Annotated in this window: 43 protein-coding genes (2 of these 43 running past the window's edge); 33 read left to right on the forward strand and 10 right to left on the reverse strand. The window is 54.7% G+C overall.

Going from position 1 to position 57,671, the window contains the following annotated elements:
• The 3 genes from ACZ5FM_RS15105 to ACZ5FM_RS15115 form a co-directional block, all read left to right on the forward strand.
• Positions 1–908: the 3' portion of an efflux RND transporter periplasmic adaptor subunit gene (locus ACZ5FM_RS15105; RefSeq protein WP_464039126.1), read on the forward strand. It extends 286 nt beyond the left edge of the window; 908 of the gene's 1,194 nt are visible here — the last part of the coding sequence; its start codon lies off the left edge, out of view; its stop codon occupies positions 906–908.
• 51 nt (positions 909–959) lie between these two features.
• Positions 960–4,055 (forward strand): efflux RND transporter permease subunit, encoded by a 3,096-nt coding sequence (locus ACZ5FM_RS15110; protein ID WP_259149613.1) that lies wholly within the window; start codon positions 960–962, stop codon positions 4,053–4,055.
• 144 nt (positions 4,056–4,199) lie between these two features.
• Positions 4,200–5,618, forward strand: a complete 1,419-nt coding sequence (locus ACZ5FM_RS15115; RefSeq protein ID WP_250984339.1) for an efflux transporter outer membrane subunit — start codon at positions 4,200–4,202, stop codon at positions 5,616–5,618.
• Positions 5,619–5,743: 125 nt separating this feature from the next.
• Here ACZ5FM_RS15115 and efp read toward each other — a convergent pair whose 3' ends face one another.
• Positions 5,744–6,313 carry an elongation factor P gene (efp, locus tag ACZ5FM_RS15120; RefSeq protein ID WP_192490341.1) on the reverse strand — a complete coding sequence of 190 codons (570 nt, stop codon included), beginning with the start codon at positions 6,311–6,313 and terminating at the stop codon, positions 5,744–5,746.
• 150 nt (positions 6,314–6,463) lie between these two features.
• Between efp and epmA the strand changes: the two genes are divergently transcribed.
• From epmA to ACZ5FM_RS15135, 3 genes are all read left to right on the forward strand, one after another.
• A complete protein-coding gene (epmA, locus tag ACZ5FM_RS15125; protein WP_464039127.1) occupies positions 6,464–7,528 on the forward strand; it encodes an EF-P lysine aminoacylase EpmA in 1,065 nt (354 codons plus the stop codon).
• Entirely contained in the window at positions 7,525–8,577 is a 1,053-nt protein-coding gene (locus ACZ5FM_RS15130) for a lysine-2,3-aminomutase-like protein (RefSeq protein WP_464039128.1), read from the forward strand. Before epmA ends, ACZ5FM_RS15130 begins: the two co-directional genes overlap by 4 nt.
• 487 nt (positions 8,578–9,064) lie before the next feature.
• Complete coding sequence (locus ACZ5FM_RS15135; protein ID WP_192490344.1) at positions 9,065–9,256, forward strand: hypothetical protein; 192 nt, start codon at positions 9,065–9,067, stop codon at positions 9,254–9,256.
• Between the two features lie 229 nt (positions 9,257–9,485).
• Here the strand turns inward: ACZ5FM_RS15135 and ACZ5FM_RS15140 are convergent, their stop codons facing one another.
• On the reverse strand, positions 9,486–9,722 hold the full coding sequence (locus ACZ5FM_RS15140) for an Lrp/AsnC ligand binding domain-containing protein (protein WP_192490345.1): 237 nt from the start codon (positions 9,720–9,722) through the stop codon (positions 9,486–9,488).
• A gap of 280 nt (positions 9,723–10,002) precedes the next feature.
• Between ACZ5FM_RS15140 and ACZ5FM_RS15145 the strand changes: the two genes are divergently transcribed.
• The 4 genes from ACZ5FM_RS15145 to modC all read left to right on the forward strand — a co-directional run bounded on the left by ACZ5FM_RS15145 (position 10,003) and on the right by modC (position 14,159).
• On the forward strand, positions 10,003–11,286 hold the full coding sequence (locus ACZ5FM_RS15145; RefSeq protein ID WP_464039129.1) for an NAD(P)/FAD-dependent oxidoreductase: 1,284 nt from the start codon (positions 10,003–10,005) through the stop codon (positions 11,284–11,286).
• Positions 11,287–11,529: 243 nt separating this feature from the next.
• Entirely contained in the window at positions 11,530–12,303 is a 774-nt protein-coding gene (gene modA / locus ACZ5FM_RS15150; RefSeq protein WP_464040479.1) for a molybdate ABC transporter substrate-binding protein, read from the forward strand.
• A gap of 81 nt (positions 12,304–12,384) precedes the next feature.
• Positions 12,385–13,086: a molybdate ABC transporter permease subunit gene (gene modB, locus ACZ5FM_RS15155; protein WP_259149608.1), complete on the forward strand. Its 702-nt coding sequence runs from the start codon at positions 12,385–12,387 to the stop codon at positions 13,084–13,086.
• Positions 13,083–14,159, forward strand: a complete 1,077-nt coding sequence (modC, locus tag ACZ5FM_RS15160; protein WP_464039130.1) for a molybdenum ABC transporter ATP-binding protein — start codon at positions 13,083–13,085, stop codon at positions 14,157–14,159. The genes modB and modC overlap by 4 nt, the downstream gene beginning before the upstream one ends.
• On the opposite strand, the gene ACZ5FM_RS15165 is transcribed toward modC, so the two are convergent.
• Together ACZ5FM_RS15165 and ACZ5FM_RS15170 are read right to left on the reverse strand one after the other, a co-directional pair.
• The gene (locus ACZ5FM_RS15165; protein WP_464039131.1) at positions 14,153–14,527 is read right to left on the reverse strand and encodes a winged helix-turn-helix domain-containing protein; all 375 of its coding nucleotides are present in this window, start codon (positions 14,525–14,527) and stop codon (positions 14,153–14,155) included. The genes modC and ACZ5FM_RS15165 overlap by 7 nt on opposite strands.
• A 50-nt stretch (positions 14,528–14,577) precedes the next feature.
• Positions 14,578–15,756, reverse strand: coding sequence for an acetate/propionate family kinase (locus tag ACZ5FM_RS15170; RefSeq protein ID WP_464039132.1), 1,179 nt, complete (start codon positions 15,754–15,756; stop codon positions 14,578–14,580).
• A 184-nt stretch (positions 15,757–15,940) separates the two neighbouring features.
• On the opposite strand from ACZ5FM_RS15170, the gene ACZ5FM_RS15175 reads away from it, so the two are divergent.
• On the forward strand, positions 15,941–18,679 hold the full coding sequence (locus tag ACZ5FM_RS15175; RefSeq protein WP_464039133.1) for a cation-transporting P-type ATPase: 2,739 nt from the start codon (positions 15,941–15,943) through the stop codon (positions 18,677–18,679).
• A 6-nt stretch (positions 18,680–18,685) separates the two neighbouring features.
• Here the strand turns inward: ACZ5FM_RS15175 and ACZ5FM_RS15180 are convergent, their stop codons facing one another.
• Positions 18,686–19,681: a P1 family peptidase gene (locus tag ACZ5FM_RS15180; protein WP_464039134.1), complete on the reverse strand. Its 996-nt coding sequence runs from the start codon at positions 19,679–19,681 to the stop codon at positions 18,686–18,688.
• Between the two features lie 191 nt (positions 19,682–19,872).
• Here ACZ5FM_RS15180 and ACZ5FM_RS15185 point away from each other — a divergent pair, with 191 nt between their 5' ends.
• The 5 genes from ACZ5FM_RS15185 to ACZ5FM_RS15205 are packed head-to-tail and all read left to right on the forward strand — an operon-like array spanning position 19,873 to position 25,677.
• The gene (locus ACZ5FM_RS15185; RefSeq protein WP_250984328.1) at positions 19,873–20,124 is read left to right on the forward strand and encodes an acyl carrier protein; all 252 of its coding nucleotides are present in this window, start codon (positions 19,873–19,875) and stop codon (positions 20,122–20,124) included.
• Positions 20,124–21,305, forward strand: a complete 1,182-nt coding sequence (locus ACZ5FM_RS15190) for an acyl-CoA dehydrogenase family protein (RefSeq protein WP_464039135.1) — start codon at positions 20,124–20,126, stop codon at positions 21,303–21,305. Before ACZ5FM_RS15185 ends, ACZ5FM_RS15190 begins: the two co-directional genes overlap by 1 nt.
• 4 nt (positions 21,306–21,309) lie before the next feature.
• The gene (locus tag ACZ5FM_RS15195) at positions 21,310–22,218 is read left to right on the forward strand and encodes an amino acid--[acyl-carrier-protein] ligase (protein WP_464039136.1); all 909 of its coding nucleotides are present in this window, start codon (positions 21,310–21,312) and stop codon (positions 22,216–22,218) included.
• Between the two features lie 4 nt (positions 22,219–22,222).
• Positions 22,223–23,209, forward strand: a complete 987-nt coding sequence (locus ACZ5FM_RS15200) for a DUF1839 family protein (RefSeq protein WP_464039137.1) — start codon at positions 22,223–22,225, stop codon at positions 23,207–23,209.
• Between the two features lie 23 nt (positions 23,210–23,232).
• Entirely contained in the window at positions 23,233–25,677 is a 2,445-nt protein-coding gene (locus ACZ5FM_RS15205; RefSeq protein WP_464039138.1) for a glycoside hydrolase family 2 protein, read from the forward strand.
• On the opposite strand, the gene ACZ5FM_RS15210 is transcribed toward ACZ5FM_RS15205, so the two are convergent.
• Positions 25,674–27,317 (reverse strand): alpha/beta fold hydrolase, encoded by a 1,644-nt coding sequence (locus tag ACZ5FM_RS15210; RefSeq protein ID WP_464039139.1) that lies wholly within the window; start codon positions 27,315–27,317, stop codon positions 25,674–25,676. The two genes, ACZ5FM_RS15205 and ACZ5FM_RS15210, sit on opposite strands and share 4 nt — an antisense overlap.
• Positions 27,318–27,822: 505 nt before the next feature.
• Here ACZ5FM_RS15210 and ACZ5FM_RS15215 point away from each other — a divergent pair.
• The 6 genes from ACZ5FM_RS15215 to ACZ5FM_RS15240 all read left to right on the forward strand — a co-directional run bounded on the left by ACZ5FM_RS15215 (position 27,823) and on the right by ACZ5FM_RS15240 (position 35,987).
• A complete protein-coding gene (locus ACZ5FM_RS15215; protein ID WP_464039140.1) occupies positions 27,823–30,549 on the forward strand; it encodes an ABC transporter transmembrane domain-containing protein in 2,727 nt (908 codons plus the stop codon).
• Positions 30,550–30,595: 46 nt separating this feature from the next.
• A complete protein-coding gene (locus ACZ5FM_RS15220; protein ID WP_192490361.1) occupies positions 30,596–31,051 on the forward strand; it encodes a cyclic nucleotide-binding domain-containing protein in 456 nt (151 codons plus the stop codon).
• Between the two features lie 237 nt (positions 31,052–31,288).
• Positions 31,289–32,152, forward strand: a complete 864-nt coding sequence (locus ACZ5FM_RS15225; protein ID WP_368077670.1) for an MBL fold metallo-hydrolase — start codon at positions 31,289–31,291, stop codon at positions 32,150–32,152.
• Between the two features lie 268 nt (positions 32,153–32,420).
• Positions 32,421–34,136 (forward strand): adenylate/guanylate cyclase domain-containing protein, encoded by a 1,716-nt coding sequence (locus tag ACZ5FM_RS15230; protein ID WP_464039141.1) that lies wholly within the window; start codon positions 32,421–32,423, stop codon positions 34,134–34,136.
• A 14-nt stretch (positions 34,137–34,150) separates the two neighbouring features.
• Positions 34,151–35,266: a glycosyltransferase family 4 protein gene (locus ACZ5FM_RS15235; protein WP_464039142.1), complete on the forward strand. Its 1,116-nt coding sequence runs from the start codon at positions 34,151–34,153 to the stop codon at positions 35,264–35,266.
• A complete protein-coding gene (locus ACZ5FM_RS15240; protein ID WP_464039143.1) occupies positions 35,244–35,987 on the forward strand; it encodes a polysaccharide deacetylase family protein in 744 nt (247 codons plus the stop codon). The genes ACZ5FM_RS15235 and ACZ5FM_RS15240 overlap by 23 nt, the downstream gene beginning before the upstream one ends.
• Here ACZ5FM_RS15240 and ACZ5FM_RS15245 read toward each other — a convergent pair.
• The gene (locus tag ACZ5FM_RS15245; RefSeq protein ID WP_464039144.1) at positions 35,979–36,941 is read right to left on the reverse strand and encodes a glycosyltransferase family 32 protein; all 963 of its coding nucleotides are present in this window, start codon (positions 36,939–36,941) and stop codon (positions 35,979–35,981) included. The two genes, ACZ5FM_RS15240 and ACZ5FM_RS15245, sit on opposite strands and share 9 nt — an antisense overlap.
• A 162-nt stretch (positions 36,942–37,103) precedes the next feature.
• Between ACZ5FM_RS15245 and ACZ5FM_RS15250 the strand changes: the two genes are divergently transcribed.
• The 7 genes from ACZ5FM_RS15250 to ACZ5FM_RS15280 are packed head-to-tail and all read left to right on the forward strand — an operon-like array spanning position 37,104 to position 46,793.
• Positions 37,104–38,993, forward strand: a complete 1,890-nt coding sequence (locus tag ACZ5FM_RS15250; RefSeq protein WP_464039145.1) for an ABC transporter ATP-binding protein — start codon at positions 37,104–37,106, stop codon at positions 38,991–38,993.
• Entirely contained in the window at positions 38,990–40,891 is a 1,902-nt protein-coding gene (locus tag ACZ5FM_RS15255) for an ABC transporter substrate-binding protein (protein WP_464039146.1), read from the forward strand. Before ACZ5FM_RS15250 ends, ACZ5FM_RS15255 begins: the two co-directional genes overlap by 4 nt.
• A gap of 1 nt (position 40,892) precedes the next feature.
• Entirely contained in the window at positions 40,893–41,891 is a 999-nt protein-coding gene (locus ACZ5FM_RS15260; protein WP_192490368.1) for an ABC transporter permease, read from the forward strand.
• Positions 41,888–43,063, forward strand: a complete 1,176-nt coding sequence (locus ACZ5FM_RS15265) for an ABC transporter permease (RefSeq protein WP_192490369.1) — start codon at positions 41,888–41,890, stop codon at positions 43,061–43,063. The genes ACZ5FM_RS15260 and ACZ5FM_RS15265 overlap by 4 nt, the downstream gene beginning before the upstream one ends.
• A 60-nt stretch (positions 43,064–43,123) precedes the next feature.
• Positions 43,124–44,332 carry a glycosyltransferase family protein gene (locus ACZ5FM_RS15270; RefSeq protein ID WP_259149583.1) on the forward strand — a complete coding sequence of 403 codons (1,209 nt, stop codon included), beginning with the start codon at positions 43,124–43,126 and terminating at the stop codon, positions 44,330–44,332.
• A gap of 59 nt (positions 44,333–44,391) precedes the next feature.
• Positions 44,392–45,639, forward strand: a complete 1,248-nt coding sequence (locus ACZ5FM_RS15275; protein WP_464039147.1) for a glycosyltransferase — start codon at positions 44,392–44,394, stop codon at positions 45,637–45,639.
• Positions 45,636–46,793 (forward strand): glycosyltransferase family protein, encoded by a 1,158-nt coding sequence (locus tag ACZ5FM_RS15280; protein ID WP_464039148.1) that lies wholly within the window; start codon positions 45,636–45,638, stop codon positions 46,791–46,793. The genes ACZ5FM_RS15275 and ACZ5FM_RS15280 overlap by 4 nt, the downstream gene beginning before the upstream one ends.
• Before the next feature lie 9 nt (positions 46,794–46,802).
• On the opposite strand, the gene ACZ5FM_RS15285 is transcribed toward ACZ5FM_RS15280, so the two are convergent.
• Positions 46,803–48,047 (reverse strand): FAD-dependent oxidoreductase, encoded by a 1,245-nt coding sequence (locus tag ACZ5FM_RS15285; protein ID WP_464039149.1) that lies wholly within the window; start codon positions 48,045–48,047, stop codon positions 46,803–46,805.
• 24 nt (positions 48,048–48,071) lie between these two features.
• A complete protein-coding gene (locus ACZ5FM_RS15290) occupies positions 48,072–48,779 on the reverse strand; it encodes a phosphatase PAP2 family protein (RefSeq protein WP_250984311.1) in 708 nt (235 codons plus the stop codon).
• Positions 48,780–48,932: 153 nt separating this feature from the next.
• On the opposite strand from ACZ5FM_RS15290, the gene ACZ5FM_RS15295 reads away from it, so the two are divergent.
• On the forward strand, positions 48,933–50,114 hold the full coding sequence (locus ACZ5FM_RS15295) for a 1-deoxy-D-xylulose-5-phosphate reductoisomerase (RefSeq protein ID WP_464039150.1): 1,182 nt from the start codon (positions 48,933–48,935) through the stop codon (positions 50,112–50,114).
• Between the two features lie 47 nt (positions 50,115–50,161).
• Here ACZ5FM_RS15295 and hemA read toward each other — a convergent pair whose 3' ends face one another.
• Positions 50,162–51,379 (reverse strand): 5-aminolevulinate synthase, encoded by a 1,218-nt coding sequence (hemA, locus tag ACZ5FM_RS15300; RefSeq protein ID WP_259149577.1) that lies wholly within the window; start codon positions 51,377–51,379, stop codon positions 50,162–50,164.
• A gap of 368 nt (positions 51,380–51,747) precedes the next feature.
• On the opposite strand from hemA, the gene ACZ5FM_RS15305 reads away from it, so the two are divergent.
• The 3 genes from ACZ5FM_RS15305 to ACZ5FM_RS15315 form a co-directional block, all read left to right on the forward strand.
• Positions 51,748–51,996, forward strand: coding sequence for a YMGG-like glycine zipper-containing protein (locus tag ACZ5FM_RS15305; protein WP_192490377.1), 249 nt, complete (start codon positions 51,748–51,750; stop codon positions 51,994–51,996).
• A 173-nt stretch (positions 51,997–52,169) separates the two neighbouring features.
• Entirely contained in the window at positions 52,170–54,095 is a 1,926-nt protein-coding gene (locus tag ACZ5FM_RS15310) for an autotransporter assembly complex protein TamA (protein WP_464039151.1), read from the forward strand.
• Positions 54,096–54,134: 39 nt separating this feature from the next.
• On the forward strand, positions 54,135–57,671 hold the 5' portion of the coding sequence (locus tag ACZ5FM_RS15315) for a translocation/assembly module TamB domain-containing protein (RefSeq protein WP_464039152.1). The gene runs 621 nt beyond the window's last position; only the first 3,537 of its 4,158 coding nucleotides appear in the window; the start codon lies at positions 54,135–54,137; its stop codon lies beyond the right edge, outside the window.

The raw sequence follows: 57,671 nt of genomic DNA on the forward strand, positions 1-57,671 counted from the left end.
TCGAAGACGACACCTATGTCGCCGAAGTTGCGCAGGCCCGCGCCAGCCTTGCAAAGGCTGAAGCCAGTGTTCCAAGTGCTCAGGCAAACCTGGCCCGCTATGAGCGTCTGGTCAACAGCGGTGCAACGCAGATTGAGTATGAAAATGCCAAGGTGACATTACTTCAGGCCGAAGCAGATGTTGCGCAGGCAAAAGCGGCGCTTCAGGCGGCTGATATCAATCTCAACCTGACGAAAATCCGCGCACCGTTCAACGGCATCACCACATCGACCAGTTTCAGCATCGGTAACGTTGTCACTGCTAACCAGTCCGCCGCGCTGACCACACTGCGCCGTATCGATCCGATCTACATTGACCTGATTGAATCCAGTGCCAATCTGCTACGTCTTCGCACGGCAGTTGCCGCAGGCTCAAAGGGACCGAACAATGCCGAGGCCGACCTCCACCTGACCCTGGAAAACGGTACGAAATATCCTCATGCCGGTAAGGTCGACATGTCGGATATGGCGGTGAGCGAAACCACCGGCACTTATTACATCCGCGCCCAGTTCGACAATCCGGATGACCTCATTCTGCCGGGCATGTACGTTCGCGCCACGCTGACGATCGGCAAGGAAAAAGGCTTCCTTATTCCGCAGCGTGCTGCCGACAGAAACCCGAGCGGCGAACTGACTGCAAAATTTGTCAGCGAAAAGGGTACCGTTGAAACGCGCACATTTGCTGAAAGCAGCCAGTCAGGCAATTCCTGGCTTGTAACCACAGGCGTCAAAGACGGTGACAAGCTGATTGTGGATGGTTTCCAGTGGATTGGCGACGGCGCACCGATTGCACCTGTTGAAGTAACAATTGACGACAAGGGACTGGTGGTAACCCAGCCAGCGGCTCCAGCAGTCGCTCCCGCAAACTGATAATCGCGACAATCGCCCGACGACCGTAACAACGAAGGCGCAGAAACACATATGGCCCACTTCTTCATCCGGCGCCCAATCTTTGCTTGGGTGATAGCGATTGTGATTATGCTTGGCGGCTTGCTGGCCATCAACACACTCTCTATCTCGCAATATCCAGATATCGCACCGACAACGGTTCGCATCAGCGCCAGCTACAATGGCGCGAGCGCGGAAACAGTACAGAAATCGGTGACGACCGTTATCGAAGACGGCATGACCGGCCTCGATGACCTCACTTACATGACGTCCTCATCTTCAACTGGTAGCTCGTCCGTTACGCTGACCTTTGGTAACAGCATCATGCCGGATATTGCTCAGGTTCAGGTGCAAAACAAGCTGCAGCTTGTTCAGACCCAGCTGCCGGATGTGGTACAGCAGGCCGGCATTGAAGTCAGCCGCTCTACGTCGAGCATCCTGATGGTCGGTGCGCTGATTTCGACCGATGGCAAACGTACATCGGTGGATTTGGGTGACATTTTCTCAACCCGCATCGAAGACCAGATCAAGCGTCTTGAAGGTGTTGGTAGCATCAACATCTTCGGTTCCGGTTACGCCATGCGCGTCTGGCTCGATCCGTTCAAGCTCAACAAATATCAGTTGACGACCAGCGATGTTACTACGGCTATTCAGAGCCAAAACACTCAGGTTTCCGTTGGTCAGCTTGGTGCACTGCCAGCCGTACAGGGTCAACAGCTGAACCTTACGATTACCGCGCAGAGCCAGCTGACAACCGTCGCGGACTTTGAATCGGTTATCCTCAAAGTCGAAAAGGACGGTGCAACCGTCCGCTTGAGCGATGTTGCCCGCATTGAAATTGGGGAAGAAAGCTACGGCGGCGATTCCCGCTCGAACGGCCGGCCATCCTCCGGTTTCGCGGTAAACCTTGCAACCGGTGCCAATGCTCTCGATACCGCCGCCCGAGTAAAGGCAGCGCTTGAGGTCGCCTCGGAGGGCCTACCTGAAGGTGTTGTCATTGAATACCCGTATGACACCACGCCATTCGTTCAACTTTCCATCGAGAAGGTTGTTCACACACTCATCGAAGCGATCATTCTCGTCTTCGTGGTTCTGTTGATCTTCCTGCAGAATTTGAGAGCAACGATCATTCCGATGATCGCGGTTCCCGTGGTTCTGCTGGGCACATTCGGCATTCTTGCGCTGGCGGGATATTCCATCAATACGCTGACGATGTTCGCGATGGTGCTTGCCATCGGCCTTCTGGTGGATGATGCGATCGTGGTGGTGGAAAACGTCGAACGTATCATGTCCGATGAGGGGCTTCCGCCTCTCGAGGCAACCGAAAAGTCGATGGGTGAAATTACCGGCGCGATCATTGGTATCGCCCTGGTTCTGACGGCCGTGTTCATTCCGATGGCCTTCTTCGGCGGCTCCACCGGCATTATCTATCGCCAGTTCTCGATCACCATTGTGTCGGCCATGCTTTTGTCTGCCGTCGTCGCAATCGTTCTGACACCAGCACTTTGCGCTACGATTCTGAAGCCTGTAGACCACCACAAAAAACAGCGCGGTCCCGGTGCATGGTTCAATCGAGGCTTTGGCAAAACAACTGATGGCTATGTTTCGAGCATCGGTTACCTGCTGAAGCGCCCTCTGCGCGTCATGGTGATGTTCGCCATCGTCATCGGTGGTTGCGCCTGGTTCTTCACCAAGTTGCCAAGTTCGTTCCTTCCTCAGGAAGACCAAGGCGTTCTGCTGACAATCGTTCAGCTGCCAACAGGGTCGACGATCGAGCGGACCAACGCGGTTGTAAAACAGGTTGAAACATATTTCCGCGAAAACGAAGCAGACAATGTCGATTCTGTATTCGGCGTTCTTGGTTTCAGCTTCACCGGTTCCGGCCAGAACAACGCGATAGTTTTCACCAAGCTGAAGGACTTCTCGCTTCGCAGCAAACCTGAACAGCACGCTGGAGCGATTGTTCAACGCGCCATGGGAACCTTCTTCACATACCGTGATGCTCAGGTCTTCCCACTGCTTCCGCCCGCTATTCAGGGCATGGGTACGTCGAGCGGTTTCTCAATGTATCTAGTCGACAGTGGTCGTAACGGTAATGACGCCTTGACAGCTGCATCGAAGGAACTGATCCAGATGACCGGGTCCAACCCGAACATCAGCTCGTTGCGCAGCAACAGCCGCGATAACGAATCGCAGATGAAGATCAACCTTGATCAGGAAAAGATGGGCGCCATGGGTGTCGATCTTGCCTCGGTCAACCTGATGCTCTCGACCATCTTTGCCGGTCGTGACGTCAATGACTTCACGCTGAATGGTGAACTGAAACCGGTATATGTTCAGGGTGACGCACAATACCGTATGCAACCGGACGACTTGAAGTTCTGGTACGCCCGTAACAGCAGCGGTGAAATGGTGCCATTCTCGTCCTTCTCGGAAGTATCCTGGGTAAGCGGCGCTCCAACCCTTGCACGCTTCAACGGCACGGGGGCGATCTCGCTTGAAGGTACAGCCGGACCAGGCATTGCCTCGGGTGTTGCCATGGATGAGATGGAAAAACTGACGGCAAGCCTCAACGGTGGTTACACCGTGGCCTGGCAGGGCATCTCCTATCAGGAGCGTCTGTCCGGTTCGCAGGCTCCTGCCCTCTATGCTCTCTCGGTCCTCATCGTCTTCCTTTGCCTTGCTGCACTTTATGAAAGCTGGTCCATTCCGTTCTCGGTCATCATGGCCGTTCCGGTTGGCGTGCTGGGTGCTCTGGCGGCAGCACACTTCTTTGGCCAGTCCAACGATGTGTACTTCAAGGTTGGCCTGCTAACGACCATCGGTCTGGCGGCAAAGAACGCGATCCTGATCGTGGAATTTGCCAAGGAACGAATGGAGCATGGGTTAAGCTTGCTTGATGCCACATTGGAAGCAGCACGCTTGCGTCTGCGCCCGATTATCATGACGTCACTGGCGTTTATTCTTGGCGTGGTACCGCTTGCAATCGCAACGGGTGCTGGCTCTGCAGCTCAGAACGCCATCGGTATCGGCGTTCTCGGCGGCATGCTTGCAGCGACGGTTCTGGGCGTATTCTTCGTACCGTCGTTCTTCGTAATCATCAGAAAGATATCAAAACGGTCACACTGACAGAAAAAACGTTGTGCCTGCACTTCTCTGATTGTTAAAAAATATACGAATCGTAGCAAACCTTATGCTACGATTCACCATAAATGCTGATCGGGGCCAGTATTCGGGGCAGCCGTGAGATCTCGAAACTTTTAGGGTATTATGATGCTATCCATTCGGACTTCCATTCCACTGGCCCTGCTGCTGCTTTCCGGCTGCGTTGTGGGACCAGACCACAAGGCACCAGAAATTCAATTGCCAACAAAATTTGCTGAGGGCGGCAAGACGAGCAATGGCGATGTTTCAACAGTTGCCTGGTGGAATGCTTTCAACGACAGCCGTCTTAATGGGTACGTCACCACCGGCTTGGCGCAGAACCTGACAGTGCTTCAGGCACTGGAGCGCATCAATCAGGCTGAAGCCAGCGTGGTTGTTGCCGGCGCGGGTGCACTGCCAAGCCTCACGACCCAGGGCCAGCACACAACCAGCGGCCGCAAGGGCAGCCTGCCAACGGCAGACAGCAGTGTCACCAATACATCGGCTGGATCGCTAAACGTGTCCTGGCTGCTGGATCTGTTTGGTCAGTATCGCCGTTCCAAGGAAGCCGCCAATGCAAACCTCGACGCCGCTTACGCAAGCGCCGATGTTGCAAAGCTTTCGCTGCTGTCTTCGCTCGTTTCGGCCTATATCGATGCGCGCTACTATCAGGAGCGTCTGGCAATTGCCCGTCAGAACCTGACATCGCGTCGTGAAACACTCGACCTGACCAAACTACAGCTTGAAGCCGGTGCAGCTTCCCGTCTGGACGTTGTACAGTCCGAAGGTCTGGTAAACTCGACACTCGCAGAAATTCCGAACCTTGAAACCAACTTCCGTCGTGCAGCCCACCGCGTTGCAACGCTGCTTGGCATGCCTGCATCGTCGCTGGTTGTGGAACTGCAGCGCGGCGCACGCCAGCCTGTTGCCCGCTCCATTCCAAAGACCGGCATTCCAGCCGACCTGATCCGCAACCGTCCTGACGTCCGTGCAGCAGAACGCACACTGGCAGCAGCGGTCGCTCAGATCGGCGTTGCCGAAGCGCAGCTGTACCCAAGCATCGAGCTTGGCGGCACCATCACACCAAGCTACTCGCGCATCAGCGGTGGCAGCCGTGGTTCGTCCAACTCCTGGTCTTTCGGTCCGTCGCTCGTTCTGCCAATTCTTGACGGTGGCCGCCTGCGCGCCAACGTTGACATTGCCAACTCTTCCGCACGCGAACAGTACCTTGTCTGGAAACAGACGGTCCTTACCGCCGTTGAAGAAGTTGAAAACGCACTTGCAGCCATCAACCGTGACCAGCGCACGGCCAGTGCTCTGCGTGCAACGGTCAACTCTTACAACGAAGCGCTTTCGCTCTCGACAGCCAGCTACCGTGACGGCGCATCTTCGCTGCTCGACGTGCTGGACGCACAGCGTTCCGTTTCGACAGCCCAGGCAAGCCTTGCTCAGGCTGTACAGCAGACAGCGCAGGACTACGTCGCCCTCAGTGTTGCTATCGGTGGCGGTTACGCCATTGGCGCGACACCTGCCAAGCCAGCCATGTAAGCTGCCTGCCAGCGCATCCCAAAACAAAAGCCCGCAACACATGTTGCGGGCTTTTTTGTTAGCGAGACAATAAAAAACCTCCGGTTTTGGCCGGAGGTTTTTGCTGTCAACTCGGTTCGAGCTGATTAGTTCTTGGCACGCTCAACGTAGGAATTGTCTTCGGTTGCGATAACAACGCGAACACCAGCGTCAACATGCGGCGGTACCATTGTACGGATGCCGTTGGACAGGATAGCAGGCTTGTAGGACGAAGACGCTGTCTGGCCCTTAACGACTGGCTCGGTCTCAACGATCTCAAGCGTCACGTGGCGTGGCAGTTCGAGAGCCAGCGGGTTGCCTTCATAGATCGACAGAACGCAGGTCATGCCTTCCTGAAGATAGGCCTTCTGGTCACCCATGGTCTCGACGTCTACGACAACCTGGTCGTAGTTTTCAGGATTCATGAAGTGGAAGCCTTCGCCGTCTTCGTAAAGATACTGGAAGTTCAGGTCTTCAACAAATGCGCGCTCAACCTGCTCGGTCGTGCGCCAGCGCTCGGAAACCTTCACGCCATCAACGATGCGGCGCATATCCACCTGTGTAACAGGCGTGCCCTTGCCTGGGTGGAAGTTCTGGGCGGTGAGAACGACGTAAAGCTTGCCCTCGACTTCGAGAACATTGCCCTTACGGACAGATGAGGCGATAACCTTGACCATATGACTTCCTTGTAACTCAGTAAAATGCGTCGTAAAGGACAGCGCGGCTGCGCCTGCCGGTAGACGTTTAATCTGTTTTCCGGGCGCAAGTACCTTAAATTCACGCAAATAGCCAGCCTTCAACTGTATCGACCAAAAAGAAAGCCAGCCATGAACCCGTCAGCCAAGACATCTTCCCCATGGTGGACGCCTGATGTGCATGCCGACCGCAGGCCATTTCTTTTGGGGCGCAATGCGATACAGTCAAATCTCAGAGCCTATTTCGCCAAAAACGACTTCCTTGAGGTTGATACACCGTCACTGCAAGTGTCTCCGGGCAATGAGGCCCATTTGCATGCTTTTGCAACGCAGGGCATAACGACGGCCGGTGAACATTTTCCGCTTTACCTGCACACGTCTCCGGAATTTGCTTGCAAGAAGCTGCTGGCAGCCGGCGAACAACGCATTTCCTGTTTCGCACATGTCTATCGCAACAGGGAACGAGGCCCGTTGCACCATCCGGAATTCACCATGCTGGAATGGTACCGCGCCAACACCGGCTATGAAACGCTGATGACCGATTGCGCAGACATTCTTGCCCTTGCTGCCGAAACCACCAAGACCACACATTTCACCTACAATGGTCGTAGTGTCGATCCATTTCTGGAGCCGGAAAGAATAAGTGTCGCTGAAGCGTTCGAGCGTTATGCGGGCGTCGACCTTCTGGCCAGCATTGATAAAAATGGCGAGACAGATCGCGACCATCTGAAAGCCGCACTGACAAATGCCGGCATCCGCACATCATTTGACGACACCTGGGCAGACCTGTTCAGCCGCGTCATCGTCGAACGTATCGAACCGGAACTTGGTTATGGCCGCGTGACAATTCTCGATGAATACCCGTCGAGCGAGGCCGCACTCGCCCGCCGGACAGCGAAGGATGGCCGCGTCTCCGAACGTTTTGAGCTTTATGCCTGCGGTGTGGAACTGGCAAATGCCTTCGGAGAACTGACCGATAGCAAAGAACAGCGCATCCGTTTCGAGCAGGAAATGATTGAGAAACAACGTGTCTATGGCGAGACATATCCGCTGGATGAAGACCTTTTGGCAGCGCTGGAATTGATGCCAGCCGCCAGCGGCATCGCACTTGGATTTGACCGTCTTGTCATGCTGGCAACCGGCGCTCCGCGTATCGATCTCGTCATGTGGGCACCAGTCGCGGAATACGGGAGATGACAACGATTACCCGCAGCCTCAAATCGGTAAAGGCCTTAAACGAGGCCGGGTTGATCGACGCACCGGCGTCTGATCGCCTGACGCCGGTTGGAGAGCGTTATGCGGTGGCCATCACCCCTGATATCGCAGCCCTGATACAACAGGAAAATGGTGATGGACCGATAACCCGTCAGTTCGTACCGGACCTAGCCGAACTGACCATCACCAATACTGAACGCGAAGATCCGATTGGTGATGAGGCGCACAGCCCAGTTCCGGGCATCGTGCATCGATATCCTGACCGTGTGTTGCTGAAGGCCGTTCATATCTGCCCGGTGTACTGTCGCTTCTGTTTTCGCCGTGAAATGGTCGGGCCTGATGGCAACGGCACATTGAACCGCGAAGAGCTGGACACGGCCATCGCCTATATCAGGGACAACCCGACGATCTGGGAAGTCATCCTGACCGGCGGTGATCCCCTGGTGTTATCGCCTCGCCGGCTGAGCGAAATCATGTTGGCGCTGAAAGCGATCGACCATGTTAAAATCGTTCGTTTCCACACGCGCGTCCCTGTCGTCGAGCCGCAACGAATTGATGACGCTCTTGTCGATGCACTGAAAGCCAGTGGCAAGACCACCTATGTGGCACTACATGCCAATCATGTCGACGAACTGACCCCACAAGCACGCGCTGCCTGCAACAGGTTGGTTGATGCGGGTGTTGTGATGATCAGCCAGACCGTTCTCCTGAAGGGCATTAATGATGATGCCACCATCCTGGCAGATTTGATGCGCGCTTTCGTCGAAACTCGAATCAAACCTTACTATCTGCATCACCCCGATCTTGCGCCAGGTACATCACATTTTCGTCTGAGCATCGAGGAAGGTCAGAAAATAGTCGCGCAATTGCGTGGCAATATCTCCGGCCTCTGCCAACCGACATATATTCTGGATATTCCTGGCGGCTACGGCAAAGCGCCAGTGGGCGAATCGGTGATCCGCCAGACGGGCGATGGCTGTTATTCGGTGTCCGACTTTACCGGAAAGAGCCACAAATATCCTCCGGCATAAGTTTTTTTGTGCAATTGATCCCGATCATATTTTCCTGATCCGGCCGCGTGTATTTTTTCACAATCGCCGGAACTAATCGGTATGCCCGACGTTTCAACGCGGATGTTCACCAAAAGCAGATTTGTGCTGCCCGGGTGGAGGCCTGATGGAAACCGCACGAAAACAAAATTTCACAATTCCGCCCGAAATCTGTCATCATAAAGAAAAATATTCTGCGCATAATCATTTACGTTGATTTTGATTTAGAATTCGGCTACGAAGCAACTCGTTGGGGCTTAGACTCCGGTTTTAATGCAACACGCGAACAAAGGAGAGTGACATGTTTAAACTAACATTCAATGCCGCCACCCTTGGTCGTATTGTGCTTAAACACGAGCGCACAATTTCGTGCTCCTGCTTCTGTCGAATGTGACCTGAACACCGTTCAATTCATTTCAAAATTTATTCGACAAAGCCACAGCAATCGAGCTGTAGCGGGAGTAGGCATATGCAAAAGCAAGTTATAGAATTCGCCGGTGAACCAGTCGGCATCGTCATTCCGGATAATGATCGTTTCAAGTTCATTGCGGTGAAGTTCCACGTTCACGATCTCGATGAGCAGCGGTTCGATACGCCAGATGATGTGAAACTGGCCATTCGCAATCTCGTTCACAATCGCAATATCGCCGCTGTCGCGTGAAATCTCACGCAGCACCGGATGTGCCATACCTAAACGCTGAACGATATTTCACGACAGATAAAGCGCGAAGCCTAGTATTCCATACCGCTCCGCGCTTTTTATATGTCAGAAACCACTAAGACAAATCCGGCACGAATTCCTGTGCTTAAAGTCTGATGTCGAAAAAGCGACATCACCACCCTCTCACGACAAGAGAGTGATTTCGACAAAGCTCGGAAGCTCACAAAATTCAGAATGCCGTAAATGTCAGCGTCGTCAGTGAACGCACGATGCCCGGGATGCAGACGATATTATCGTTGATGAATTTCCCGGTATCCTGATCTTCCTTCAGGTAGATCTTCAGCAGCAGATCATATTCACCACTGGTCGAATAAAGCTCGGACACCAGCTCCGTTTTGTAGATTGCATCCGCGACCTCGTAGGTCTTGCCCGGTGTGCATTGCAATTGAACGAAGATTGGCTTCATTGGTCGATACCCTGATATGCGCTTTCGATGAGGTGGCACACCTCTTTTCAACAACACTATTGGCTGAGGCGTGCCTGTGTTGCAAGTCCATTGGCCATTTTGTGCCCTCTAGCAAAGACCATTGTCTTGCTGCCCTCGCACAAACCCGGGCAGATCGGCATTATTCCCTAAGGGAATGATCTGTTGACGATATGTCGATATCCAACAGCCTTCACACTCGCTAAGCTCGAAGCATAATCAGTCCCGGTCAACGGGAGAAACCCACTTCCGGATGGCGAACATGTACAACGATCCACGCTCCCACGGCCTGTGGGAAATGACAGCTCCCCCACCGCCTGAAACATCGCCGCTTCAAGGCAATGCCACGGTAGATGTCGTCATTGTTGGTGGCGGTTATACCGGCCTTTCTGCTGCCTTGCATTTGGCGGAACGCGGCACGCGGGTAACCCTGCTCGAGGCAAAGCAGTTTGGCTTTGGCGGCGCTGGCCGAAATGTCGGCCTGATCAATGGTGGCATGTGGACCATGCCGAAAGAATTGCCCGCAGTGCTTGGTCCTGTTTATGGCGAACGCTTGCTGGATTTGCTGGGCGGTGCGCCGCTGGTTGTGCGCGAGCTCATTCAAAAATACGCCATCGATTGCCAATTGCAGACGAACGGTACGCTGCATTGCGCTGTCGGCAAGTCAGGCCTTGAGGAAATTGAGGAGCGCTGCCGCCAATGGAGCGCACGCGGCGCGCCGGTGAAAATTCTTGATGCGGAAGAGACCGCCAGACGTGTTGGCACCCGCGCATATGCTGGCGCTCTTCACGACAGCAGGGCCGGAACCTTACAGCCACTTGCCTATGCACGCGGCCTTGCCCGCGCCGCACAAAATGCAGGCGCCCAGCTACACACTGAAAGCCCGGTCTTATCGACAGAACGGCAGGCTGGAAACTGGATCGTCAAAACTGCAAAAGGCTCCGTCACGGCACAATGGATTATTGTTGCATCGGAAGCCTATAGCACCGGCCCCTGGGAAGTCGTTCGCCAGGAACAGGTCTATCTTCCCTACTTCAATTTCGCGACGAAACCGCTGAACAAAGCCGTCCTCAACACCATTTTGCCGGGCAAGGAAGGGTGCTGGGACACACGTGAAATCCTGTCATCTTTCCGGCTGGACAAGGAAGGCCGACTGGTTTTCGGCAGCGTCGGCGCATTGCGCAACACGGGTCTTGCCGTTCACCGGGCTTGGGCAATCCGCTCATTACAAAAACTCTTCCCGCAAATCGGCAAAGTAGAATTTGACGCCGAATGGTACGGCAAGATCGGCATGACGGATAACGCCCTGCCACGTTTCCACAAATTCGCACCCAATGTCGTCGGCTTCTCTGGCTACAACGGTCGCGGCATCGCGCCAGGCACAATCTTCGGCAAAACAATAGCAAACCATGTCAGCGGTGATATCACCGAAGACGACATGCCCTTGCCTCTGACCGAAGCGAAAGAGCAGAAACTGCGCAGCATCAAAGAACTTTACTACGAAGCGGGCGCACAGATTGCCCATATTGCCGGGGCACGTTTCTAGCACCCGTAAATTATACCGTTGCCTGAAAAGGCTTCTCTGACCGGATCCGCGTGCTCGACCGCCGCAGGTCCGGTTTTTATTCGTCACAGATACGGACAAGACTTGCTGACATCAGCATACGACGTCGACGCAAGTCGATGTATTCTTGAAAACACATCCATTCTCGGTTAAGCCAAACCGTCATATACAACAAAACATATCGACTGACCAAAAGGAACCGCCATGAAATTTCTCAGACGCCACATGTTCAGAATAATCGCGGCTTCCGTTGCAGCCGTATTCCTGTCCACAGCCATGCTTTCCGGCACAGCCGCTGCTGAAGAAAAAGTAACGGTTTTTGCCGCTGCCAGCATGAAGAATGCGCTGGATGCGATCAACGCAGACTGGGCCAAGGAAACCAGGAAGGGAACCACTGTTTCCTATGCAGCGAGCTCTGCATTGGCCAAGCAGATTGAAGCTGGCGCACCTGCCGACATCTTCATCTCCGCCGACCTGGCATGGATGGACTATGTCGCTGAAAAGAAGCTGATCAAGGAGGACACCCGCTCCAACCTTCTGGGCAACCGCATCGTTCTGGTAGCTCCAGCTGACAAGGCAAAGGACGTTGAAATCAAGGAAGGTTTCGACTTGGCTGGTCTGCTGGGTGATGGCCGCCTGGCGATGGGTGCAGTTGATTCCGTTCCAGCTGGCAAATACGGCAAGGCCGCTTTGGAAAAGCTCGGCGTATGGTCATCGGTTGAAGCCAAGGTTGCCGGCGCAGAAAGCGTTCGCGCAGCGCTGCTGCTGGTATCGCGCGGTGAAGCTCCTTACGGCATCGTCTACCAGACGGATGCCGCTGCTGACACAGGCGTAAAGATTGTCGGCACGTTCCCTGAAGATACCCACCCAGCTATCATCTATCCGGTTGCAGTCCTGTCTTCCTCGAAGACACCGGCAGCTGAAGCCTACCTCGAATACCTGAAGTCGGACAAAGCTGCACCGATCTTCGAAAAGGAAGGCTTTACAATCGTAAAGTAATCCTCATCCACTCGGATGAAAAGACATACACGCCCCGGTCATGGCCGGGGCGTTCGCTGACAAGAATAAAGGAAACCCGCATTGGACTGGCTAACACTTGGCCCTGACGAATGGATCGCAATTCGCCTCAGCTTATGGGTTTCCAGCATCGCGATGCTGGTCAGCCTGCCCTTTGGCATCATCACCGCACTGGCCTTGGCGCGCGGCCGTTTCTGGGGAAAATCCCTGCTCAACGGCATCGTGCATCTGCCTCTGATCCTGCCACCGGTCGTGACAGGTTTCATCCTGCTGGTTCTGTTTGGCAGACGCGGTTTCATCGGCTCCTATCTTGATGAATATTTCGGCATCGTTTTTTCCTTCCGCTGGACGGGCGCAGCGCTTGCCTGCGGTATCATGGGCTTTCCGCTTATGGTCCGCTCGATCCGCCTTTCGATCGAATCCGTTGATCGAAAGCTGGAGGAGGCAGCCGGAACCTTGGGTGCAAGCCCGTTATGGGTGTTCCTCACCGTTACCTTGCCGCTGACATTGCCCGGCATTATCGCCGGCATGATTCTGGCCTTTGCCAAGGCCATGGGTGAGTTCGGCGCCACCATTACATTCGTGTCGAATATTCCTGGCGAAACACAGACATTGTCGGCCGCCATTTATACATTCACGCAGGTTCCGGGCGGAGACCTCGGCGCGCTAAGGTTGACGATCGTCGCCATTGTCATTTCCATGCTGGCACTTCTTGCCTCGGAATTCATGGCGCGCTTCGTCGGAAAACGGGTGAACGCAGAATGACCCTTACCGTCAGCATCAATCACCGTTTTCAGTCTTTTCATCTGGACGCATCCTTTGTGTCCGAGCGTGGGGTGACAGCACTTTTCGGCCGTTCAGGATCGGGCAAAACCTCGATGATCCGTATCATTGCCGGATTGACGAAACCCGATAACGGCAAGGTCGTTCTTGATGACACGACGCTGGCGGATTCCGACAGACGCCTTTTTGTGCCGGGTTACAAACGCCGCTTTGGATATGTGTTTCAGGAAGCACGGCTTTTCCCGCACATGACCGTGCAGCAAAATCTGGACTATGGCCGCTGGTTTACACCAAAGGCCAACCAGCAGACCAATGATGCCCGCATCATTGAAATGCTTGGCATCGGCGCGCTGTTGTCGCGATATCCGGACAAATTGTCAGGCGGCGAAAAACAACGTGTCGCCATTGGCAGAGCACTGTTGTCTTCACCACGAATGTTATTAATGGATGAACCGCTTGCGGCGCTCGATGAAGCCCGAAAGTTGGAAATCCTGCCCTATCTGGAACTTCTGCGCGACGAAATGCGCTTGCCGATCGTTTATGTCAGCCACTCGGTTGCCGAGGTCGCCCGTCTGGCCGACAAGGTCATCGTGATGAAGGACGGCAAGGTGGAAGCGGCAGGTCCCGCCAGCGAAGTTCTTGGTGAATCCGCCTTTTCCAACCAACTCGAACGCCGTGAAATGGGCAGCATTCTCTCCGGCAAGATCGAAGCGGTTGACGATAAATATGGACTGCTGACCGTTCACCTCAAACAGAAAAGCCTCACCATACCTGCCAAGGCAGGCGAAATCGGCAAAACCGTGCGTGTGCACATTCCTGCCCGCGACGTCATGCTGGCAACCGAAAATCCCAATGGTTTGAGTGCATTGAACATTCTGCAGGGCACCATCAAGGACATATCCGACGTCACCGATGGCATGGTCACCGTCAGCGTCAATTGTGGTGGCGATACCATCCTGTCACGGATTACCGTCCTGTCTCAGGAAAGGCTGGGGCTTGAACCGGGCAAGCCGGTTTTTGCAATCGTCAAGTCGGCAGCACTCGACCGCTACTGACCGGCATCAGATGATTGGTTGCGGTTTTTCTCCAGCCAGTCCAACTCTGGTTTGACAGCCTTTTCAAGCTTCTCCTGCATATTACGGTAGGTGTGAAGCAGTTCATTACCAAACTCCGTCAGGGCAGCACCACCGCCCTGCTTGCCGCCACGCTGGGATTCGACAACCGGCCTGCTGAACATGCTGTTCAAGGCATCCACCAGCAGCCAGGCCCTTCGGTAGGACATATCCATCGCGCGTCCTGCGGCAGAGATGGATCCTGTCGAGGCAATCAGCTCCAGCAGACGGATCTTGCCATGACCCAGCCTGCTATCTGGCGGAAAATCGATCCGCAACACCAGTCGCAAGACATCATCACTGTTTTCCATCAACCATCTCGACACATTCAGCAGGACTATGGTCGCTGTTATTTCATGCCTTATTCGGAAAGAACAGAGAGAGCTTCATCCGCAATCGTCTGTTCCTCGTCGGTTGGGATAACATAGACCGCGACCCGGCTGGCCTCACTGCTGATCAGCCTGCGATTTTCATTATTGGCGACATCATCGATCTCAACACCCAGCCACATCATCCTCTCGGCTATGCTTTTGCGCATCAACGGCTGATGTTCACCAATACCAGCCGTAAAAACAAATGCATCCAGACCCCCAAGTGTCGCCGCAAGCCGTGCAGCCTCGCCGGCAATCCGGAAAGAAAACAGATCAAGCGCAAGTCTGGCGTCGGGATTTTCACTCTTTAGCAAATCACGAATGTCAGCACTGACGCCGGAAACGCCAAGCAGGCCGGACCTGTGATAAAGCAACTCCTGCAGATCGACAGGCTTCATGCCCTTTTCAGTAAGGAGATGCAAAAGAACCCCGGCATCAAGCGCTCCGCACCGGGTTGCCATCGGGATGCCATCCAGTGTCGAAAAGCCCATGCTGGTGTCACGGCTAATGCCTTGCTCCAGTGCGCACAGACTTGCCCCGCTTCCCAGATGCGCGGCAACAACCTTGCCGGAGCCAAGCTCAGGTGCGATGCGCTTCAAGGCACTGGCAATGAATTTATAGGACAGCCCATGAAAACCGTAGCGCCTTACGCCTTCATCATGCAGGGCAGAAGGTAGCGCAAAACGTTGCGCCAACGGATGCTGGCTTCTGTGAAACGCGGTGTCGAATGAAACCGTCTGCGGCATATCAGGGAAAAGATGACTGATCGCCCGGATCAACCGCAGACTTTGTGGCTGATGCAAAGGTGCAAGAGGTGTCAGCTCTTCAATACCGACACGTGTTTCGTGGCTTAGAACAACAGGGCCTTCGAACCTGTCGCCACCATGCACCACCCTGTGCCCCACCGCATAAACATCATCCAGGTTGAAATGTTTGGCGAGCCAGCCAAAGGTTTCTTCCAGCACGTCATGCAGGACATCCTGCCCATCCGAGGTCAATGGCACTTCAAAATCTTCCGGACCTTCCATCAAATGGAAAACCAAGGGACGCTCCCGAAAATCAATGATGCCTTTGCCAACACGAGTGGCCTTATCCGCCTCGACCGCAAAAAGACCAATCTTCACGGTCGATGAACCGGCATTGAAGGTAAGAAGCATCTTGCTCGTCATGACTGACCTCCCGTTGCATGTACCCGACAATCTCACCAAGCGCGCACGCTTTTGTCATCAGGATCATAGGGTCGATTTTGACCGTAGAATTGATTTCAATCAATGATTGCGAATATCGTTCCCTTATCCTGTAAATAGACAAGATATGCCGCCCCGTTCGGTCTATCTAAAATCAGGGGTATTCATGACTGTTTCAGCGCCGCCAAAAACCGACGCGAACTCCAACAGCCAGCCAGTTCCCTGGCACGCATTGGAAGTTCCGCACGCCGTTAACAAGCTGGATAGTAATGAAGCCGGATTGCACCCGGATGAAGCAAAGCGGCGACTGGAAATTCACGGACCAAACCAGCTTCCTGAACCTCCCAAAACCAGCCCGTTGTTGCGGTTTCTCGCCCAGTTCAACAATACGCTGATTTATTTCCTGCTGATTGCTGCCGCCTTCGCCGCCTTCCTTGGGCACTTTGTCGATGCTGCCGTGATCGTTGCAGTGGTTACGATCAATGCGATTGTCGGTTTCATTCAGGAGGGCAAGGCAGAAAGCGCGCTTGACGCCATCCGCAACATGATTGCGCCGCATGCCACGGTTTTAAGAAACGGCGAAAAACAGAATATCGATGCCAGAAAGATCGTGCCGGGCGACGTGGTTCTGCTGGAGGCTGGAGACAAGGTTCCCGCCGACATTCGCATCATGCGTGCACGCAATCTGCAGATCAACGAGGCTATTCTAACCGGGGAATCGGTTCCTGCTGAAAAGCATGAGAGCCCATCGCAACCAGATGCCAGCCTTGCAGAACGCCGCTCACTCGGCTTTTCCGGTACCATCGTCACCACAGGCCAAGCCACCGGACTGGTGGTGGCAACCGGCAGCGCGACTGAGATCGGCCGTATTTCTTCGCTGATCAGCCAAGTCCAAGGCCTGACAACGCCTTTGCTTGAGCAAATCAACCGCTTCGGAAAATTGATCACCTGGGCAGCATTGGCTCTGGCCGCCGTGCTGCTGTTGATCGCGCTGCTTGTCCATCAATATGACTGGGCTGACGCCCTGATGCTGGTTGTTGCGCTGGCGGTCAGTGTTGTACCGGAAGGCCTGCCTGCCGTTATCACCATCACCCTTGCCATCGGTGTTCAGCGCATGGCGGCCAGAAACGCTGTCGTCCGCCGTTTGCCCGCCGTGGAAACACTGGGTGCTACCTCGGTCATTTGCTCAGACAAAACCGGCACTCTCACAAAAAATGAAATGACCGTCGCCTGCGTAGTCACGGCGTCATCGACAGTCGATGTCACAGGAGCAGGTTATCAGCCAGAAGGCATGCTGGTTGAAGCCGGTAACGAAACGCCAGCGAGAAACGACCCCGCCCGCGACCAGCTCGTCAACGCCGCACTGTTGTGTAACGACGCTGTCCTGACGCATGAAGATACCCATTGGATAACGCTGGGTGATCCGATGGAAGGTGCGCTGGTGACGCTTGCGCTGAAATCAGGCCTTGGGCAGGAAGAACAGCGAAACAGTTGGCCGCGTCTTTATGAAATCCCCTTTGATGCGCGCCATCGTTACATGGCAACACTCCATGCCACACCGTCAGGCGAACGGGTCATTTTCGTCAAGGGAGCGCCGGAAACACTGCTTTCTCTCTGCCAAAAACAAGCCGATCTCGATACGGACCAGCCAATCGACATCAGTTACTGGCAGGAAAAAATTGCCGCCGCTGCAGCGCAGGGACAGAGAATTCTGGCCTTTGCCACCAAACCGGCGCGGCAGGACAAACAAGACATAAACCCTGACGATATGGCCTCCGGTCTGGTCTTTCTCGGCATAACCGGCCTGATCGATCCACCTCGCCCGGAAGCACTTTCCGCAATAGCGCAATGCCGGTCGGCAGGAATTTCCGTCAAAATGATCACCGGCGACCACGGCACAACGGCGCTGGCAATTGCCCGCCAACTCGGCATTGCCGACAATCCTGAGGTGCTGACGGGCGTTGAGGTTGATGCATTTTCCGACATGGACCTACAAAGAGCCGTCAAGACCGTCAGCGTATTTGCCCGCACCAGCCCGGAACACAAGCTGCGGATCGTGCGCGCTCTACAGGAAAACGGCGATATTGCCGCCATGACCGGTGATGGTGTCAACGACGCGCCATCCTTGAAACAGGCCGACGTTGGCGTCGCCATGGGTCATAAGGGCACCGAGGCCGCCAAGGAAGCCGCCGAAATGGTGCTGCTGGACGACAATTTCGCATCGATTGTGGCGGCGGTGCACGAAGGACGTACGGTCTACGACAATATTCGCAAGGTTATTTCCTGGACCCTGCCGACAAATGGCGGCGAGATTCTGTCGGTGATTATCGCTATTATCTTCGGACTGACCCTGCCAATGGCACCGGTCCACATCCTCTGGATCAATATGGCCACCACGATAAGCTTGGGGCTGGTGCTGGCGTTTGAGCCACCGGAACCTGGTGTCATGCAGCGGAGCCCAAGAAAACGCGATGCAACAATGCTCTCGCCATTCCTGTTATGGAGGATGATTTTTGTTTCAATCCTATTCATGCTTGGTGTGTTTGCCATGTTTCAGTTTGGTCTGTGGCGTGGACTGGGAGAAACCACAGCACGGACGATGGTGGTCAATGCCATCGTGGTGATGGAGATTTTCTACCTGTTCAACGTGCGTTACCTGCACATGACGTCTTTCAGCCTGCGCGGAGCAATGGGCACACCTCCGGTGCTGTTGGCGATTATCGCCGTCACTGCGGCGCAGTTCCTGTTCACCTACACACCATTCATGCAGGCAATGTTCGAAACGGCACCGCTGTCCCTACTTGACGGGCTGGTCGTGGTTTCAGCAGGCGTCGTGCTGATGATCGTTCTGGAGATCGAAAAAATCGTACTGCGGCGTTTGCGACTGTTTGCCTCGGAGGTGTGAGCGGTTTCAGGCAAACCGGTCACGCCAGGCCGGTTGCGCCCCGGCAACTGGCAACGCCGTCGCTTCATAGATGCCCCGGGCAATCGCACGAGCCATGACAATGCCGGCAAGATGACAAATCTCGGCAAAATGAACACCGGTTTCCAGCGGTTTCAAGCCAGTGGCCGCGGCAAACATTGTGTCGCCATCACTGGAAAGATGCGCTGGTAATACGGCCCGTGCCAGGCCGTCATGGGCCAAGATCGACAGACGATGGGCCTGCGCCTTGCTCAGCGTCGCGTCCGTGACAACGGCACCAATGGTGGTTGCCGTCAGGGTAACACCTTTCAAGCGCATAGCAGTATCAGACGCTGAAAAGCCGCCTGGAAACCCCCTGTTGCCAAATTCACCCGCCTGCTCAAACGGTGCTGCCCAAAAGTACGGACCATCGCCGACCGTTGCTGAGCCGAGCGCGTTGACGGCAACCAGTGCCGCAACCACATATCCACCTGACGTCACCGCACTTGCCGAGCCAAGACCACCCTTAAAGGTCGCAGTGGTCGCACCTGTGCCAGCACCAACCGTTCCCAGCGAAAACGCCTTGTCGTCAGCAGCCGTGAAGGCCGCATAACCCATGTCGCGATAGGGCGAATGCCGGCCCCAATCCTTGTTACCACCATTGAGCAGGTCCATCAGGATAGCCTGCGGAACAATCGGCACCCTTGTCGTGCCAACCTGCAGACCGCGCCCCTGTTCACGTAAACCCGCCTGCACGCCACCCGCCGCATCCAATCCGAATGCAGAGCCACCCGACAACACAAAAGCATCAACAGTTTCAACGGTCATTGCCGGATTGAGCAGATCGGTATCACGGCCACCCGGCGCACCGCCGAGAACCGAACCGGACGCAACAGCCGGTTGGTCAAAAACAATCGCCGTGACGCCGGACCCAAGCGCGAGGTCCGTAGCATGCCCGACACGGACACCTGCTACATCCGTCAGCAAATTCTGCAATTGCGCCATGATATGCTCCTTGTCTCAGCGACACTGCACCACCCTGTAACATCAATATACGGGTCGACAGCCGGTCTGAAATTCCCCTGTTTGGCTGCATGGTTATCAGCAATTAACCTAATGGTTTAGGTGAATCTTATGTTTTCAGTATTATCCAAATGACTAGGATATCCAGAAGTTTGAAGGGAGATACAGTCGAGATGAACGCGAAGATCCGTGAAATACTGTCAAAGTTCGGCCAGTTGCCGGTTTCCGTTGATACGATTGCCGATGAAGCTGATCTTTACGCAGCCGGGCTTTCTTCTTTCGCTTCAGTTCAGCTGATGCTTGGAATTGAAGAAGCATTCGATATCGAATTCCCTGATAATCTTTTGAACCGCAAATCCTTTGCGAGCATCAAGGCTATCGAAGACACAGTGACACTTATTCTCAAGGACCAAGAGGCAGCCTGATGAACGTTTCTGTTGCCCTGCCGGAAACCGCGCTTGCAGCCCGGACTGCGCGGGTGGCAGTTATTGCGGCCAAACACGCCGATGATGTCGATCATGCCGGACGTTTTCCCAAGGAAGCCGTTGAAGCGCTGAAAGCCGAACGGCTGCTTGGCGTTCAGATTCCGGTTCATCTGGGTGGCGAAGGCGCCTCCCTTGAACAGATTGCCGAGGTTTGCTCGACACTCGGGCACGCGTGCTCGGCCGTCGCCATGATTTTTGCCATGCACCAGATCAAGGCATCCAGCCTTGTGGAACATGGCGAAGAAAGTGAATGGCATACACAATTCATGCGCCGTATCGCGGCAGAACAACTGCTGCTTGGCTCAGCAACCACCGAAGGCGGTATCGGCGGAAACCTGCGCAATTCCATCTGCGCCATTGAGCGCGAGGGAACGATTTGCCGCTTGCAAAAAGACGCGACAGTTATTTCCTATGGCAGTGACGCCGATGCTATCCTCGTCACATCCCGTGCCCATGCAGATGCCAGTTCTTCCGATCAGGTGATGACGGTCTTTTTGAAAGATCAGTACTCCCTGGAAAAAACCCATGTCTGGGACACGCTCGGCATGCGTGGCACCTGTTCGGATGGCTTCCTGTTCAAGGCAGAAGCGCCTGCCGTACAGATATTTGCCAAGCCTTTTGCCGAAATCGCCGCCCAGTCCATGTTGGCCACCTCCCACTTGTTGTGGAGTGCCGTCTGGCACGGCATCGCAGCCGACGCCGTCATGCGGGCACAAAGCTTTGTCCGCGCCGCAGCACGCCGTTCGCCCGGCATCGTACCGCCCGGCGCCATCCGGCTGGCAGAGGTATCGAGCAAACTGCAAACGGTTCGCTCTAACGTCATTGCCGGCCTTAGAGCCTATGCCGAGACCAAAAAAGACCCTGACGCACTGATGTCCATGGGTTTTGCGGTCACCATGAACAATGTGAAGATCTGCTCGTCGGAGACCATACTCGACATCATCAACCATGCCCTGCTGATCTGCGGCATCATGGGTTACAAAAACGGTACGCCCTATAGTGTCGGACGCCATCTGCGCGATGCGCATTCCGCACAATTGATGATCTCGAACGATCGTATTCTGGGCAATACGGCAAATCTGTTGCTTGTTCACAAGCAAGACACCAGCCTGTTGGGATAAAAAAATGGATATGCAAACCTCATTTCTGGACCGTCTCTTCGAGAAGGGCCTGCTGATTGATACGGGCGTTGATGGTCTCTATGGCCGCAGCGGCCAGTTCGAGGATGTCATCACCGCTTTTGAACGTTTGATTGACCGCACCGGCGGCATTGATGGTGCGGAGGCCATTCGTTTTCCGCCCGGTATCAACCGCGCCCATTTTGAAAAAAGCGGCTACATGAAGAGTTTCCCGCAGCTGGCGGGCACGGTTCATTCGTTCTGCGGCTGTGAACTGGATCACATCAACCTGCTGAAATGCATGGATGAGGGTGATGACTGGACAAAGGAACAGAAGGCGACCGATATCGTCTTGACCCCGGCGGCCTGCTATCCGCTCTACCCCAGCATCGCCAAGCGTGGAAACCTGCCGAAAGACGGCGGTCTCTACGACATTCAGTCCTATTGTTTCCGGCATGAGCCCTCCAAGGACCCAGCCCGTCAGCAACTGTTCCGCATGCGCGAATATGTCCGTATGGGCACTGAAAAAGACGTGACCGATTTCCGTCAGACCTGGATGGATCGCGGCGTGAAAATGATGGAAGCCGTTGGCCTGGACGTTGAAATCGACGTTGCTAACGATCCGTTCTTTGGCCGTGCTGGCAAAATGCTGGCCAACAACCAGCGCGACCAGAACCTGAAATTCGAACTGCTAATCCCGGTTACCTCGGCCACCAGCAAGACTGCCTGCATGAGCTTCAATTACCATCAGGATGCATTCGGCACGAAATGGGGGCTCAACCTCGACAATGGACAAGTTGCGCACACCGCCTGTGTCGGCTTCGGACTGGAGCGTATTGCGCTTGCTTTGTTCGCCAAACATGGTCTCGACGTTCAGGAGTGGCCAGCAACGGTTCGTGAAACGCTCTGGGGCTGATGACATGACAAAGGTTTTTCCGGCTATAAATCCGGATGGTTACATCCAGCATCCGCTGCACGCGTCCGAGCGCATGTGGCCGGAAACCAATTGTTATGTCGATCTGTGGATCGAGGTCTTGTCAGCCGCTGGCCTGCCACCGGAAGCCATGCTCGGTTTTACCCTGTCGCAAGACTTCGAAGGAGACCAGTTCACCTTCTTCAAGGTGCCCCTTGAGGATCTTGAGGCGCTCTTCGGGATCCGCGTGACCGAACTTGCGATATTCGATAACGTGGAAAATCATGTGCTGACCCAGATTGAGCGTGGCCGTCTGTGCCTGCTGGAAATGGACAGCTTCTACATGCCGGATACCCAGGGGGTCGGTTATGGCAAGGAGCATGGCAAGACCACCGTTGCGATAAACCGGCTCGACGTCAAAAACCGCTCTCTCGATTATTTCCACAATGCCGGTTTCTTCCACCTTGAGGGCGATGATTTCTCAGGGCTGTTCCAGCATCATCTTGAAGAGACTGCACCACCCTTTCTGCCCTATACGGAATTTGCAAAATTTCCGGACGCACCTGTTTCGCAGCATCATATTCGCACGGTTGCCGAGCAGCTGCTGCGACACCACTTTGCGCGGCGTCCGTCCAAAAATCCGGTCCGGGCTTTTGCCAAGGTATTCCCTGCGCAGGTTGAAGCGATGGCTGACAGGCCATTCGGCTTTTTCCACAAATACGCGTTCAATACCCTGCGGCAGCTTGGCGCCAACTTCGAACTGACCGCCAGCCACCTACAATGGCTGGGTGGAGAAGTCCGTTTTGGCGAAGCACAACAACATGCGCTGCGCATCGCAGAAATCTCCAAGACTGTGCAATTCCAGCTTGCTCGCGCCATTACCCGCCGTAAATTTGATGCTCTCATCACCGTCCTTGATCCTGCAGTCGATGCCTGGGATTTGCTGATGCAGGATCTGACAAGATCCGTTGGTGCGGCAAGCGAGGCAGCGTGACACCCCCAATCCTGACTGAAAGCATGATTCATACCCTCCTTTCAGATGGATGGATGCTGACGACCACACCTGCCAACGCTTTCGAAAAACCATCGGACATTTCCGCAGAGACACAGCAGATCACGGCATGTGTTCCCGGCACCGTTGCCGAAGCGCTGGAAAATGCCGGCCTGTTCGACCGAAACAACCCGCATCCACTTGATAAGCAGGATGCGTGGTACAGGCTTGCCCTGAAAACTGATGAGCCGGCTGATGTCATGCTGCACTTTGCTGGCCTTGCCACCGTGGCAGAGGTGTTTCTGAACGACACGCTGATCCTGTCATCCGAAAGCATGTTTGAAAGTCACGATGTTTCCGTCCATTTGAGCGGTAACGACAATTTGGCGATATGTTTTCGCGCCCTCGCGCCACACCTTGCCCGCAAGGGACCAAGGGCGCGTTGGCGGGCGCAAATGATGAACACACAAGGGTTACGGCTAATCAGAACCACGGCGCTCGGTTATATGCCCGGCTGGTGCCCGGAGATCCACGCCGTAGGTCCTTGGCGGCCAATCAGCTATTCGCGCCCCGCCGAGCAGGCAATCAAGGATCTGGTGCTCAGATCCGACCTTTCAGACAAAGGTGATGGCCTTCTCTCGATCGCCTTCAAACTGCAAAACCGCACTGATACGATTTCAGTTCATTGTGCCGATCATTCGCTGACGCTGCAACAGAACGACGACGGCGATATCGCTGGCCAGTTGACCATTCCCAGCGTTGCGCAATGGTGGCCACACACGCATGGCACACCGCAACTGCATGACGTCACACTGAAGTTCGGTGGCGAAACATACCCTCTGGGTCAGACGGGGTTTCGCCGCATTGAGGTCGATAGCGGTTCTGACGGCAATGACTTTACCATCAAGATAAATGGTGAGCGCATCTTCTGCCGTGGCGCCGTATGGACCAATGCCGATATTGTCCGGCTTCCCGGAGCGCGCGCTGATTACGAACCATGGCTTAAACTTGCCGCAGATGCCGGCATGAACATGATCCGCATCGGCGGAACCATGACCTATGAAACGCCTGAATTCTTCAAACTCTGCGACGAATTGGGCCTGATGGTCTGGCAGGATCTGATGTTTGCGAATTTTGATTATCCGGCAAAGGATGAGACATTTTGCGAGCATGTCAAAACTGAAGTGTCGCAATTTCTTGCGGGAACGGCCTTGTCTCCCTCGCTGACCATCCTGTGCGGCGGCAGTGAAATGCACCAGCAAGGCGCCATGCTTGGCCTGCCGGAAACAATCTGGAATGGCCCACTAACACAGGAAATCCTGCCGGAACTGGCAACCCGCCAACGTCCTGATGTGCCATTTGTTGCCAATTCACCGAGCGGCGGTGCACTACCGTTTTACCCGAATGCTGGAATAGCCCATTATTACGGTGTCGGTGCGTACTGCCGTCCTTTGGACGATGCCCGGCGCGCCAATGTACGTTTTGCAGCCGAATGCCTAGCATTTTCCAACGTGCCGCAACAACAGATTCTCGATCGGCATCTCTCGGTGCCAGCGGTGATTGACCCCACATGGAAAAAGCAGGTTCCCCGTGACCGCAGCGCATCCTGGGATTTTGAAGATATCCGTGAGCATTACGTGACAGAGCTTTATGACGTCGTTCCAAACCGATTGCGCCGTGAAGATCCCAGCCGTTATCTCGACTACTCCCGCGCCGTCACCGCTGACGTGATGGAGGCGACATTTGCTAAATGGCGCCGGCCCGGTTCATCCTGCAACGGTGCCCTCGTCTGGACATTGCAAGACCTGATGCCGGGTGCCGGCTGGGGCGTGATTGACGCAACCGGCGAACCAAAACCGGCTTGGTATGGTCTGAAAAGAGCATTCCGCCCGGTACAACTGCTGTTGAGCGATGAAGGCACCAATGGCCTGGACGTCCACGTCATCAACGAGACCTCAGCTGCGCAGGATTTGATTGTTGAACTGACCTGCCTGAGAGATGGCAGCCAGCCGGTCGTAAGCGCACGGCGAGAGTTACATCTTGCTGCAAGACAGACCACAACCATCGCAGCGAGCGATCTGTTCGGGGCATTTTTTGATACGACCTATGGCTATCGCTTCGGTCCGCCGTCCCATGATGTCACTGTAGCGCGGCTCAAAAATGCTGCTGACGAGGAGGTCATGTCAGAAGCGTTTCATTTCCCGCTGGGCCGGTCACGGGCGATGCACGCGTCCGATATCCAAGTCCATCCGCTGAGAAACGACAACGGAAACTGGTGTCTAAAACTGACAACCAATCGGCTTGCACAGTCCGTTCATGTTCAGGTTGATAATTTCCGTCCCTCGGACGACTGGTTCCATCTCGCGCCGGGTGCCGCCAAGACGATTGAACTAATCGCCAGAAGCGATGACGAAATGCTGCCATCGGGTGAAATCACCACATTGTCCTCAAAACAGACACTGCGGTTTTAATCCTCCGCCAGCGCCAATTCCCTGACCTTGTCGAGATAAATCTTGCGCGCATGTTCCGGCGAAAGATTGTGATCTGCATTTGGTATGATTGCGAAGGACACATTGGGGTAGGCCTTCAGCCCCCGCCCGCTCACATCAAAGTAATAATTGAAGTGATCAAGTCCGGCATCATTTTCGCTGTAGAGAAGCGCCACCTGAGTTTTCTGGGCCTTCAAAGTATCAAACGCCGCATAGACCGAACGACCAAACTCATCATGTGAGCGGAACAGGCGTGCCGTCCTGACGCCAATCTGTTTGCCGACCGCCTTGGCAATGTTAATGGCAGCACTCGGCAAATCCACTTCACCCTTCAGGATCCGGGTAAAGGTGCCCCGGTTCAACATGCGTTCGCGATATTCGCCAAACGACCGCGGTTTATGATCAAGGCTGTCCTCGACAGACCGCCCTTTCTCCCAGCGGAAACAATCCGCATTCACCACGATGGCACCCCTGATGCGCCCATCGGCCAGTGCACTGCTAAAGGCCACAAACGCACCACTGCACCGTCCTGCAGCAATCACAGGTCCCTTGCCGCGGCTTTGCATGAAATCGACCGCTTCAATCACGTCGATATTTTGCGCCTCTTCATAGAGAACCTGTTGCGGAACGCCCGGCAGCGGTGGACTGTCGGCAATATTCGCGCCGTCAAATCGCAAGGAGGTTATGCCCTCTTTCGCCAAATCACGCGCCATGCGCGCAGTAAGCCGTCCCCAGCCGGAATGGCGGTCATAGGCTGAGTTGAGGAAGACGACATTGGCGCCTTGCGGCTGGCCAAGCGGTTGACACACCACACCAAACAGACGGCCCCTCTCACCAAATTGAACCGGCGTCTCGGCAAATCCGGCACCATCAAGCACCGCGTTCTGAGGTTGCCGTAAATGGTGAGGTCGATCAGCGCAAGGGTCTGACCGCTCCTTCACCCAGGAGACAATATTCTCGACGAGACCATCGGGAATGATGGATTGGGTTGGAGAGGACACCAGCGCATCATATCCGGCAAACGCAATAGCGTCGGCTTTGGCACCCAAAGCCTTGAAATGTTTGAGAAGGTCATCCTCGGCAATACGCTCGGGCCGCGTCACAAAAAGACAATCGGAGGACGGGATGGTTTCAAGCTTGAGCAGATTGATTTTTTTGATCGCATCCGCAACGCCAGCCGGCATCAGAAGACCAGCAATGGAACCGGGATCTTTCAACCGCTGATCTGCAGGCAAACCAAGACCATCATCGATCATTGAAGACCACATGGCTGTTTCACGCAGATAGTTGCGACCGGAAACAACCGGCGCCATCATGACCAACGCGTCTATTTTACCCGCTTTCGTCAAGGCTTCGCAGGCCATGATGCAACCAAGGCCCTGCGCGATCACCACCAGTTTCCGGCAGCCGGATGAAGCTCGAAGGGTTTGGGCAGCATCCACAACACTTTGGGTCCAGACCTCAGCACCCGCATCGCTGCCATCAGGATCAAGGGAATCACCCGTGCCCGGATAATCAAAACGCAGACTTGCGATGCCGACGTCCGACAGGCGCTCCGCCATGATACGCTGCAGTTTGCGCGTGCACAGTTCTTCCATTCCCCAAGGACTGAGGAAAAGCACAGCCGTATCCGTGAGATTGTTTTCATCGGGAAAATGAAAAATGCCTGCGCACCGCGAAAAAACCACCGGCCTCGCGGCATAGGAAACAAGCAGCCTGCTTTTCGCTTGAATATCAATATTCTGAGGAAGATCAGTCTTGATCTGTGAGGTGTCTACCATATCCAAACCGTACCGCTCTGATTTCCACATACCTTGCCGCAAATAGCTTAAATATTAGCACATTGCATAGTGTGTTTTTTCAAAGCATAAAACCTTGGCGCGAATCTTAGGGTAATATGCACGCAAATCATCACGCCGGTCGCTTACATAAATTTGAACCGCGTCACGCTTGCAGTTAATCAGCATCGCAGTTAGTTCACCGAGAATAATATCTTGCTCTGGCAATCTCACCGCTCAGAACCTATTTCCTCAACCAATAAAGCTCACATGTTTGCGAGGATGGCTTTGACGCCACCCAAGGCATAAATTATAGTCACCTTCACTCCGACAGGGCATTTAAGCATACATGGAAAAAAGCCTCGCCCGCTATATCTGGACCCACACCAGGCGGCAGCAACTCTGGATTTTGTTCATCGTCGCCCTGTCGATGATTCCATACTTCCTGTCTTTTGATCTGCCAAAGCAGATTGTCAACGGTCCGATTCAGGGCGGCGGGTTTGAAGGCGTAAACGCCACCCAGCTGTTCATGCATCTGGAAGTCGATCTTCCATTCTGGGGTACCGTGACGCTTTTTCCCGGCGTCGAACTCAACCGAATGATGACCCTTATGGGGTTGAGTTTTACCTTCCTCGTCCTCGTCATCATCAACGGTCTGTTCAAATATTACATCAATACGTTCAAGGGCCGCCTTGGCGAGCGCCTGCTTCGCCGCATTCGTTTTGACTTGATAGACCGTATTCTTCGTTTTCCGCCTTCTCACTTCAAGCGAGTGAAGGGGTCGGAAATATCCAGTATGGTGAAAGACGAAGTGGAGCCGCTGGGTGGTTTTACCGGCGACGCCTTCGTGCAGCCCGCCCTTCTTGGCGGACAGGCATTTTCGGCGCTGTTCTTCATCCTCGTACAGAACCTATGGCTCGGACTGATTGCTGCTTTTATGGCCGCGATACAGGTCGGCATCATTCCAAAGATGCGCCGCCGCCTTATCGATTTGGGTCGTCAGCGCCAGTTGAGCGCCCGTCTTCTGGCCGGCCGCATTGGTGAAATCGTTGATGGCATTGGCACAATCCATGCCTACGACACATCGAATTATGAACGCGCCGACGCTGCCCATCGGCTTGGTGAGATTTTCAGGATTCGTTATGACCTCTACCAGTGGAAGTTTCTGGTCAAGTTCATCAACAACTTCCTGGCACAGCTGACACCGTTCTTTTTCTACGCTATCGGCGGTTATCTGACCCTCAAGGGTAGCCTTGACGTCGGTCAGCTGGTTGCCGTCATCAACGCCTATAAGGAACTGCCGGGACCGCTCAAGGAGCTGATCGACTGGGATCAGGCACGCCAGGATGTGCAGGTCAAATACGAGCAGGTCATCGAACAATTCGATTCGTCGAACATGATCCCGCCGGAAATCCAGACCGTTTCACTCGCGGCGGCCGGCACGCTGACAGCTGCCATCACCATCGACAAGCTGGTGCTTGATGACGACAGCGGTGCGCGCATTCTCGAGCCCACCTCTCTTAGTATCGAGCGCGGCGAAAAAATCGCCATTGTCGGCGGGGCGGCGGCTGAAGCACTTGCCGAAGCAATTGGACGCACCATTCGTCCCGCCAGCGGCAAGATCTGTATCGCTTCGGACGACATACTCGAAATACCCGAATCAACGACTGGGCGGCGCATTTCCTATGTCTCTTCCGACACCTATTTCTTCCACGGCGGCCTGAAGGACAACCTGCTTTACGGTCTCAAACATGCCCCGCTGAAGTCGAAGTCCTATGTTGGCAAGGAAGCGGACACCCGCAAATGGGAAATTCTGGAAGCCAAGCTTGCCGGTAACACCGACATGGATCTGCGCGGAGACTGGATCGATTACGAATCCACACCTAGCGGCAGTGATAAGCCGGGCAGCCTGGCGCATGACATGTTCACGGTTCTCGAGAAAGTTCAGCTTTCGTCCGATATTCTCGAGTTTGCGCTTCGCTCATCCATCGACCCGCTGTCTGACCTGCATCTTGCTGCCCGTATTGTTGAAATGCGTCAGGCCTTGCGTGGCGAATTGCAGCGGGAAAATCTCAGCAACATCATCGTGCCGTTTGAGCTGGAAAGCTACAACACGGAAGCAACGGTTGGTGAAAACCTGCTGTTCGGCACTATGCGTGATACCACCCTGACAGGCCGCACGATTGTCGAGAGTGAGTATTTCCGCAACTTGATGATCGAAACCGGCCTGTCACGCACGCTGTTCGACATGGGCTACACGATTGCTGAAAACCTGATCGAAATCTTCGGCGATCTGCCGGCAGACCACCCGTTCTTCCAGCAGGTGACCTTCCTGACGGCGGAAGAAATTCCGGCTTATCAGCAGATACTGCAGCGTCTGCAAAACGTTGGGGAAGACAAATACAACGGCGCAACTGACGCTGAAAAACGCGCCATGCTGCGTTTGAGCTTTTTCTACATCGAACCACGCCATCGTTTCGGTTTGCTGACACCTGATCTGATGAAGCAGATCGTTGAGGTACGTCACCAGTTCCATGATGGCCTGCCGGACGACTTGCGCAGTCTCATTGAACTTTATGACCCGGATCGCTATCTAAGCTCTACAAGCCTGCTGGATAACATTCTATTTGGCAAGATAAGCCACCGCCATACAGATGCATCGCGACGTATTCGCAGCATCGTCGCGAATGTGCTGCATGATCAAGGTCTTTATGAACGTGTTCTGGCAGTTGGTTTGAACTTTAATGTCGGTGCGGGCGGAAAACGTCTGTCGCCACTGCAAAGACAGAAACTCAATCTGGCACGCGCGCTGATACGACGTTCCGATTATTATATCTTCAATCGCCCGCTGCCAGGTCTCGACCACCGCCTGCAAGAAGCAATCGTTGAGAGCGTCATAACCTTCCTGCACCGCGAAGATGACAAGCCAGCGATCATATGGGTTTTGTCGAATGTTTCACTAACGCGTATGTTTGACCGCGTGGTTGTCTTCAATCAAGGCGCTCTGGCGGCAGATGGAACATACGAGACTCTTAACGAAGAAAACGCTATATTCCAAAAGATGGTAGCGACTTAAGCGCATGACAGCCGAAAGCTGACAAAGAACCGGATAGGACAAGGCAATGCTTTTCAAAGATGAAATACAGATGCTGCGGCGTGTTCCGTTTTTTTCGGAAATGGAGCCATCCAAGCTGAAGCTTCTCGCTTTTTCATCCGACCGTGTGAGCTATATGGCTGGCGAAGATCTGTTTCGTCAGGGCGATATGGGTGATGCCGCTTACGTACTTCTGACCGGCAAGGTTGATGTTCTCGTGGATTCGCCGTCCGGCCAGATCAAGCTGACCGAAATGAGCGGCAATGCCATCGTCGGTGAAATTGCCATTCTGTGTGACGGTGTCAGAACAGCAACGGTTCGCGCATCAACCTCGGTTGAAGCTCTTCGCATCGGCAAGGAACAATTCTTCAAGCTGATGTCAGACTTCCCGGATGTCACCATCAAGGTCATGCGCGTTCTCGCAGAACGTCTTACGAGCACCACAACGGAGCTGGGCAAGGCAAGAGCACGGCTCGAACATTAAGTTTATTGCGTGACACGCACCCTATCCTGACCGGATATTTTCGTTCACATGCGCTTTGAGGCAGAAATTAACCGGAACAATTAAAAAGGAAGAATATTTTCTGTTGTAATAAAACTGAAATGCTGACTGAATTAAAGAGACAGCATTTCAACCGCAGGGCATCATCAGGATGGAGCTTGCGGCACGGCACCATGAAACACAGAGTATCATGGGAACCGTGGTGAGTAGAGGTGGATCATGGTAGCGAGTTCCGGCGAAACAAGTCGGGAAAAGAGTGCAGACTTATTCCGCGTGAAAATATGGGGTGCACGAGGCACCTTGCCCGTATCAGGCGAAAATTTCTCCAAATATGGCGGCAATACCATCTGCATCGAAGTTCGCTGCGGAGAGCACGTTCTCATTTTTGATGCCGGATCGGGCATCATGCCAGCCGGCATGTCGCTGAAGGCTGAGGGCGTCTCCGACATAAATTTGTTTTTCACCCACTGTCACTACGACCATATTGTCGGCTTCCCCTATTTCAAGCCGTTCTTCAATCAGGCCAATAAGGTTGCCATCTGGTCGGGCCATATGGCGGGCATCAAGACCACGCGCCAGATGCTCAACGAATTCATGAGCCCACCGTGGTTTCCGGCACCGCTCGACATATGCTGCGCCAAGATCGACCCACAGGATTTCAAGGCTGGCGACACGCTTGATGTTCGACCGGGTCTGGTCATCAAGACCGGCATGCTCAACCATCCTGGTAACGCCATCGGCTATCGTATCGAATGGGCAGGCCGGACAATGGCCATCATCACAGACACCGAACACACGCCAGGCATCAATGATCCCAATGTTCTGGAACTGATCAAGGATGTTGATCTGTTCCTCTACGACTGTTCTTTCACAGATGATGAAATGCAACAGTTCAAGGGCTATGGGCACTCGTCCTGGCAGCAGGCCATTCGTCTGGCAAAACTTGCCAATGCTTCCCGTGTCGGTTTCATCCATCACTCTCCGTGGCGCAGTGACGAAGATCTCGACAAGATCGATGCGCAAGCTAGACTGGAATTTAATGGCGCATTTGCTGCCCTTGATGGGCAGACCATTGAACTCTAAGTATTTTTAATGCCAATCATGTGATGGGCCGTGATGCAGATTTGGCAGGTATGAAACGTGCCTGCTGTTTTTTCGCCACCATAACCTCACTATGCTGTTCACTGCGGTTCATATTCGAGGCGCACAGCAATGCTGTTTGCTATTCAACACCATCAGTCATACTGTCTAAGGAAGTCGGCATCTTTGGGCAACAAACGGCAACCGAAACACCAGGAAGATTCTGTTCCCGTCATGACCCAAAAGACCGTTTATCATCGGGCAACAGCAGATGAACTCCGATAATCTTCCTGCATCGCTACAACTACAAAAACTGCGTCTGCTCAGCGGACTGATTATGTTCTCGTTTTTGAGCATGCATTTGCTCAATCACGCGCTTGGCCTGATCTCCATTGAAGCGGCCGAGCACGGAAAACGCTGGTTCTCTGTTGTCTGGATGAACCCCATCAGCCTGAGCCTCTTTTACGGCGCGGTTCTGACTCATGTTCTGCTTGTGCTGCATGCGCTTTATAAACGCAGAACCTTGAACATGCCGATGCGTGAGGCCCTGCAGCTGATATTCGGGCTTCTCATTCCACTATTGATTATCGAGCATGCCGCAAGTCTCAGATTTTCAAGCATGCTCTATAGCATTCCCATTACCTATGAGAATGTCATCCGCCGTCTGTGGATCAATGCGCCTGTGGCGGGCGTACGGCAAAGCGTGGCTGTTGTTGTCATCTGGAGCCATGGCTGTATCGGCCTGTTTTTCTGGCTGCGATACCGCTCTTGGTATCCGCGTGTCGCGCCCTATTTCCTGACAATCGCCGTTCTGGTACCGGTTATGGCACTGCTCGGCTTCAGCAGTGCCGGACGTGAGCTTGAAAGCGCCCAGAGCTACAGGGCCTTGCCCAACCCCATCATTGCTGCTCCTAATGAATTGCACCGTCCAGACCCTCGGCAGGCAAGCATTGATGACAACATCAACAACATCGTCAAATCCATCCAGCTGACATTCGTCGGCATTGTCGGCACAGTGTTCCTGTTGCGTGGCGCACGCACTTTGCGGCAGAACTCGACATCGATCGATATTCATTACGAGCATGGCGCAACGGTTCGCGCTCCAAAGGACATGACACTGCTGGAGGCGAGCCGACTGAATGGCATTTCTCATTATTCGGTTTGCGGTGGACGGGGTCGCTGTTCCACCTGCCGAGTGAGAATTCTCGAAAGTGACGCCCCCCTCCCGCCACCCGGTGATATTGAGAGAGCCACTCTCCAACGTATCCATGCAGATCAGGATATTCGACTTGGCTGTCAGTTGCGACCACAGTCCAACCTTCGTGTTGCACTGCTTCTTTCACAAAACCACCAGCAGGTCGCCCCAGCCGAAAGTGAGCCAATCCGTCCAGGTCGCGAAGAGGAAATTGCTGTCCTGTTCTGTGATCTGCGGAACTTTACGACGTTGACGGAAGCCCGCCTTCCCTATGACATCGTGTTCTTGCTCAACCGCTATTTTGCGATTGTTGGCCAAGCCATCGAGCAATCCGGTGGCAGGCTGGACAAATTTATCGGCGATGGCGCAATGGCTCTGTTCGGTCTCGATGGTAATTCGGCAAACGCCTGCCGGGATGCCATGCGGGCAGCAGCGACGATCGTGCAGGACATAGAGCGTCTGAATGAGGAACTGGAGAAAGAATTCTCGGTACATCTTCGTATTGCCATTGGCGTTCATACCGGCCCATCCATCGTCGGCGTAATGGGATATGGCCAGGCCAAATCGCTGACGGCGATCGGCGACACGGTCAATGTCGCGAGCCGCCTGGAAAGTGTGGCAAAGGAATTGAATGCCACCATCGTGGTCTCGGAACCCGCTATCGTCCAGTCAGGCGCGCCGATAAGCGATCTGCAAAAACACGATATCACGGTGCGCGGACGGTCGTCGCAAATGCGCGTTTATGTTATCTCGGAACAGGAAAGTGCCCGTTTCCTGCCAACTCCGGCGTAAATCCAGTCTCCATCATGAAAATTGCTTTCTACGCTCCGCTCAAATCGCCCTATCATCCCGTTCCCTCCGGCGACCGGTTGATGGCGCGCTTGCTGATGCAAGCCATGTCGATGGCTGGCCATGATGTATCTGTGGTCTCGGAGCTGCGCAGCTTTCTGCGAAGTGCCGACGACCCCGATTACGAGACTTTGCTGCAAAGTGCGAAGGAGGAAATTGGCCAGATCAGGCAGCAATGGCAGACCAGTGGCAAACCGGACGTCTGGTTCTGCTACCATCCCTACTACAAGGCGCCGGACCTGCTTGGTCCTTTGCTGTGTGATGAATTTGGCATTGCCTACATCACATCGGAAGCCTCCTATTCAAACCGGCGCAATATCGGCCACTGGGCTGAAAACCAGCGCCGTCTGCTGGATGGTATAAAGCGTGCGACCGTCAATCTTTGCTTTACGAAACGCGATCATGACGGCCTGCTGACGGCCGCACCTGACGCCCGGTTGGCGATACTGCCGCCATTTATCGATCCCGCCATTTTCCTAGCACAAAAACCGGCACCTCACCCTTTCCGGCTGGTAACGGTGGCGATGATGCGCGCTGGCGACAAGCTGGAAAGCTATGCTGCGCTGGCAAGCGCACTGGCACAACTACCGCCCAACCTGCCCTGGACACTGGATATCATTGGAGATGGTCCGGAGCGTAAAAACGTCGAGGTTATGTTTGATGGGTTTGACCCGTCACGTCTCAATTGGCATGGCGAAAAAAAGCCAGAAGACATCGCAGTCATCTTGGCCAATGCCGCCATCTATGTTTGGCCGGGTCATGGCGAAGCCTATGGCCTGGCCTATCTGGAGGCGCAGGCGGCGGGGCTTCCTGTTGTAGCAGAACACACAGCCGGTGTCCCGGAGGTAGTCCAGCATGGCAAGACTGGCCTTTTGACGCCGGCAAATGATGTGAATGCCTATGCTGCGGCAATAGAACATCTGCTGCGTCATGACGACAACAGGCAAACGCTGGCAAGTAATGCACGTTTATTCGCAACGATGGAACGTTCGCTTGATCGTGCAAGCCAAAACCTCAACACCATTCTCACGAACGATATTGGAACCACCGATGACAGCCATCTCCCTTCGTAAAACACTGGATGAATTCGCAAGTCAGGGCAAATCGGTTGATCTGTGGTTACGGGATGACGACGCGGTTGAACCAACAGCTGCGCTGGAAAAACTGGTTCGTCTGACGCAGCAGCATGCCATTCCCCTGACGCTGGCGGTGATTCCCCAACATACCGGCGCGAAACTGGCAACCTATCTGCGGGATTACCGACATATTGATGTGGCGGTTCATGGCTGGTCGCACCGCAATTACGCGGCAGAAACTGAGAAAAAACGCGAACTCGGTCTGCACAGGCCGAAACAAATCGTTCTCTCCGAACTGACCCACGGCTTTGAAAAGCTGCACGACCTCTATCCAGACCAGTTCATCTCCATGCTGGTACCGCCGTGGAACCGGATCGATGACGGTATCGTCGATGGATTGCCGGATATCGGCTATCAGACACTGTCGGTGTTTGGGCGAAAAAAACCGGCAAGTCTGCCGCTTCTGAACACCCATATCGATCTGATGGATTGGCACGGCACCGGCGGCGGACGACCACACGACGCGCTGTTTGAGGAAATCGCCACGCGGCTGCGATCAGAACCGCAAAGTGGCAGTATCACCGGTATTCTGACCCATCACCTTGTGCATGATAACGTTGCCTGGGCGTTTCTGGAAAAGCTGTTTGAGCTTACCGCCAATCATCCGGCCATCAGCTGGCGCGCTTCACGACAGCTGATGGCGACACTGTCACCATGATTTCCAGGCGATAAGCAGACCGGACGAGTTTTCATCCAATGCAGCGCGCACTGCCAGCACGTCATCAAGTGGTGCCTTGTCCGGCAACGAACCGGCGACGAAATCCGCCCCGGCAAGGCAGATCGATGCCGCGCGGGCAACAACGGTAAACAGCAACGGACCCGTTGCCCACCAGGCTGGTGCCCGTGGCATATCGTGTAACGCCGCCGGAATGGCCGTCAGCATACGGGTGAACACCGGATGCTGTGGCGGTGCGGCGATAAATGAGTTGGCCAGAAGCACACTTCCTCGTCCCGTATCGCGTGGCACCTCTTCGGCAAAAGCGATCAGGCCCTGCAGCGGCAACAGGTCATGAAAGCTGATATCATCGCGCGCCGGGTACCAGTCACAATCAAGATAGATCCCGCCAAAGCGCTCAAGGATGACATAACGAGCCACGTCAACCGCACCGGGATAATCTCCGCGTTTCAACATGTCGGCAAAGACCGGATTATCCGTAATGCCCTCACGGCCAATGTCGGCTTCGCGCCACAACCTGAATTCGTAGCCATGATCTTCAGCATGTTTACGCCACGCCTCGATGCTAACCGGAAGCTCTTTTGGTCCAATCCAGATCTGGTGAATGATCTTCGGGACCGGCTTTCGGTTTGCCTCTACAAGCGCGCGATGTCCACTAACATCAAAGATACCATAGGGAGCCAGTACCTCAGGTGGTGGAACGAGAGTGTATTGGTAGCCAATGCGTTTAAGTGTGTCTTTTTCCACTTTGGCCTGCCGAAGCAAGGCCGCATGCAGCCTGCGCGGCAGACCAAACACGGTTTTGGGACCCATCAGGCCGTTATCTGGTTCTTTTTGCAAGTCTCGCAGCAGAGACCTCGCCTCATCAAGGCGATTTTCCTTCTGAAATTTTCTGACATCGGCGAGCAGAGCGTCATAATAGGTCTTGTCCGCCATGTTTCCTTCGGTCCCGTTCAAATGCCGATGTAACGTCATTCCGCTTTTGCCCATACGCAAGCATAGACAGACCAATGGCCCTGCGATAACGTGACTGTAACATCCTGATTACCCATTCGTATTACAGGTAAACAAAAGGATCGAGACAGGGAACCCATTGGCATGAAAACAGGCGTCGATTTGCTGCGCGTTGAAAATGTGCGCGTCTCGTTTTCTTTGATGGGTGGAACCATAGATGCCGTTCGCGATGTCAGCCTGCGTATTCTGCCAGGCAAGGTCACCGCACTGGTCGGAGAATCCGGTTCCGGAAAGTCCGTTCTCGGCCAGACCATCATGGGTTTGCACCCAAGAACAGCACACACCAGCGGCCGTATCCTGTTTAATGACACTGAGAAATCCGCAGGCCCGGTCGATCTGTTATCGCTTCCCCAAGATGGGCGAGAAATGCGCTCCATCCGCGGCAACCGTATCGGCCTGGTCTTTCAGGAGCCGATGACATCCTTCTCGCCCCTGCACACAATCAGCAATCAGATCGATGAGGCCTTGAGAATTCACACGACGCTCTCGCCAAAAGAGCGTTACGAAACATTGCTCGATACACTTGATCTGGTGGGTTTCTCTAACCCGGCCAAAGTCTGCAACATGTACCCGTTCGAGCTATCGGGTGGAATGCGGCAAAGAGCGATGATTGCGATGGCACTGATCTGCCGCCCGGCCCTGTTGATTGCCGATGAGCCCACGACGGCTCTCGACGTGACGATCCAGGCACAAATCCTCAAATTGCTACGGGACCTTCAGGAACGTCTCAACATGAGCATGTTGCTCATCACCCATGATCTCGGCGTCGTTGCCAATATCGCCGACGAAGTGGCCGTGATTTATCAGGGTGAGATCATGGAGGCCGGCCCGGTCAACGAGATTTTCCGCTCACCGTCCCATCCTTACCTCAAGGGACTGATGGCGGCCGTTCCGCATTTCGATATGAAGCCGGGAGAACGGCTGAAGGCGTTGCGTGAAGTCACTATCGACAAACACAGCCTGATCGGGCGCAGCACCACAAAGCAACACAAGAAGGACGGCGTCCTGCTTTCGGTGGATAACATCGAAAAGTCTTTCACCATTCGCAAAGCCGGCTGGTTTGAAAAAGCCGCTGCGACCAAAACCCTCGCCGTCGAAAATGTCAGTTTTGATATTCGTCTCGGAGAATGCCTCGGTCTGGTGGGGGAAAGCGGAAGTGGCAAAACCACCGTCAGCAAGATTTTGATGCGTGCCGTAAAGCCCGATGCCGGCAGCGTCACCTTCCATGATGATACCGGCGATATCGATGTGCTGAATGCCTCCGGCGATGACCTCAAGACATTGCGTACCAAAATCCAGATGGTGTTTCAGGATCCGGTGTCCTCGCTGTCACCACGCATGACTGTCGGCAATATCTTGAGTGAACCGCTGGAAATCCACAATCGCGGCAATGCCAGCACTCGGAAAGAAGCTGTGCGTGCGCTGCTGAAAGCCATCGGACTTGGTGACAGTGCCCTTAATCGTTACCCGCACAGTTTTTCCGGTGGCCAAAGACAGAGAATTGGCATCGCCCGTGCTCTGGCACTGGGGCCTGAACTGCTGATCTGCGACGAGCCTGTGTCAGCGCTTGACGTTTCCGTACAAGCGCAGATCCTCAATCTATTGAAGGATTTGCAGCGGGATCTGGGGCTGACATATCTTTTCATTTCCCACAATCTGGCCGTGGTCGACTACATGGCTGACCGCGTTGCCGTAATGTGCGACGGCCGCATTGTCGAGATCGCGCCGCGTGAAATCCTGATGCAGAACCCGGTTCACCCTTACACCAAGGCACTTTTGACAGCAGTCCCCTTCCCTGATCTGGATCGTCCGCTGGACTATGCCAAACTTGGAAAATCGGGCTTTACCAACCGTGCCAGCTGGGGCCGCCAGTTCCAGTCGGAAGGCAGCCACGGTCTCGCGCCCGCTGACCTGGGCAATGGACATGTCGTGCTTGCCAACCGCAATGTCGACGTAACGGAGTTGCGCTCATGATAACCCGGCGCACCACCTTGATGCTGCTTGCTTCGGCTCTTGTCCCGGCGACCGTCCGTGCAGCGCTGGTGGAACCGGAAAGCCTCAAGCAGAAAGTACAGGCCGGAGAACTGCCTGACATTGCCAATCGTCTGCCAAAAAATCCCCGCGTCCTCGACTTAAAATCACTTGGCCGCGTGCCCGGAAAACACGGCGGTTCAGTGCGCATGTTGATTGGTGGGCAGCGCGATACACGCCTTATGCCGATCAATGCCTATGCCCGTCTGGTTGGTTACGACGAAAAGTTCAGTTTCCAGCCTGATATTCTCGAAAGCTACGATATATCCGAAGGACGCATTTTCACCCTGCATCTGCGCGAAGGCCATAAATGGTCCGATGGCAGTGACTTCACGACAGAGGATTTCCGCTATTTCTGGGAAGATGTGGCGCTGAACAAGGAAATCCATAAGGGCGGCCCGCCCATCGACCTAAAGGTGCATGACCAGCCACCAACCGTCGAAATTATCGACAAACTGACGGTGCGCTATACCTGGCAGGGGGTAAATCCGGACTTTCTTGCCAAGCTGGCGGCACCATCACCGGCACGCCTCTATCTGCCTTCCGCCTACATGAAGCAGTTCCACAGCAAGTACCAGACACCTGAAAAACTTGCGGCCCTTATCAAGAAAAACAAGGTTGATGACTGGAGCGGCCTCCACATCAAGATGTCGCGCCAGAACAGACCGGAAAACCCTGATCTACCGACGCTGGACGCTTGGCGTCCGCTGACTGCGCCGCCAGCCGAACAGTTCGTTTTTGAGCGCAATCCCTATTATCATCGCATCGATGAAAACGGCCTGCAGCTGCCTTATCTCGACCGTTTTGTCCTCAACGTTTCCTCGTCCGAAATCATCGCAGCCAAAACCGCATCCGGTGACAGTGACCTGCAGCTGCTCGGCCTGGACTTCTCCGACTACACATTCCTGAAGGATGCGGAAAACCGTTACCCTCTCAAGGTCAATCTGTGGAAGCGTACTCAAGGATCGCGAATTGCACTGTTGCCAAACCTGACCTGCGGTGACAGCCAATGGCGCACACTGTTTCAGGATGTTCGGGTGCGGCGCGCCTTGTCGATCGCCATCAATCGCCACGAAATCAATATGGCCTGTTTTTATGGTCTGGGCACAGAAAGCTCTGACACAGTGCTGCCGGAAAGCCCGCTTTATAAGCCGGAATTTGCGCAAGCCTGGGCGCAGTTTGATCCAGAGGCAGCAAATGCACTACTCGATGAAGCGGGTCTCCAGGCCAGAAATTCATCCGGCATACGTTTGCTGCCCGATGGTCGTCCTGCCCATATCGTTGTCGAATCCTCAGGTGAAAGCACGCTCGAAACCGACGTGATGGAACTGGTGACCGATCACTGGAAAGACGTCGGCATCTCACTTTCTGTCCGCGTTACACAGCGCGACGTGTTCCGCAGCCGCGCAATGGGTGGCGAAGTGACGATGGCCGTGTGGATGGGCATGGACAATGGCATTCCGACAGCGGAAATGCTGCCATCAGGTCTTGCTCCCACCGACACAGATCAATTGCAATGGCCACTCTGGGGCGTGCACTACCTGTCTGGCGGCCGCGAGGGCAAAGCGCCGGATCTACCCGAGGTCAACCAGTTGCTGCAACTTCTCAAGCAGTGGAGAACCAGCACTACGCTCGAAGACCGCACCGCAATCTGGCAGCAGATGTTGTCACTTTATTCGCAGCAGGTCTTTTCGATCGGCACCGTGAATGGCGCGCTGCAACCGCTGGTGCATTCATCGCGGTTAAACAACATTCCGTCGAAGGGATTGTTCGGTTACGACCCGACATCCTACCTTGGTGTCTATATGCCCGATACATTCTGGTACGGGGAAGGGGCATAATATGCTGCGCTATATTCTCGGCCGCATCCTATTCATGATCCCGACGCTGATCCTGATTTCCATGCTGGTTTTCACGATCATCGAGCTTCCACCCGGCGATTATTTTGAAAGTTATGTCGCAGAGGTCCGCGCCATGGGCGAGACCGCCGACATGGCGGAAATCGAAGACCTTCGCATCCGCTACGGTTTTGACCAGCCCGCCCCGATCCGCTATCTGCGCTGGGTATCGGGCATGTTGGTTGGTGATTTCGGTTATTCGTTCGAATACCAGTTGCCGGTCAGTGACGTGGTTGGTGACCGTCTTTGGTTGACGGTTCTCGTCTCATTCGTGACCATTATCGTCACTTGGATTCTCGCATTCCCTATCGGCATCTACTCGGCAACCCACAAATACAGCTGGGGTGACTACGGCCTGACATTCCTCGGTCTGCTTGGCATTGCCATTCCCAACTTCATGCTCGCGTTGATTCTGATGTATTTCGCCAATATCTGGTTCGGCACATCGATCGGCCATCTAATGGACCGCGAATATCTCGGTCAGGCGATGAGCTGGGCCAAGTTCAAATCCATTCTTGAACATCTGTGGATCCCGGTTCTAATCATTGGCACCGCCGGAACGGCTGGCATGATCCGCAGGCTGCGCGCCAACCTGTTGGATGAGTTGCAGAAACAATATGTCGTCACCGCCCGCGCCAAGGGCCTGCACCCGTTTCGCGTTCTCACCAAATATCCGCTGCGCATGGCCCTCAACTTCTTCATTTCCGACATCGGCTCCATCCTGCCATCGATCATATCAGGCGCGGAAATCACCGCCGTCGTGCTGTCTCTGGAAACCACCGGACCGATGCTCATCAAAGCGCTGCAAAGTCAGGACATGTATCTGGCCGGGTCATTCCTGATGTTCCTGGCATTCCTGACGGTCATCGGTGTTCTGGTGTCGGATATTGCACTCGCCATCCTTGATCCGCGTATTCGCCTGGGCGGAGGGAGCCATAAATGAGCGCGCCTATTCCCGGTCCCGGTGAACCGTTGCAGCATTATGTATCAACCGCGCCATTCGATCCCTATCTCGTCGAACCGAACACCAGCGGCATGGCTGGGATTGCACGGGCCTCACAGCTAAAGCTGATGTGGTGGCAGTTCAAACAGCACAAGCTGGCGCTGTTTTCCGGCATCTTTCTGATACTGGCCTATTTCGCCATCATCATTGCGGAGTTTCTGGCACCCTATAATTTGCACACCAGAAATGTTGAGCAGATTTACGCGCCACCACAAAGCGTGCATCTGTTCCATGACGGCAAATTTATTGGTCCCTTCGTCTACGGACGGACCATGTCGCTGGAAATGGAAGATCTAAAACGCGTCTATACTGACAACCCCAACGACATTCAGCAGCTACGGTTCTTCTGCCGTGGCGACAGCTATCGGTTCTGGGGGCTTTTCGAGTCCAATACGCATCTGGTCTGCCCTGCCAAAGACGGCGAGTTCTTTTTCTTGGGAACAGATCGGCTGGGGCGTGACGTGCTGTCGCGCATTATCTACGGCGCACGCATCTCGCTCACAATCGGCCTGTTTGGCGTGACCATGAGCTTCATTCTCGGAATTGTGATTGGCGGTCTTGCCGGTTATCGCGGTGGCGTATTCGACCTGATCGTTCAGCGGATCATCGAGGTTCTGCAGTCCATTCCAAGCATTCCGCTGTGGTTGGCGCTTGCCGCAATCATGCCGGTCACCTGGAGCCCAATCCTTGTATATCTCGGCATCACCGTCATTCTCGGCATGTTGGACTGGACGGGACTTGCACGAGCGGTGCGCTCCAAACTGCTGGCATTGCGCGAAGAAGACTATGTTCTTGCTGCGCAATTGATGGGCGCAAGCACCCGCCGCATTATTGGCCTGCACCTTATTCCCGGCTTCATGTCGCATCTTATCGCTTCTGCAACACTGACTATCCCCGGCATGATCCTTGGCGAAACTGCCCTCAGCTTCCTCGGCCTTGGTTTGCGCCCTCCGATCACAAGTTGGGGAATTCTGCTCACTGAGGCGCGCAGTGTCAGCGTTATTGCGTTATATCCTTGGCTATTGCTACCAACGCTACCGGTTGTCCTTGTGATACTGGCTTTCAATTTTCTGGGTGACGGTCTACGAGATGCTGCAGATCCTTTCAAATAAGCAAAAACCGGTAGTCCGGCAACTCGCCATCATCTGTCCAAACACCATGAGGCATTCTCAGTGACATCCCGTCTGAACGATGCACGCATCCTGATGTACAGTCATGATACGTTCGGCCTTGGCCATTTGCGCCGCTGCCGCACGATTGCCCATGCGCTGGTAGAAGACTACCGTGGCCTGAACGTGCTGATCATTTCCGGCGCCACGATAGCCGGGGCTTTCGATTATCGCGCCCGCGTCGATTTCGTCAAAATTCCCAGTATCATCAAGCTGCGCAATGGCGAATACACGTCGCTGGATCGTCATATCGACCTTCAGGACACGCTGAAAATGCGCCGGTCGATCATTCGCCACACCGCAGAAAGCTTCCAGCCGGATGTCTTCATCGTTGACAAGGAGCCGATGGGCCTGCGCGGCGAAGTTGAGGAAACACTTGAATATCTGAAATCGCAAGGCACGAAGCTGGTCATTGGCCTACGCGACGTCATGGATGCGCCACAGCTTCTTGATGCCGAATGGAAACGCAATGATGTGATGAACAAGATTGCGAAATTCTACGACAATGTCTGGGTCTACGGGCCGCCCGATTTCCACGATCCGCTCAATGGCCTCGACGTGCCGCAAGCTGTACGCGATCGCATGGAGTTCGTTGGCTTCCTGCAACGATCACAAACGCAAAGTGAAATCGACAACCCTCGCCCCAAGGATGACTACATCCTCGTTACCACCGGCGGCGGCGGTGATGGCAGCGAACTGATTGATGATGTTCTGAACGCCTATGACTATGACAAGACACTCACTCACAAGGCTCTTGTTGTTCTCGGTCCCTACATGCCGACCGAGCAACGCGACAGGCTGTTGAGCAAGGCTGCCCACATTCCGCATCTGGAAATCATCCAGTTCGACAACCGTATGGAAGATCTGGTTGCTGGCGCGAAGGCCGTCGTCTCGATGGGTGGCTATAACACCGTTTGCGAAATCTTTTCGTTCGACAAACCGGCTCTTATCGTGCCGCGCGTCGTGCCCCGCGAAGAACAGCTGATCCGCGCCAGCCGCGCCAAGGAGCTGGGCCTGTTGGACATGCTGTTGCCGGAAGAAGCAGAAAATCCTCAGCTTATGGCAGAGGCGCTGAAGGCCCTGCCACACAGACAGCCGCCCTCTGCAAACTCCCAGAACCTGCAGCTCGATGGTTTGCAGAACATTTCGCGCAGAATAGCAGAATGGCTGCATGCCAGCGAAGACATCAACGCCGCCAAGGCGACAGGCTAAGCGCTTTTGAATACCACAAAACAGCCGATAGCCTTCCGAGAAAAAGAGATTGTAAGAGCTTGAGCGACAAGAAAAAAATCGTCGTCCTTTTGAAGGGATATCCGCGGCTTTCTGAGACGTTCATTGCACAGGAATTGCTTGGGCTGGAGAAAGCCGGGCTGGAGCTGGAACTGGTCGCCATGCGGCGTCCTACCGACAAGAAACGCCATCCTGTCCATGATGAAATCAAGGCTCCGGTTTCTTACCTGCCGGAGTATCTGCATGAAGAACCGATAAGGGTTTTGCGGGCGCTTTGGGCCTGCCGCAAACGTCGTGGTTTTGGCAAAGCCTTCAAACGCTTTCTGTGCGATTTTCGCCATGACGTGAACCGCAACCGCATTCGCCGCTTTGGTCAGGCAACCGTTCTTGCTGCCGAGTGGCCAGACAATGGCGGATGGCTGCATGTGCATTTCATTCATACGCCCGCCTCCGTCGCCGCCTATACGCACCTTCTGACGGATATTCCCTGGACGATCTCTGCCCATGCCAAGGATATCTGGACGTCCAACGACCGCGATCTCTCGGGCAAGCTCAACAGCGCGCGCTGGGCGGTTACCTGCACCGCCAGCGGTTATGAGCATTTGCGTAATCTGGCCCGGCAGAAGGACACAGTGCACTTAAGCTATCACGGGCTGGATCTGACACGTTTTCCGCATTTTGATGCCGACCGTCCAGCCAATGACGGCTCCGATGCTGCCCAGCCGATCACCATTTTGAGCGTAGGTCGCGCCGTCGAGAAAAAGGGCATCGATATTCTGCTGAAAGCCCTGGCCTCATTGCCCTCTTCTCTGCACTGGCAACTCGTTCACATCGGCGGTGGTGAGAAGCTGGAAAGCCTCAAGGCTTTGTCAAACTCGCTTGGACTTGCTGACCGGGTGACCTGGAAAGGCGCGATGGATCAGAAGGAGGTTCTGGACCATTACCGCAAAGCCGACCTCTTCGCACTTGCCTGCCGTATCACGCAGGATGGTGACCGCGACGGTCTGCCGAACGTGTTGGTTGAGGCTGCTAGCCAGAAGCTCGCCTGTCTTTCTACCAACATTTCAGGCATCCCGGAGTTTTTCATTTCAGGCGAAAACGGCCTTTTGACCAATCAGGAAGATGTCGCCGCTTTCACCACAGCACTACATACCTTGATCACGGATCCCGCCCTGCGCGCACGACTTGGTGCTGCCGCCGAGCAGAAAGTGCGCACCGCATTCGATAACAATACCAGCATTGCCCATCTCAAATCCCTGTTCGAACAAGAGTGGGAAAAAGGCGTATGACCAAAGAAACCGCCACGCCGGGACCACGCGTTTTATTTTACGTCCAGCATTTGCTCGGCATCGGTCACATTGCGCGGGCAAGTCGCGTCGCCAACGCCATGCAGAGAGACGGTTTTGATGTGACGCTGGTCACCGGCGGTCTGCCAGTACCCGGTTTTCCGGCTGACGGTTTGAAGCATGTGGCATTGCCGCCGATTGCCGTTGGCGATAGCGGTTTTTCCGGTCTGGTCGATATCAACGGTAAGGCGGTCGATGACAGCTTCAAGCAGCTGCGCACCACCCTGCTTTTAAACACCTTCGAAGAGGTGAAACCGGATATCGTTATTATCGAGGCCTTTCCGTTCGGTCGACGGCAGGTACGGTTTGAGCTTTTGCCACTGCTGCAAGCCATCGAACAATCACGGCCACGCCCACTGCTGATGACGTCGCTGCGCGATATCTTACAGGAACGCAACAAACCGGGCCGTGACGAAGAAACAATCGAACTCGTCAAAAAACACTTCGACACCATTCTTGTTCATGGCGACCCGAATTTCGTTAAGCTTGAGGACACGTTCCCGCTCGCGCACGAGATTTCCGCACGCGTGGTTTACACTGGCCTCGTTGCCCCTGAACCGCCGCCAGAACCAACAGAGCAGTATGACGTGGTCGTTTCCGCAGGCGGTGGCGCCGTCGGTGCGGAACTCATCAAAAGTGCATTGGAAGCGTCAAACATCGTTGACGATGTAAACAGCTGGTGCCTGATAACAGGCCCTAACATGCCGCAGGCAGACTTCGACGCGATTTCCGCTCAGGCCAGTGACAAGGTTTCCGTTTTCCGTTTCCGCAAAGATTTTCCAAGCCTGCTGTCAGCGGCAAAACTATCGGTCTCTCAGGCGGGCTATAATACGGTCTGCGATATTTTGCGGGCAAAATGCCGCTCGCTTCTTATTCCCTTCGCTGTCGGCGGTGAAACCGAACAGGGCGCCCGTGCCGAGCGGCTGGCGAAGTTACAGCTAGCCCATGTCCTGCAGGAAGACCAAATCTCCGGCCCGGCCATGGCAGATGCCATCAGACAGGCACTGGCGCTTCCATCACCTGATAGTCAGAACCTTGATCTCAACGGTGCGCAAGGCACCGCTGCAATTCTGCACAAGCTCTATCAATCGCGCTGACGGTATAGCCTATTTCAGCTTTTCCCGCCGGAAACCAAGGCCGATCAAGCGGCCGGCCAAATGGGCAAGAAGCGGGAATTTGATGATCGCCTTTACAAAACCTGGCGGTCCCGATGGTTTGCCCGCGTTCGCTTTCGGTGCCTTTCGTCGGCTGCGCATCATCAATTGCAATTTTTGCGTAGCTTTGGTCGGGAAAGAGCGTCGTGCTTCAACAGCTGCAAGGTCATTATCTGAGACGGTACCTCTGGTACTCAGTGCAGGTGTCAGGATATTGGCGGCAGCAACCGCATCCTGAATGGCAAGGTTGACCCCGACACCGCCAATCGGCGACATGGCATGGGCGGCATCACCAATACAAAGCAGACCTTGTCGCCACCAGCGTTTCAGACGATCGATCCGCACGGTCAGTAGATGCACATCATCCCATGACGCAATTTCCCGCATCCTGTCCTTCGGCAGAGGACTGACAGACGCAACTGCATCCCAAAATGCTTCGATGCCCCTATGTTGCAGTTCGGCAAATGTACCCTTGCGCACCACAAAACCGCATTGCCAATAGTCACCGCGATCAATCAACACCAGACCTTGCTGGGGGCCAGCATGTCCCATCGTCTCGTTGGGATCACCCGGCTGTTTGGAAAGTCGCATCCACAAGACTTCGGTTGGCACACCAAACCGTTCAACCTGAAGGCCGGCCTTGTCTCGCACGACGGAGTTTCGACCATCGGCGCCAATGACAAGCGCACTCTTGATGACAACATCGCCTTCCGGTGTTGAGACCTCCAGCCCGCAAACGCGACCGTCTTTTATCGACAGGCCAGTCACAGGCGCATTCATCAACAAACGGAAGTTTTCGTATTGCCCTGCTTTGCCTGCCAGAAAGTTCAGGAAATCCCACTGCGGCATGAAAGCAATGAAGCGGTTCTTGACCGGCAACCATGAGAAATCGGCAATGGTGATGGTGTCATCCCCGATCTGTGCATGCAGCTTTTCAGCTCGCGTATGCGGTAGCTGCAGAAATTCCTTGATGAAACCAAGCTGCTCGATCACCTCAAGCGTTGATGGATGGATGGTATCGCCACGAAAATCGCGCAGGAAATCGCCGTGCTTTTCAACCACAGTGACGTCAATACCAGCGCGCGCAAGCAGCAAACCCAGCATCATTCCCGCAGGTCCACCACCGGCAATCGCAACAGTGGTTTCCAAATGCCGCACGGCTGGAGGATTATCGGAAAGGCTCTGCTGAACGTTCATTCCACTCCCCAGACGTCTTGCAAGTCACTGCGCCCTATCGGCCGTTTTCGCAGCAAAAACGGATTTGGGCTGTGGCCAGCCCTTCTCATCAAACCGGAACAACCAGTTGTAACGCGCAAAGATAAAGGCAAAGGCCATGGCCGTCCACACACCAAGCAACAGACCGGCAGCGACATCGCTCGGATAATGCGCCCCAACGATGACGCGTGAAATTCCGATGATGAGGGCAAGCAGGAGAAAGACCGGCCGCAGACGCGGGGTCAGCATGGCAAGCGCACCACACAGCGCACCGATAGCCGTGGAATGGCCAGATGGAAAACTCTCGTAAGACCATTGACCTGCAAAAGGTGTAAGGCTGAACGCACCAAGTTCACTAAAAAGCTCCGGTCGTGCCCGACCGATCAGAAACTTGAGCAGATGGACCAGAATTCCGGCAGAGGCAATCGTCAGGAAGAAATATAGAAACAGCCGGTAACCCGTCCGTAATTTCCCGACATAGGTACTGTTGCGATAAACCTTTCCGGCAATGAAGGCGATAATGATCACCAAACCCGATGAATAAAGCATCCACCGAAATGTACCGAGATCGGTAATGGCACTGTTGAAGCCGACAACCCTGCCCGGCAAGCCCTGCGCTCTCTCGGACAGAGCGGCATCAAACGGCATGAAAACCAGAACCAGGACAATAGACGCCAGAAACACCCAACCACTGGAAACAATAAATCTGTTCATGCAACTCCTGTTGGTCTGACCTTATCGCTCTTCAGCATATGGCTTTCGCCGTTCAGGAAAACAATGGCGATGGTTTCTTCTTGTTCCGTCCTGTTTTCGCAGGTAGAGCCATCACAACGTAAAAGATACCGGATTGCAACGATGATACCCGGCATGACCACACGACGCAGCCTGACAATACTTGGCTCGACAGGCTCTATCGGCACCAGCACTCTCGATGTTCTGCGCCAACTCGGCGGCCGTGACGCATTCGACATACTGGCGTTGACCGGAGCAGACAATGTCGAGCTGCTGGCAGCGCAGGCCAAGGAATTTGGTGCAAAGCTGGCCGTCACCGCCAATGATGAAAAATATGAAGCGCTGAAGGTGGCGCTTGCCGGCACCGGTATTGCAGTTGCGGCTGGGAAAAATGGCCTGACGGAAGCAGCCGAGATGGATGCCAGTTGGGTTATGGCGGCCATTGCCGGAACACCCGGTCTTGCCCCAACGATCACAGCAGCAAAACGCGGCGCTGACATCGCACTTGCCAACAAGGAATGCCTTGTGTCGGCAGGTGATGTGTTCATTCGCACAATCAAGCAGGGCGGCGGCAAGCTCATCCCTGTCGATAGCGAACATAGCGCCATCTTCCAGTGCCTTGAAGGAAATCCGCGCCAATCACTGGAGCGTATTCTGCTGACTGCGTCCGGTGGACCATTCCGAACCTGGACCAAGGAGCAGATGGCTGGTGTGACGGTGGAAGCGGCCAAAGCGCATCCCAACTGGTCAATGGGCCTGAAGGTTTCGATTGGCAGCGCCACCATGTTCAACAAGGCGCTGGAAATGATCGAGGCGAAATTCCTGTTCGATGTTTCGCCTGAACAGATCGAGGTGATCATCCATCCGCAGTCGATCATACATTCTATGGTCAGCTACCACGATGGTTCGGTGATTGCTCAGCTTGGCTGCCCGGATATGCGCACCGCCATTTCTTATGCTCTGACCTACCCGGAGCGCGCGCCGCTCAACGTTGATCGTTTGGACTTCGCCAAACTTGCCAAGCTGGATTTCGAAGCGCCCGATGAACAACGCTTCCCGGCATTGCGTCTGGCCCGCACCGCTCTGGAACGTGGCGGCGTACAGGGCGCAGTGCTGAGTGCTGCTGACGAAACGGCTTTCCACGCCTTTGTTGAAGGCCGAATCGGTTTCCTGCACATGGCTGACGCGGTCGAGTTTGCGATGGACCGGATGTCTGACGGGCGCACGGCGGATAGCATGGACGACATTATCGCGGCAGACCAGCATGCTCGTATTTTGGCTGAAGATTACATCGCCCAAACAGAAAAGGCCGCCTGAGAGGCGGCCATTCCAAATGTATTAGTAGGTTAAGGCGAGGCCTTATCTTACGCGACGGCACGTGCCAGTGCGCAACGTGCCCACAACTGATGCAACGAACCCACCAGATGCTCAATATCCGCATCGCTGTGCAGCGGCGTCGGTGTAATGCGCAGACGCTCTGTCTTGCGCGGCACCGTGGGATAGTTAATCGGCTGGACATAGATGTCATGGTTATCCAGCAGAATATCCGAAATCCATTTGCACTTGGCAGCATCGCCAACCATGACAGGCACGATATGGCTCGGGTTTGGCATGTGCGGAATGCCGCTGGCATCCAGGAGTGTGCGCAATTTGCGAACCCGGTCCTGATGACGTGCACGCTCAAACGGGCTGGACTTCAGGTGCTGGATGGACGCCACGGCACCCGCAGCCAATGATGGCGGAAGCGCAGTCGTGAAAATGAAGCCCGAAGCAAACGAGCGGATGAAGTCGCAAAGTGCTGTGGAACCGGCAATGTAGCCGCCCATTACACCAAATGCCTTGCCAAGCGTCCCTTCGATGATGGTGAGGCGATGCATCAGACCTTCGCGTTCGGCAATGCCGCCGCCGCGCGGACCATACATGCCAACGGCATGCACTTCGTCCAGGTAGGTCATTGCGCCATATTTGTCGGCCAGATCACAGATTTCCTTGATCGGGGCAATGTCGCCATCCATCGAATAGACGGATTCAAACGCGATCAGCTTTGGCGCCTTCGGATCAGCAGCCTTCAGCTTTGCCTCGAGGTCTTCGAGATCATTATGCTTCCAGATGACCTTTTCGCACTTGCCATACCGAATACCTTCAATCATCGACGCATGGTTCAGCGCGTCAGAGAAGATGATCAGACCAGGAATTTTCTGTCCGAGCGTTCCAAGGGTTGCCCAGTTGGAAATATAGCCAGACGTAAAGATCAGTGAAGCTTCTTTGCCGTGCAGGTCAGCAAGTTCCTGCTCAAGCAGGACGTGATAGTGACTGGTACCAGAAATATTCCGGGTGCCTCCCGCACCCGCGCCACAGTGATCGATCGCCGCTTTCATGGCCTCGATAACTTTCGGGTTCTGCCCCATTCCGAGGTAGTCGTTAGAACACCAGACTGTTACGTCGCGCTTTTCACCATTTGCGTTGTAGCGAGTGGCCCGCGGGAACTGCCCCTGATGGCGTTCCAGATCCGCAAATACCCTGTACCGCCCCTCTGTGTGTAAGCTGTCCAGTTCGCCCTTGAAATATGCCTCGAAATCCATGCCTTGCTCCAGAATTCTTGAGGGAGTTTTGAGTTCTCCCCTTCGAACCGTCAACCCCGACAGACCAACTTTACATAGCCTGCGGCAATTCGCCTACTCTTTTGAACGATTCCAATATACTTCTTTTAGCGCTTTCGCGATGGCTTGAACTTGATTCACATCAAATTCAGAAAAAGATTGGAACGAAAACCGGCAGCGTGCGTTTGAAACCTGTCGGCAATTCCGGTTCATCAGCCAGCTAATCAGGCTTCCATAAATGACGGTGAATTGTTAAAGCAATCCGTAGCGGTCGGAGGACAAGCAGTCACCGCATAAAAAACTGGGACGCCTATCGGAGCTGAGGCTCATTGTAACGTTGGAGAGAGTAAATGAAGAAGGCCATCGTATTTGCACTGGTTGGCTTGGCGCTCGCAAGCTGCACACAAACTGAAAAAGGCGCATCAATCGGTGCCGTGTCCGGAGCTGTTCTCGGTGGCGCAATCACCGGTAACGTTCGCGGCGCAGCAGTTGGCGCTGCTATCGGCGGTGTTGGCGGCGCGCTCATTGGTAATGCCAATGAACCTGGCAAATGCTACTACCGTGACCGTTATGGTAACCGCTACGTAGACCGTTGCTAATCTCGATTGCAGATTTATGCAGAATGCAGGCCCCGGTTTTCCGGGGCTTTTGCATTTTAACATCGGAAAAGTTGATTCTGCGTATCAAAATCCGTCTTTTATGCTTAGATTATTATATTAACGAACGGGAAACCGGTGAGAGCGATAATAAATGCTCAACCATAAAGTAGCAGATGCCGACAAAACGGACTGACCCGAGATTGAGTATTGCGTACCGGAAGGCAGGCACCGCACTGGCGGTTGCGGCAGCAGTGGTTTTATACCCTGCGTTTGTGCGGGAAGCGAACGCGTTCAAGCTGTTTGGCATTACGCTTTGGGGATCAGACGAACCGGAACTCGAGATCATCAATCCGGTTCGCTACAGCGCAAGCATGGATGTTCCGCTCGTTGATCCCAAGTTCTACGAAAATCTGGAAAACGCGTCGTTTCTGATTTCCGATCAGGACAAACCCGTATCGGGCGATCTTGGCCTCGTCATAAAGGCGCGCGACGACCGCGACCGTCTCGTCGCCTCTCTTTATGAAAATGCCCGTTATTCCGGTGTCGTCAAAGTCAGTATCGCTGGCACGGACATTGAAAATCTTCCCCCTAATCCGGTCTTTGACCATTCAAAGCCGGTTCCTGTGCATATCCAGATCACACCAGGCCCGGAGTTTACTCTTGGCAACATAATTCTGGAAGGTGACGCCGCTGGGCGCAACCTGGAAGAGTTTGGTCTGGCGCGCGGCGGCAAGGCCGGCTCGCTCAATATTATCCGTGGTGGCGAAAAGCTGATTGAGCAGCTGAAATCCGAAGGCCGCCCGCTGGCCAAGCTGACCAAAAGACAGGCGGTCGCCGACCACGCTACCAACACCGTTGATGTGACGATGGCGGCAGAAGCGGGGCCAGTCGCACCGGTTGGCATGATCGGCATCAAGGGTCAGCAAAGCGTTGATCCGGACTTTATTCGTTATTACTCCAGACTGAATGCCGGACAGCCCTATTCGCCGGAAAGCCTGCGCAAGGCATCCGAGCGGCTGCGCCAGCTTGGTGTCTTCTCCAGCGTCACAGTTCGTGAATCCGAGCAACTCGCGGCCAACGGCTCCTTGCCACTGACCATCGAAGTGTCCGAAGGAAAACACCGCTATTTTGGCCTCGGTGCGCAGTTCTCGACAACCGAAGGTGCTGGCCTGCAAGGCTATTGGGGCCACCGCAACCTGTTTGGCAAGGCGGAAACCCTTCGCATCGAAGGTTCTGTTTCGCGACTGGGTGAGGCATCCAGCGTCGAAGGCATGGATTATTCCGCTGGCATTACCTTCACGAAGCCAGGCGTCTTCCATCCCTCGGCAACATTCAAAGCAAGCCTTATTGCCAAGACCGAGCATCCTGACACCTATGAAGCCAAGACAATTACAGGTGCTGCAGGCTTCAGTTATGAGGTCAATGATACCGATACTGCAGCGGCAGGACTTGAGGTCAGCTGGACGGATACCGATGATGCCTATGGCAACAACAAGTATCTGACGACATCCATACCGCTGGAATATGTGCGGGATACCCGTGACAACAAGCTTGATCCGACAACCGGCTTCCGTGCAGCCATTGCCGCCAAGCCCAGCTATGAAGCGATGAACGGCACATTCTTCTCGACCTTTGAAGGCTCAGCCACCGCCTATAAGGGACTTGGACAAGAAGATCGCGTTGTGCTTGCCGGTAAACTTGGCGCGGGCGTTTTGGTGGGTGCAAGTGACCTTCAGGATGTACCTGCAACTCGACGTTTTTATGCCGGTGGCGGCGGCTCGGTGCGTGGTTACAGCTATCAGGAAATTTCACCCTATAACGCCAATGGCGATGCAACAGGTGGTCGCTCTTACGTTCTTGGCTCCGTAGAAGCCCGTATCAAGATCACCGAAACAATCGGTCTTGTACCATTTATCGACGCGGCAGCGGTTTCTACCCGCATGACACCGGATTTTTCAGATATAAGAGCAGGCGCAGGCATCGGCTTACGCTATGCAACTCCTTTCGGTCCATTGCGTTTGGATGTTGCAATGCCTCTCGACAAATATGATGGCGGCAACAGTTACGGCATTTACGCCGGTATCGGTCAATCGTTCTGATCGTGCTGCAGTTCGTCCGAAACAAGGCAAAACACCACCATGAAGAAACTGCTTCAACCTTTAAAATGGGTTTTATACATCGCCGCAGGGTTGGTGCTGTTTCTTGTTTTGTTTGTCTCGTTCATAGGCTTTACCGCATCGGGCTCAAGTTTTGCGGCCCGCCAGATTTCATCGCTTGCTTCCACAGCCGATCAAAAGGTTGAGATTTCCGCCCCACAGGGTCTCCTTACCGGAAATCTGCGCCTTGACAGCGTCGTGCTGTCCGACCGCGAAGGTGTCTATGCCCGTATCAATGGCATTGCTGTCGACTGGTCTCCGACCGCGCTGCTCACCGGCACCTTCCGCGCAGATCTGGTCTCAGCCAGCACAATCGAATTTGACCGCACTCCCTTGCCATCTGAACAACCGGCAAAACAGGAAAGCGGTAGTTTCTCGCTGCCGATTGCAGTCGATATCAAAAACCTGACTTTCGATGACATCAAGCTTGGTGAAGCCTTGGCTGGACGCCCGTTTGAATTGGTAGCGTCAGGCAATGCCAAGGCATCGTCCAAAGATATGGCCGCCAACATCGCCGTTCACCGCAAGGATGTGCCACAGGCAGGCATCACGGCCGATTTCACCTATGTGCCCGAGCAGAATGTTCTGCAACTCAAGGCTAATTTAAGCGAACCACAGGGCGGCATGCTGGCAAACCTTCTGGCATTGCCCGGCGCCCCCGCTGTTTCGCTTGACATTGATGGTCAAGGCCCACTGTCCGATTGGAGCGGCCAATTGGTCGGCGCCGTCGATGGCAATCGCATCCTGAGCCTGACCGGCCAGCATAAACTTGCCGATACCGGCGTGCGCCGTATTGCGCTGACCGGCGGTGGTCAGCCGGACATGCTATTGCCCCCGCTGTACCGCCAGCTTTTTAATGGCGAAACGCAGATCGACCTCAATGTCGCACTCGATCCGAACGGCCGTATCGACATTGAAACCGGAAATCTGACAACCGGCGCGCTGCTGCTGGCGGCCTCCGGCACGGTTGATCCGCAAGGCATGAACGACTTGAGCGCCAACCTGATTGGCACCAATGGCCCTGTTGATTTCCGTTTGCCGATGGATGGTGTTCAGGCACGGCTTCTGATCGATGGCGCCGATATTTCGTTGCGCGGCAACGCGCAGGCTGCAGCCTTGAATGTCGCCGCCGCACTGCGATCTGTGGAAATTCCGCAGGGACGTCTGGATGGCATCAAGCTATCTGCGGCAAGCAAGGACCTAAATCTCGCAGCCTTTACCGGAACGGTCGACACGACGGTTTCCGTTGATGGTTCGGCGCTGGTCAGCCCGGACCTCGACCGTCTGGTCAAGGCACCCGCCACGTTGAAGGCACCGTTGCGCCTGTCTCCAACGGCTATCGGTTTTGAAGCCGCGACACTGGAAAGCGCCAGCATCGGCGGCACCACCAGCGGCACCTATACACTGGACAGCAAAACCGTTTCCGCAAATCTGCGCCTGTTCGCAGTGCCGCAGATCCTTCCTGAGGCACTGGCACAAAAGATCGAAAAAACCATTGCGGTCGAGGGATATGTCAACGCTGTCATCGGCGGCAAAACAAGCCTCGAAAACCTTGTCGTTCGCTCGGATCTGGTCGAAGCGAATGGTAATCTGCTGCTCGACAACGGCATAGTGCAGGCCAAGATCGGCGGACGTTTCCTTGCTCTCGAAAAACTGCTGGCCAACGCACAGGGGGCAGCCGGTTTTGCCGTGGAAGCGACAGGCCCGCTTGCTACACCGGATTTCAAGGCCAGCCTGAACTCGGCCCGTGCCACGATGGCCGGGCGTTCGCTCGAAGCATTTGCACTGACCGCCAGCGGTAAGGCCGACCCCGCGGCACCGCAAGCAGACATTGCGGCGAGCGGCACGCTGGATGGCCAGCCAATCGAAGCTAAGGCCGCTCTGGTTCAGGACCAGAATGGAACGGCTCTGCCGTCATTGCGCGTCGACATAGGACCCAACAGCCTGACAGGTGATCTGCGTTTTACGCCGACCTTCCAGCCCAACGGTACTCTAGCGTTCGACTTTCCTGACGTCTCGTTGCTCGCCGCATTGGCAGCCCAGCAGGCCGCAGGTGATTTGAAAGGTACTGCTGTCTTCAACAGCAATGCGACAACGACGGCAATCACTCTGAAGGCCAACAGCAAATCGCTGAGCCAAGGTACGAATGGAATTTCAAACCTCGCAGCCGATATCGCTGTCAGCGACCTGAAGGCCTTGGCGGCACAGGGAACGTTGACTGCACAGGCGATAAATGCCGGCGCGAACACGATCAGCGGACTGAAGCTGGATATTACCCATGCCGGGTCCGCAACAGGCTTCAACCTCAATGCCCGATACGACAATGCGCCACTTCTGGCATCCGGCAGCGTCGATACCGGCAAACAACCGCTGACTGTCGCTATCAGGGACTTTTCCGCCGCTCCGCGTGGTATCCCGGTCAAGCTGGCACAACCGACCAATATCACTGTCGACAATGGTACGGCGCGCATCAACGGCCTCACCATTCAGACCGGCAATGGCCGCATTGAAGTAAATGGCTCGGCAGGCTCAAACCTTGATATCAACGCTGTTATCCGTTCTTTGCCGGCCAGCCTTGCCAATGCCTTCGCCGGTGGTCTTGACGCATCCGGCGATATCTCCGGCACGGTCACCGCCAAAGGTGCCGCGGCAAATCCATCTATCAGTTATGACCTTAGCTGGAACAACGCCGTTGTAAGCCAGACACGTGCGGCGGGCCTTGCACCACTCAGCATCAAGGCCGATGGTACATTTGCCGACAATCTGCTGAACATCACAACCGGACTAACCGGTCAGGGCGGACTGTCATTGTCCGGCGGCGGCTCAGTTGGTATCTCCGGCAACCAGCCATTATCATTGGCCTTCAAGGGTAATCTGCCCTTTGCAGCCGTTGCAGCACAAACAGCCGAACAGGGTTTGTCGGTGACCGGCAGTGCCAATATTGATCTCAATATATCCGGCACCGCTGCAGCCCCATCGATAACCGGCACGGTTTCAACCGATGGCACCCAGCTGACCGATGTACGTAGAAACCTGACCGTCAACAATCTTGGTGCCACGATCACCTTTGATCGTGACCGCGCCGTCATTTCGCGCTTGTCCGGCAGGCTTGCGGCCGGTGGTACGATCTCAGCCTCCGGTTCAGTCGGCATCACACCGGCATCCAACTTCCCGGCCGACCTATCGATCGTGCTGGACCGCGCCGCTTATAATGACGGCACACTGGTCACCACTATTGTCAGCGGCACATTGACCATGAAGGGCGCATTGCTCGCCAACCCGGTGCTTGCGGGAACACTGACGCTGGACAAGAGCGCCATTACCATTCCTGAACGCTTGCCAGCCTCGCTCACCGCTATCGATATCAAACATCGCAATGCGCCACCTGCGGTGAAAAAACAGGTCAGCAACATGCAGGCGGATGAGTCCAATGGCAGCAGCTCCACCATTGGTCTCGACCTCAACATCAATGCGCCCAACGGCATTTTCGTGCGCGGTCGCGGCGTCGATGCCGAACTG

This window comes from Agrobacterium sp. 5Ca50 (genome assembly GCF_055381905.1).

Excerpts from the sequence above, each read along its gene's own strand:
- ACZ5FM_RS15205 (WP_464039138.1), top strand. The coding sequence starts at position 23,233 with ATGATTCATACCCTCCTTTCAGATGGATGGATGCTGACGACCACACCT.
- ACZ5FM_RS15180 (WP_464039134.1), bottom strand. The coding sequence starts at position 19,681 with ATGGCGCAATTGCAGAATTTGCTGACGGATGTAGCAGGTGTCCGTGTC.
- ACZ5FM_RS15265 (WP_192490369.1), top strand. The coding sequence starts at position 41,888 with ATGAGCGCGCCTATTCCCGGTCCCGGTGAACCGTTGCAGCATTATGTA.
- ACZ5FM_RS15130 (WP_464039128.1), top strand. The coding sequence starts at position 7,525 with ATGACAACGATTACCCGCAGCCTCAAATCGGTAAAGGCCTTAAACGAG.
- ACZ5FM_RS15140 (WP_192490345.1), bottom strand. The coding sequence starts at position 9,722 with ATGAAGCCAATCTTCGTTCAATTGCAATGCACACCGGGCAAGACCTAC.
- ACZ5FM_RS15195 (WP_464039136.1), top strand. The coding sequence starts at position 21,310 with ATGGATATGCAAACCTCATTTCTGGACCGTCTCTTCGAGAAGGGCCTG.
- ACZ5FM_RS15260 (WP_192490368.1), top strand. The coding sequence starts at position 40,893 with ATGCTGCGCTATATTCTCGGCCGCATCCTATTCATGATCCCGACGCTG.
- ACZ5FM_RS15170 (WP_464039132.1), bottom strand. The coding sequence starts at position 15,756 with ATGACGAGCAAGATGCTTCTTACCTTCAATGCCGGTTCATCGACCGTG.
- epmA (WP_464039127.1), top strand. The coding sequence starts at position 6,464 with ATGAACCCGTCAGCCAAGACATCTTCCCCATGGTGGACGCCTGATGTG.
- efp (WP_192490341.1), bottom strand. The coding sequence starts at position 6,313 with ATGGTCAAGGTTATCGCCTCATCTGTCCGTAAGGGCAATGTTCTCGAA.
- ACZ5FM_RS15250 (WP_464039145.1), top strand. The coding sequence starts at position 37,104 with ATGAAAACAGGCGTCGATTTGCTGCGCGTTGAAAATGTGCGCGTCTCG.
- hemA (WP_259149577.1), bottom strand. The coding sequence starts at position 51,379 with ATGGATTTCGAGGCATATTTCAAGGGCGAACTGGACAGCTTACACACA.
- ACZ5FM_RS15280 (WP_464039148.1), top strand. The coding sequence starts at position 45,636 with ATGACCAAAGAAACCGCCACGCCGGGACCACGCGTTTTATTTTACGTC.
- modC (WP_464039130.1), top strand. The coding sequence starts at position 13,083 with ATGACCCTTACCGTCAGCATCAATCACCGTTTTCAGTCTTTTCATCTG.
- ACZ5FM_RS15200 (WP_464039137.1), top strand. The coding sequence starts at position 22,223 with ATGACAAAGGTTTTTCCGGCTATAAATCCGGATGGTTACATCCAGCAT.
- ACZ5FM_RS15310 (WP_464039151.1), top strand. The coding sequence starts at position 52,170 with ATGCCGACAAAACGGACTGACCCGAGATTGAGTATTGCGTACCGGAAG.
- ACZ5FM_RS15240 (WP_464039143.1), top strand. The coding sequence starts at position 35,244 with ATGACAGCCATCTCCCTTCGTAAAACACTGGATGAATTCGCAAGTCAG.
- ACZ5FM_RS15225 (WP_368077670.1), top strand. The coding sequence starts at position 31,289 with ATGGTAGCGAGTTCCGGCGAAACAAGTCGGGAAAAGAGTGCAGACTTA.
- ACZ5FM_RS15285 (WP_464039149.1), bottom strand. The coding sequence starts at position 48,047 with ATGAACGTTCAGCAGAGCCTTTCCGATAATCCTCCAGCCGTGCGGCAT.
- ACZ5FM_RS15165 (WP_464039131.1), bottom strand. The coding sequence starts at position 14,527 with ATGGAAAACAGTGATGATGTCTTGCGACTGGTGTTGCGGATCGATTTT.
- ACZ5FM_RS15215 (WP_464039140.1), top strand. The coding sequence starts at position 27,823 with ATGGAAAAAAGCCTCGCCCGCTATATCTGGACCCACACCAGGCGGCAG.
- ACZ5FM_RS15135 (WP_192490344.1), top strand. The coding sequence starts at position 9,065 with ATGCAAAAGCAAGTTATAGAATTCGCCGGTGAACCAGTCGGCATCGTC.
- ACZ5FM_RS15235 (WP_464039142.1), top strand. The coding sequence starts at position 34,151 with ATGAAAATTGCTTTCTACGCTCCGCTCAAATCGCCCTATCATCCCGTT.
- ACZ5FM_RS15290 (WP_250984311.1), bottom strand. The coding sequence starts at position 48,779 with ATGAACAGATTTATTGTTTCCAGTGGTTGGGTGTTTCTGGCGTCTATT.
- ACZ5FM_RS15185 (WP_250984328.1), top strand. The coding sequence starts at position 19,873 with ATGAACGCGAAGATCCGTGAAATACTGTCAAAGTTCGGCCAGTTGCCG.
- ACZ5FM_RS15175 (WP_464039133.1), top strand. The coding sequence starts at position 15,941 with ATGACTGTTTCAGCGCCGCCAAAAACCGACGCGAACTCCAACAGCCAG.
- ACZ5FM_RS15190 (WP_464039135.1), top strand. The coding sequence starts at position 20,124 with ATGAACGTTTCTGTTGCCCTGCCGGAAACCGCGCTTGCAGCCCGGACT.
- ACZ5FM_RS15305 (WP_192490377.1), top strand. The coding sequence starts at position 51,748 with ATGAAGAAGGCCATCGTATTTGCACTGGTTGGCTTGGCGCTCGCAAGC.
- ACZ5FM_RS15245 (WP_464039144.1), bottom strand. The coding sequence starts at position 36,941 with ATGGCGGACAAGACCTATTATGACGCTCTGCTCGCCGATGTCAGAAAA.
- ACZ5FM_RS15220 (WP_192490361.1), top strand. The coding sequence starts at position 30,596 with ATGCTTTTCAAAGATGAAATACAGATGCTGCGGCGTGTTCCGTTTTTT.
- ACZ5FM_RS15255 (WP_464039146.1), top strand. The coding sequence starts at position 38,990 with ATGATAACCCGGCGCACCACCTTGATGCTGCTTGCTTCGGCTCTTGTC.
- modA (WP_464040479.1), top strand. The coding sequence starts at position 11,530 with ATGTTCAGAATAATCGCGGCTTCCGTTGCAGCCGTATTCCTGTCCACA.
- ACZ5FM_RS15115 (WP_250984339.1), top strand. The coding sequence starts at position 4,200 with ATGCTATCCATTCGGACTTCCATTCCACTGGCCCTGCTGCTGCTTTCC.
- ACZ5FM_RS15295 (WP_464039150.1), top strand. The coding sequence starts at position 48,933 with ATGACCACACGACGCAGCCTGACAATACTTGGCTCGACAGGCTCTATC.
- ACZ5FM_RS15230 (WP_464039141.1), top strand. The coding sequence starts at position 32,421 with ATGAACTCCGATAATCTTCCTGCATCGCTACAACTACAAAAACTGCGT.
- ACZ5FM_RS15110 (WP_259149613.1), top strand. The coding sequence starts at position 960 with ATGGCCCACTTCTTCATCCGGCGCCCAATCTTTGCTTGGGTGATAGCG.
- ACZ5FM_RS15145 (WP_464039129.1), top strand. The coding sequence starts at position 10,003 with ATGTACAACGATCCACGCTCCCACGGCCTGTGGGAAATGACAGCTCCC.